Origin of the sequence: Acinetobacter sp. 826659 (assembly GCF_000588515.1) — a bacterium.
GTDB classification, from domain to species: domain Bacteria; phylum Pseudomonadota; class Gammaproteobacteria; order Pseudomonadales; family Moraxellaceae; genus Acinetobacter; species Acinetobacter pittii.
The window spans coordinates 1-57671 of the sequence record NZ_JFYD01000007.1 but is presented as its reverse complement, the minus strand read 5'-3'; the positions used below and the strand labels follow the sequence as shown (position 1 = coordinate 57671).

The 57671-nt window shown below is 37.1% G+C and carries 57 protein-coding genes, 1 tRNA gene, 1 rRNA gene and 4 pseudogenes (1 of these 63 running past the window's edge); 31 read left to right on the top strand and 32 right to left on the bottom strand.

Annotated elements, in window-relative coordinates:
- Both J663_RS14780 and J663_RS14775 read left to right on the top strand, forming a co-directional pair.
- Window positions 1–884, top strand: the final stretch of a protein-coding gene (locus J663_RS14780) for an acyl-CoA dehydrogenase C-terminal domain-containing protein (protein WP_002116088.1). Its footprint begins 898 nt before the window's first position; 884 of the gene's 1782 nt are visible here — the last part of the coding sequence; its start codon lies beyond the left edge, outside the window; it ends in the stop codon at window positions 882–884.
- 119 nt (window positions 885–1003) lie between these two features.
- Window positions 1004–1486 (top strand): phosphate-starvation-inducible protein PsiE, encoded by a 483-nt coding sequence (locus J663_RS14775; RefSeq protein WP_002116490.1) that lies wholly within the window; start codon window positions 1004–1006, stop codon window positions 1484–1486.
- A 38-nt stretch (window positions 1487–1524) separates the two neighbouring features.
- Here J663_RS14775 and J663_RS14770 read toward each other — a convergent pair whose 3' ends face one another.
- Window positions 1525–1908 (bottom strand): RcnB family protein, encoded by a 384-nt coding sequence (locus tag J663_RS14770; protein ID WP_005804715.1) that lies wholly within the window; start codon window positions 1906–1908, stop codon window positions 1525–1527.
- A 165-nt stretch (window positions 1909–2073) separates the two neighbouring features.
- Between J663_RS14770 and J663_RS14765 the strand changes: the two genes are divergently transcribed.
- On the top strand, window positions 2074–2520 hold the full coding sequence (locus J663_RS14765) for a hypothetical protein (protein WP_033850684.1): 447 nt from the start codon (window positions 2074–2076) through the stop codon (window positions 2518–2520).
- Window positions 2521–2798: 278 nt separating this feature from the next.
- Here J663_RS14765 and J663_RS14760 read toward each other — a convergent pair whose 3' ends face one another.
- Window positions 2799–4262, bottom strand: coding sequence for a phospholipase D family protein (locus J663_RS14760; protein WP_033850683.1), 1464 nt, complete (start codon window positions 4260–4262; stop codon window positions 2799–2801).
- Between the two features lie 75 nt (window positions 4263–4337).
- Complete coding sequence (znuD, locus tag J663_RS14755; RefSeq protein ID WP_033850681.1) at window positions 4338–6407, bottom strand: zinc piracy TonB-dependent receptor ZnuD; 2070 nt, start codon at window positions 6405–6407, stop codon at window positions 4338–4340.
- Window positions 6408–6543: 136 nt separating this feature from the next.
- Between znuD and J663_RS14750 the strand changes: the two genes are divergently transcribed.
- The 3 genes from J663_RS14750 (at window position 6544) to J663_RS14740 (ending at window position 9633) form a co-directional block, all read left to right on the top strand.
- A complete protein-coding gene (locus J663_RS14750; protein WP_033850679.1) occupies window positions 6544–7308 on the top strand; it encodes a DUF4184 family protein in 765 nt (254 codons plus the stop codon).
- Between the two features lie 170 nt (window positions 7309–7478).
- Window positions 7479–9263, top strand: coding sequence for an aspartate--tRNA ligase (gene aspS / locus J663_RS14745; protein WP_005064200.1), 1785 nt, complete (start codon window positions 7479–7481; stop codon window positions 9261–9263).
- Between the two features lie 148 nt (window positions 9264–9411).
- Complete coding sequence (locus J663_RS14740; protein ID WP_033850677.1) at window positions 9412–9633, top strand: hypothetical protein; 222 nt, start codon at window positions 9412–9414, stop codon at window positions 9631–9633.
- A gap of 42 nt (window positions 9634–9675) precedes the next feature.
- Here the strand turns inward: J663_RS14740 and J663_RS14735 are convergent, their stop codons facing one another.
- From J663_RS14735 to rfbB, 6 genes are all read right to left on the bottom strand, one after another.
- Window positions 9676–10515, bottom strand: a complete 840-nt coding sequence (locus J663_RS14735; protein WP_033850675.1) for a glycosyltransferase family 2 protein — start codon at window positions 10513–10515, stop codon at window positions 9676–9678.
- Window positions 10515–11642 carry a DegT/DnrJ/EryC1/StrS family aminotransferase gene (locus J663_RS14730; RefSeq protein ID WP_033850673.1) on the bottom strand — a complete coding sequence of 376 codons (1128 nt, stop codon included), beginning with the start codon at window positions 11640–11642 and terminating at the stop codon, window positions 10515–10517. The genes J663_RS14735 and J663_RS14730 overlap by 1 nt, the downstream gene beginning before the upstream one ends.
- A gap of 336 nt (window positions 11643–11978) precedes the next feature.
- The gene (locus tag J663_RS14725; protein WP_033850671.1) at window positions 11979–12518 is read right to left on the bottom strand and encodes a GNAT family N-acetyltransferase; all 540 of its coding nucleotides are present in this window, start codon (window positions 12516–12518) and stop codon (window positions 11979–11981) included.
- On the bottom strand, window positions 12508–12915 hold the full coding sequence (locus tag J663_RS14720) for a sugar 3,4-ketoisomerase (protein WP_033850670.1): 408 nt from the start codon (window positions 12913–12915) through the stop codon (window positions 12508–12510). The genes J663_RS14725 and J663_RS14720 overlap by 11 nt, the downstream gene beginning before the upstream one ends.
- Window positions 12912–13793: a glucose-1-phosphate thymidylyltransferase RfbA gene (gene rfbA / locus J663_RS14715; protein ID WP_033850668.1), complete on the bottom strand. Its 882-nt coding sequence runs from the start codon at window positions 13791–13793 to the stop codon at window positions 12912–12914. Before rfbA ends, J663_RS14720 begins: the two co-directional genes overlap by 4 nt.
- Window positions 13793–14851, bottom strand: a complete 1059-nt coding sequence (rfbB, locus tag J663_RS14710) for a dTDP-glucose 4,6-dehydratase (RefSeq protein ID WP_033850664.1) — start codon at window positions 14849–14851, stop codon at window positions 13793–13795. Before rfbB ends, rfbA begins: the two co-directional genes overlap by 1 nt.
- Window positions 14852–15114: 263 nt before the next feature.
- Here rfbB and J663_RS14705 point away from each other — a divergent pair, with 263 nt between their 5' ends.
- From J663_RS14705 to J663_RS14695, 3 genes are read left to right on the top strand one after another with little or no spacing between them, the layout of a single operon-like run.
- Complete coding sequence (locus J663_RS14705) at window positions 15115–15960, top strand: glycosyltransferase family 25 protein (RefSeq protein WP_033850821.1); 846 nt, start codon at window positions 15115–15117, stop codon at window positions 15958–15960.
- 1 nt (window position 15961) lies between these two features.
- On the top strand, window positions 15962–17068 hold the full coding sequence (locus tag J663_RS14700; RefSeq protein WP_033850663.1) for a glycosyltransferase: 1107 nt from the start codon (window positions 15962–15964) through the stop codon (window positions 17066–17068).
- A 38-nt stretch (window positions 17069–17106) separates the two neighbouring features.
- Entirely contained in the window at window positions 17107–18000 is an 894-nt protein-coding gene (locus tag J663_RS14695) for a hypothetical protein (protein WP_033850661.1), read from the top strand.
- Here the strand turns inward: J663_RS14695 and J663_RS14690 are convergent.
- The 12 genes and pseudogenes from J663_RS14690 to J663_RS19655 form a co-directional block, all read right to left on the bottom strand.
- Window positions 17997–19010, bottom strand: a complete 1014-nt coding sequence (locus J663_RS14690; protein ID WP_033850659.1) for a glycosyltransferase — start codon at window positions 19008–19010, stop codon at window positions 17997–17999. The two genes, J663_RS14695 and J663_RS14690, sit on opposite strands and share 4 nt — an antisense overlap.
- Window positions 19011–19017: 7 nt before the next feature.
- Window positions 19018–19785: a glycosyltransferase family 2 protein gene (locus tag J663_RS14685; protein WP_033850658.1), complete on the bottom strand. Its 768-nt coding sequence runs from the start codon at window positions 19783–19785 to the stop codon at window positions 19018–19020.
- Window positions 19782–20537, bottom strand: coding sequence for a polysaccharide deacetylase family protein (locus J663_RS14680; RefSeq protein ID WP_033850657.1), 756 nt, complete (start codon window positions 20535–20537; stop codon window positions 19782–19784). The genes J663_RS14685 and J663_RS14680 overlap by 4 nt, the downstream gene beginning before the upstream one ends.
- Window positions 20534–21562 (bottom strand): annotated as a pseudogene (locus J663_RS14675) (glycosyltransferase family protein). The gene J663_RS14680 and the pseudogene J663_RS14675 overlap by 4 nt, the downstream one beginning before the upstream one ends.
- A gap of 22 nt (window positions 21563–21584) precedes the next feature.
- A complete protein-coding gene (locus J663_RS14670; RefSeq protein WP_033850654.1) occupies window positions 21585–22475 on the bottom strand; it encodes a mitochondrial fission ELM1 family protein in 891 nt (296 codons plus the stop codon).
- Window positions 22476–22543: 68 nt separating this feature from the next.
- On the bottom strand, window positions 22544–23470 hold the full coding sequence (locus J663_RS14665) for a branched-chain amino acid transaminase (RefSeq protein WP_004705670.1): 927 nt from the start codon (window positions 23468–23470) through the stop codon (window positions 22544–22546).
- Window positions 23471–23494: 24 nt separating this feature from the next.
- Window positions 23495–26245, bottom strand: coding sequence for a bifunctional [glutamate--ammonia ligase]-adenylyl-L-tyrosine phosphorylase/[glutamate--ammonia-ligase] adenylyltransferase (gene glnE / locus J663_RS14660; RefSeq protein ID WP_033850652.1), 2751 nt, complete (start codon window positions 26243–26245; stop codon window positions 23495–23497).
- Window positions 26246–26312: 67 nt separating this feature from the next.
- The gene (locus J663_RS14655) at window positions 26313–27584 is read right to left on the bottom strand and encodes a sensor histidine kinase (protein WP_033850651.1); all 1272 of its coding nucleotides are present in this window, start codon (window positions 27582–27584) and stop codon (window positions 26313–26315) included.
- A 290-nt stretch (window positions 27585–27874) separates the two neighbouring features.
- Window positions 27875–28315, bottom strand: a pseudogene (locus tag J663_RS14650) (SOS response-associated peptidase family protein); the annotation flags it as partial.
- 27 nt (window positions 28316–28342) lie between these two features.
- Complete coding sequence (locus J663_RS14645; protein WP_033850649.1) at window positions 28343–29872, bottom strand: hypothetical protein; 1530 nt, start codon at window positions 29870–29872, stop codon at window positions 28343–28345.
- Between the two features lie 130 nt (window positions 29873–30002).
- Window positions 30003–30272: a hypothetical protein gene (locus J663_RS19660; RefSeq protein ID WP_228132959.1), complete on the bottom strand. Its 270-nt coding sequence runs from the start codon at window positions 30270–30272 to the stop codon at window positions 30003–30005.
- A gap of 96 nt (window positions 30273–30368) precedes the next feature.
- On the bottom strand, window positions 30369–31034 hold the full coding sequence (locus J663_RS19655; protein WP_228132958.1) for a hypothetical protein: 666 nt from the start codon (window positions 31032–31034) through the stop codon (window positions 30369–30371).
- A gap of 313 nt (window positions 31035–31347) precedes the next feature.
- Between J663_RS19655 and J663_RS19135 the strand changes: the two genes are divergently transcribed.
- Both J663_RS19135 and J663_RS19650 read left to right on the top strand, forming a co-directional pair.
- On the top strand, window positions 31348–31539 hold the full coding sequence (locus tag J663_RS19135) for a hypothetical protein (RefSeq protein ID WP_081404770.1): 192 nt from the start codon (window positions 31348–31350) through the stop codon (window positions 31537–31539).
- Between the two features lie 82 nt (window positions 31540–31621).
- Window positions 31622–31857, top strand: a pseudogene (locus J663_RS19650) (hypothetical protein).
- Between the two features lie 12 nt (window positions 31858–31869).
- Here the strand turns inward: J663_RS19650 and J663_RS14630 are convergent.
- The 3 genes and pseudogenes from J663_RS14630 to J663_RS14625 all read right to left on the bottom strand — a co-directional run bounded on the left by J663_RS14630 (window position 31870) and on the right by J663_RS14625 (window position 33128).
- The gene (locus J663_RS14630; RefSeq protein WP_033850647.1) at window positions 31870–32838 is read right to left on the bottom strand and encodes a cell envelope integrity protein TolA; all 969 of its coding nucleotides are present in this window, start codon (window positions 32836–32838) and stop codon (window positions 31870–31872) included.
- Between the two features lie 11 nt (window positions 32839–32849).
- Window positions 32850–32948, bottom strand: a pseudogene (locus tag J663_RS19725) (XRE family transcriptional regulator); the annotation flags it as partial.
- 93 nt (window positions 32949–33041) lie between these two features.
- Window positions 33042–33128 (bottom strand) — tRNA-Leu (locus J663_RS14625).
- A gap of 181 nt (window positions 33129–33309) precedes the next feature.
- Between J663_RS14625 and queA the strand changes: the two genes are divergently transcribed.
- The 8 genes from queA (at window position 33310) to secF (ending at window position 41854) form a co-directional block, all read left to right on the top strand.
- Window positions 33310–34347 carry a tRNA preQ1(34) S-adenosylmethionine ribosyltransferase-isomerase QueA gene (gene queA / locus J663_RS14620; protein WP_033850645.1) on the top strand — a complete coding sequence of 346 codons (1038 nt, stop codon included), beginning with the start codon at window positions 33310–33312 and terminating at the stop codon, window positions 34345–34347.
- An 85-nt stretch (window positions 34348–34432) separates the two neighbouring features.
- A complete protein-coding gene (locus J663_RS14615) occupies window positions 34433–35440 on the top strand; it encodes a hypothetical protein (protein WP_033850643.1) in 1008 nt (335 codons plus the stop codon).
- Between the two features lie 90 nt (window positions 35441–35530).
- Window positions 35531–36559 (top strand): hypothetical protein, encoded by a 1029-nt coding sequence (locus J663_RS14610; RefSeq protein ID WP_033850641.1) that lies wholly within the window; start codon window positions 35531–35533, stop codon window positions 36557–36559.
- 85 nt (window positions 36560–36644) lie between these two features.
- A complete protein-coding gene (locus J663_RS14605; RefSeq protein WP_033850639.1) occupies window positions 36645–37214 on the top strand; it encodes a LemA family protein in 570 nt (189 codons plus the stop codon).
- Between the two features lie 152 nt (window positions 37215–37366).
- A complete protein-coding gene (gene tgt, locus J663_RS14600) occupies window positions 37367–38500 on the top strand; it encodes a tRNA guanosine(34) transglycosylase Tgt (protein WP_002116306.1) in 1134 nt (377 codons plus the stop codon).
- A 97-nt stretch (window positions 38501–38597) separates the two neighbouring features.
- Entirely contained in the window at window positions 38598–38927 is a 330-nt protein-coding gene (gene yajC / locus J663_RS14595; RefSeq protein ID WP_002116168.1) for a preprotein translocase subunit YajC, read from the top strand.
- Between the two features lie 51 nt (window positions 38928–38978).
- Window positions 38979–40880: a protein translocase subunit SecD gene (gene secD, locus J663_RS14590; RefSeq protein ID WP_033850638.1), complete on the top strand. Its 1902-nt coding sequence runs from the start codon at window positions 38979–38981 to the stop codon at window positions 40878–40880.
- A gap of 8 nt (window positions 40881–40888) precedes the next feature.
- Complete coding sequence (secF, locus tag J663_RS14585) at window positions 40889–41854, top strand: protein translocase subunit SecF (protein ID WP_014207646.1); 966 nt, start codon at window positions 40889–40891, stop codon at window positions 41852–41854.
- A 70-nt stretch (window positions 41855–41924) separates the two neighbouring features.
- Here secF and coaBC read toward each other — a convergent pair whose 3' ends face one another.
- Window positions 41925–43178: a bifunctional phosphopantothenoylcysteine decarboxylase/phosphopantothenate--cysteine ligase CoaBC gene (gene coaBC / locus J663_RS14580; protein WP_002116235.1), complete on the bottom strand. Its 1254-nt coding sequence runs from the start codon at window positions 43176–43178 to the stop codon at window positions 41925–41927.
- Window positions 43179–43277: 99 nt separating this feature from the next.
- Here coaBC and radC point away from each other — a divergent pair, with 99 nt between their 5' ends.
- The gene (radC, locus tag J663_RS14575; protein ID WP_079284363.1) at window positions 43278–43997 is read left to right on the top strand and encodes a RadC family protein; all 720 of its coding nucleotides are present in this window, start codon (window positions 43278–43280) and stop codon (window positions 43995–43997) included.
- Between the two features lie 61 nt (window positions 43998–44058).
- On the top strand, window positions 44059–44970 hold the full coding sequence (locus tag J663_RS14570) for a bestrophin family protein (protein ID WP_005064169.1): 912 nt from the start codon (window positions 44059–44061) through the stop codon (window positions 44968–44970).
- Window positions 44971–44976: 6 nt separating this feature from the next.
- Here J663_RS14570 and J663_RS14565 read toward each other — a convergent pair whose 3' ends face one another.
- Window positions 44977–45828 (bottom strand): PHP domain-containing protein, encoded by an 852-nt coding sequence (locus J663_RS14565; RefSeq protein WP_033850635.1) that lies wholly within the window; start codon window positions 45826–45828, stop codon window positions 44977–44979.
- Between the two features lie 44 nt (window positions 45829–45872).
- Here J663_RS14565 and J663_RS14560 point away from each other — a divergent pair, with 44 nt between their 5' ends.
- From J663_RS14560 to mnmC, 4 genes are read left to right on the top strand one after another with little or no spacing between them, the layout of a single operon-like run.
- Complete coding sequence (locus J663_RS14560) at window positions 45873–46487, top strand: septation protein IspZ (RefSeq protein ID WP_033850634.1); 615 nt, start codon at window positions 45873–45875, stop codon at window positions 46485–46487.
- Between the two features lie 34 nt (window positions 46488–46521).
- Entirely contained in the window at window positions 46522–46824 is a 303-nt protein-coding gene (locus J663_RS14555; RefSeq protein WP_002116400.1) for a YciI family protein, read from the top strand.
- 4 nt (window positions 46825–46828) lie between these two features.
- Window positions 46829–47299, top strand: coding sequence for a hypothetical protein (locus J663_RS14550; RefSeq protein WP_033850631.1), 471 nt, complete (start codon window positions 46829–46831; stop codon window positions 47297–47299).
- A 23-nt stretch (window positions 47300–47322) separates the two neighbouring features.
- Window positions 47323–49197, top strand: a complete 1875-nt coding sequence (gene mnmC / locus J663_RS14545) for an FAD-dependent 5-carboxymethylaminomethyl-2-thiouridine(34) oxidoreductase MnmC (protein WP_033850629.1) — start codon at window positions 47323–47325, stop codon at window positions 49195–49197.
- Window positions 49198–49234: 37 nt separating this feature from the next.
- On the opposite strand, the gene J663_RS14540 is transcribed toward mnmC, so the two are convergent.
- A complete protein-coding gene (locus tag J663_RS14540; protein WP_002116171.1) occupies window positions 49235–49549 on the bottom strand; it encodes a rhodanese-like domain-containing protein in 315 nt (104 codons plus the stop codon).
- A 91-nt stretch (window positions 49550–49640) separates the two neighbouring features.
- On the opposite strand from J663_RS14540, the gene J663_RS14535 reads away from it, so the two are divergent.
- The 3 genes from J663_RS14535 to J663_RS14525 all read left to right on the top strand — a co-directional run bounded on the left by J663_RS14535 (window position 49641) and on the right by J663_RS14525 (window position 51241).
- On the top strand, window positions 49641–50129 hold the full coding sequence (locus tag J663_RS14535) for a YajQ family cyclic di-GMP-binding protein (RefSeq protein WP_032055429.1): 489 nt from the start codon (window positions 49641–49643) through the stop codon (window positions 50127–50129).
- A 34-nt stretch (window positions 50130–50163) separates the two neighbouring features.
- Window positions 50164–50658 (top strand): DUF4442 domain-containing protein, encoded by a 495-nt coding sequence (locus J663_RS14530; RefSeq protein ID WP_033850627.1) that lies wholly within the window; start codon window positions 50164–50166, stop codon window positions 50656–50658.
- Window positions 50659–50734: 76 nt separating this feature from the next.
- The gene (locus J663_RS14525) at window positions 50735–51241 is read left to right on the top strand and encodes an ester cyclase (protein WP_033850624.1); all 507 of its coding nucleotides are present in this window, start codon (window positions 50735–50737) and stop codon (window positions 51239–51241) included.
- Window positions 51242–51311: 70 nt separating this feature from the next.
- Here the strand turns inward: J663_RS14525 and J663_RS14520 are convergent, their stop codons facing one another.
- From J663_RS14520 to J663_RS14510, 3 genes are read right to left on the bottom strand one after another with little or no spacing between them, the layout of a single operon-like run.
- Complete coding sequence (locus J663_RS14520; RefSeq protein WP_050598828.1) at window positions 51312–51674, bottom strand: acyl-CoA thioesterase; 363 nt, start codon at window positions 51672–51674, stop codon at window positions 51312–51314.
- A 55-nt stretch (window positions 51675–51729) separates the two neighbouring features.
- Window positions 51730–52167, bottom strand: a complete 438-nt coding sequence (gene trxC / locus J663_RS14515) for a thioredoxin TrxC (protein ID WP_003655112.1) — start codon at window positions 52165–52167, stop codon at window positions 51730–51732.
- The gene (locus J663_RS14510) at window positions 52168–53064 is read right to left on the bottom strand and encodes an alpha/beta hydrolase (RefSeq protein WP_005064153.1); all 897 of its coding nucleotides are present in this window, start codon (window positions 53062–53064) and stop codon (window positions 52168–52170) included. It abuts the gene before it with no gap.
- A gap of 192 nt (window positions 53065–53256) precedes the next feature.
- Between J663_RS14510 and J663_RS14505 the strand changes: the two genes are divergently transcribed.
- From J663_RS14505 to J663_RS14495, 3 genes are all read left to right on the top strand, one after another.
- On the top strand, window positions 53257–53592 hold the full coding sequence (locus tag J663_RS14505) for a TIGR01244 family sulfur transferase (protein ID WP_002116083.1): 336 nt from the start codon (window positions 53257–53259) through the stop codon (window positions 53590–53592).
- A gap of 363 nt (window positions 53593–53955) precedes the next feature.
- Window positions 53956–55152 (top strand): hypothetical protein, encoded by a 1197-nt coding sequence (locus J663_RS14500; RefSeq protein ID WP_033850621.1) that lies wholly within the window; start codon window positions 53956–53958, stop codon window positions 55150–55152.
- 82 nt (window positions 55153–55234) lie between these two features.
- The gene (locus J663_RS14495; protein WP_032005590.1) at window positions 55235–56608 is read left to right on the top strand and encodes a dihydrolipoyl dehydrogenase; all 1374 of its coding nucleotides are present in this window, start codon (window positions 55235–55237) and stop codon (window positions 56606–56608) included.
- 62 nt (window positions 56609–56670) lie between these two features.
- Here J663_RS14495 and J663_RS19765 read toward each other — a convergent pair whose 3' ends face one another.
- The gene (locus J663_RS19765) at window positions 56671–57201 is read right to left on the bottom strand and encodes an NMCC_0638 family (lipo)protein (protein WP_033850616.1); all 531 of its coding nucleotides are present in this window, start codon (window positions 57199–57201) and stop codon (window positions 56671–56673) included.
- Between the two features lie 135 nt (window positions 57202–57336).
- Window positions 57337–57451: ribosomal RNA gene (gene rrf, locus J663_RS14485) — 5S ribosomal RNA — on the bottom strand.
- Window positions 57452–57671 lie beyond the last annotated feature (220 nt).

The window sequence follows — 57671 nt, the reverse complement described above, 5'->3', positions numbered from 1 at the left end:
GTATTCAAGGTTTAGGTGCATCTGAATTTGCTTATCAAAATGCTGCTCAATACGCAACTGACCGTTTACAAGGCCGCAGTGCAGCTGGTGTTCAATCACCAAACAAACCTGCTGACAGCATTTTAGTGCATGGTGATGTACGTCGCATGTTGTTAAATGTACGTGCCAATAATGAAGCTTCTCGTGCATTTGCTGTATATGTAGGTCAACAACTCGATATCACTAAATTCTCAACTGATGCAGCAGCAGTGAAAAAAGCCAATGACCGCGTTGCGCTTTTAACTCCAATTGCAAAAGCTTACCTCACAGATACAGCATTCCAAGCAACTTTAGATGCTCAAATGGTATTTGGTGGTCACGGCTATATCCGTGAATGGGGTATGGAACAATGCATTCGTGACCTTCGTATTGCTCAAATCTACGAAGGAACCAACGGCGTTCAGTCTCAAGATTTAATTGGTCGTAAAACCATTAAATGTGGCGGTGCGTTCATTGCTGAATACATCACTGAAATTCGTGACTTTGCAAATGACCTAGACACTGACTTGAACTTCATTAAAGATGCAACTTTAGATGCTGCAACTGAAATTGAAGCAATCACTCAGTTTATTATTGAGCAAGCTGCTGAAAATGTAGAGTTCCCGAACTCAGCTGCGGTTGATTATTTACATGCGGTTGGTTTACTCAGCTTCTCATATATGTTTGCAAAAATTGCTGCCGCTGCTAAAGATAAGTCTGGTGATTTCTATCAGAACAAACTTGCTTTGGCTCAGTACTTTGTTGAACGTATCTTGCCGGATATTGATGCGCGTATTGCTAAAATCAAAGCTGGTTCTGACTTAATTATGGGCTTTAGTGAAGATTACTTTACTAATCAAGCTTAATTAAGCTCTTCATAAAAACGCCTGAATAATCAGGCGTTTTTTATTTTGTATTTACTATTTCCATTGGGACAAAATTTGTTTAATTTCTAAACATTACGAAGTGAACAAAAGATCTTATTATGCCTGATCCTAAAAAATACGAACGAATACTCGACCGTTTCGGACATTACGCCGTAGAAGCCTTCCATTATTTAGCCTTATTTATTATCGGGTGTATGGTGGCATGGTCGGCAGCCAATACGGTTTTTGAAATTCTGACCGTCAAAAAGTATGCTTCAATTGATGATATTTTATTATTATTTATTTACTTAGAGCTTGGAGCAATGGTTGGAATTTACTTTAAAACCAATCATATGCCTGTGCGTTTTCTTATTTATGTCGCGATTACGGCCTTAACCCGTCTACTCATTTCAGATATTCAACATGATCATAAAGCAGATATTGATCAAGTCATTATTACGGGCTCAATTTTGATTTTAGCCTTATCTATTTTAGTTGTACGATTTGCTTCATGGCACTACCCATCAGTGATGAAAGAGAAACATGCAAAAACTTCTAATAATTTGAAAACACCTCAACCGCAAGATGACGAGTTAGCATAGAAAAAGGCCTCAATATCGAGGCCTTTTTATTTTTACATTTAACGAACTCGGTAAATGTTGTGTCTTGAGTCTACTAATAAGTATTGATTAGGGGTTTTAACCCAGTGGTATCCACGTGGTGGTGCGTATAAACGGTGCGCTCTCCAGTCCGAAACATAATAACGGCTATGGCGATATTGGGTAGGAATACGTTCACCACGTTTAAAAGCAACATAGTTACCATAATGCTTACCACGATCAGCATTTGACCAAACTGGCGCTCGGTGATCATTACGATAATCATGACGGCGGTCATCACGATGCTCATATCGATCATAGTTTTTACCATGGTCATTGTTCCAACGGTGTCCAGAATCGGCCATCGCGGTAGCTGATATACCTAACATTAATGTCGAAAGTACAAGAACGATTGGCTTTTTCATGGCCTATTTCCTTTTAATCTTGATATGAAGCTAGATTAAAAGAGACTCAAGGAGAAACCATGAATAAAACCGCTTTGATTGCTAAACTTTGTAATGACTATAAAGAAAATATGAAGAATCTGTATCTGTGCTACCATTAGCATTTTTCAAACTAGGTCAATTGCTGTGTCTGAAATCAGTTTTGAACGTCTTCATCAATTTTTTTGCAAAGTTCCAACCGTACAAGAAGCCCGTATCATGGCTCATGGAGCAGACGGCGAACATGCTTGGTGGTTTAAGTTCAGTATTGATGTAGAACATCCGCTAGCATGGCAAACAGTTCAAGAATTAGGACATGTTTTAAACTATTTATCGACGAATGAACGTCTACCGACTTTATTCTTCCCTGTTTCTCCACCGCCATACATGAACGGTGAAGCGAAAGACTTTTTATCGTGGATTATTCAGTGTAACCATCCTGAGTTTAACCCAGATGTAGTCTGTGACTGGCTTGAAGCTCGTTTACCAAATCCTGTAGATGATGAGTCGCAGTGGAAAATTAAAACGGATTTGAGTGAAATCGAAAAACTTGATGATAAAGCGTTGGATCAATTGATTCCGCCAGCGCCTTAAATTATTTCAATGATGGGTAGGTTAAGTGATATAGAAATTAATATTTTCCAATATTCGCTTGTGCTAAATGTCATCCACAACCTGCCCGAAATTTATGAATATATTGTTTTTGCAATAAAATCGGTTAGATGAAGATATTGAACAGGTTTTGTGGATGACAAATGCCTTTGGTTACTTTGGGCAAAACCAAAGTAACCAATGAGCTCTAGTTTTAGGGTGAGACTAAGTAAGACTCCGTCGTGAACATATAGCCTCAACGTTTATATAAAAAAATAGAATTAGAAAGTCGATAATCCTGACCATTCCATAAAACGATAAATCCAATACTTCACTTTAGACTCATCTGCATACTTCGCGTAATCCACGCTCATCTGTCTATCTTTTAGGTTTGACCACGAGGTATTGAAGTAATCTTGTGCATCTTTAAAAACTTGATCTTGAACTTTGCCAATGACCAACATATCCGTTTCAAGGTTGTAATTTTTTAAATTACGGGCCGTAAAGTTGGCAGATCCTACAATCAACTCAGCTTGTTGGGCGCTATATTTCAAGATCATTTTGCTATGGTTCTGCTCGCCATGGGTATCACACCAACGGATTGGAATACCGACAGCATGTAACTCTGAAGCCACCTGGCGGTTTGGAATACCATTCTTTTGTCGACCAAATGCATCTTTATTCGGATCTAGTAAAACACGAACAATAACGCCTCGTTCTTGAGCATTTTTTAGTGCTTTAATAATCTTACGTTCAGACAAATAGAACATACTTAAATCAAGATGCTCTTTCGGCTTCGCTGAATTAATCAATTTCAATACAGATTGATAAATTGCGCCTTCAGTTAACACCTGCACTTGAGGCTTGCTAACGTCTTTTTCAAAGTCACCTAAAATGAGCGATGGAGAGCTACTGCCTGACATTTGTGCAACTGCAGCTTCAGTTTGAAGAACATCAGCAGCTGTTGCCCCTGTTACAACCAACGCGACATTAGAGTGTCTAGAACTGCCATCGTGTGGATTTGCTGAGGTTACCAATGATTTCCAACCGGCATCGGTGTCAACAACAACGGTTTTCCGATGATTCGCCTTAAAATTAAATAAGTTTAGATAGCTGCGCAGTGTAATTTTTTCATCACCGAATGGATTTGGTAACCAGCCCTTTTCAGGGTTATTGCCAATATTTTGACAGCAGATGTACCAGAAGCCTGACCAGAATGGGTTAGAAGCTCGTAAAGGGGCTAAATTCGTTTCAATCACATCAACACCTGCCTGACGTAACTGACGGTAGTGTTCAGGGCTGATACCACCGTATACCGAGTTAATCGGGTCGGTAATCATAACGATCTGAATTTGGCGGTTCTGTCTTTTCTTACTTACTAATGCATCGGTTAGCTCTTGCATTAATGGTCTTTGCTTAAGTTTTGAGTCACCCACTTCAGAATTAAACAAGAACATATCGACCACAATCGTGGTTTTTGCCTCATCAATCATTTTCAAGATTTCATCAAAAATATGCTGATCAACCTGCTGTTGCCCTTTTGCATCAAGATAAGTTTTGTCTGCTAAAAATTTAACATCGGCATGTCTAAGCTTGCCACTAAAGTTAATCCCTTGTGGTAATGGTTTTACTGTGTGGTAAATTGCTGATGCAACATATGCAATAGCAACAACGCAAAGTAATACCGCCATATAACGACGCCCTGACCAATTTATTTTTTGATGAATTCGTTGAAAAATACGCATAAAAAAGACCTAACTTGATGGTTTCAAATTAGGTCTTTTGGATTGATTTTTCAAGTTTAGTTTCGTGTTAAAGCCTTAGAAACTAAAATCAACACCTACAGTAAAATTACGTCCAACTTGTGGAATATTTGATAAGAATGAAGCATGTTGATAAACCGTGTCATCTAACAAGTTATTTGCTTTCATATAAACACGGTAATCAGTTTTTGCACCATATTGTCCAGAGTATGCTACGCCAAGATTAAGCATGTTGTAGCCTTCAGTTTCGGTCTCGTAAGCTGCAATCTTATCTTGGTTAAAGACATGGTAGTACTCGGCAGAACCACTAAAACCATCACCAAAATCTGCATCGACTTTAGTACCTAAACGTCCTGCTGGAATACGTGGAGCATTACCTTCTGCATCAATTTTACCGCGCACATAATCACCAAAAGCACTGATCTTGTACATTGGGGTAATTTGATAACCAATTTCACCCTCTGCGCCATAGAAGCGTGCTTTATCTTGAGTGTATTGAACTAAACGGAAGTCTTTATCACGGTCAAGGGTTTGCGCATAGATGTAGTCATCAAACCAGTTATGGTACACATGAAGATGATAATCAAGTTTGTCATTATCAAAATGCAAACCTAACTCAACATTATTCGATTTTTCCTTACTGAGTTGATCATTTCCTAACTCATAAGTATTTGTCGCAAAGTGCCCACCATTTGCATATAACTCTTGAGCTAAAGGCAAACGCTCTTGATGTGAAGCGACAAAAGACAGTTTATAGTTCGGTGCAAACTCCCAATTCGCAGCACCTGCGTAAGAAAATGCAGAACCATCAAAATCTTGTTTAGAGTTATCGTCTACATCAATTTCTTGCTGATCTGCACGGGCAGAAAGCTCAAAATGTACGTCTTTCCATTGTTTATGTTCTAAAGCAAATACGCTCCACTTTTTAGTAGTGGTCGGAGCCATAAATGCTTCTTCGCCAGTTAAATCTAACTTCTGTTGACCTAACTGTGCACCAATTACCCCTTCCCAACTTGCAATCGGGTTATGTACTAACTCAATACGTCCATCATAACCTTTGTTTTGGAATCGGGTCGCAATTGTTCCCTCTTCAATTTCATCATGCTGATAGTCAGTATAGCTTGCTTGCGCACGCAACTTTTGGAAGCCTGCAAATGGATCATTTAACTCGGTTTTAAAATCGTAACGCTCAGATTTTAAATCAATCCATGGGCCACCATGTTCATGTTCTTCATGTCCATGATCGTGAGCTTCTTCACCCTCTTCATGTTCATGGTCTCCACAATCTAAATGCGGTCTTCCACCTAGATGAGCGCTACAACTTTCGTATTCATGGCTATGCCCCGGTAAGCCATATTGATCCCGACGGTTACTATAAGAAATACCCGTATAACCACGGTCATAAATCCAAGACAGACCAACATTAACCGAGTCACCCTGAGCAAAAGTATTGTCTACACGGCGCTCTTTTTCACCTTCATGAATATAATTGGGAGCAATATAATTATTCGCATCACGAGTTAACCCCTCAACACGTAAAGCAACTTGGCTGCCCAAGCCAACAGTTACGCCAGCGCTCGCCACTTTTTCATCACTTCCAGTGTTGTAACGTAAGCCAATTTGTCCTTCATAACCATTTTCAGGCATTTGCGTAGGGATCTTGTTATCAATGACGTTGACTAAACCACCGACAGTCCCCGCACCAAACAGTAAAGTTGAAGGGCCGCGAATTACTTCGACTTGTTTCGCAAGCACAGGATCTACAGTGACAGCGTGGTCAGGAGACAACGTCGAGACATCAATATTTTCTGATGAATTTTGAAGTACTTTAACGCGTGGGCCATCTTGTCCACGGATGACTGGGCGACTCGAACCAGCTCCAAACTGATTCGCGTAAATTCCTACTTCACTAGTGAGAGCATCCCCAATGGTAGCAGCGCCTTGCGACAAATGCTTTTGATTAACAACAGTATCTGCCACAGCAAAATCTTGTGAAGTTTGCTCAAGTGGATGAGCCTTAATTCGAATAGTTTCTAGCTTTTCAACATTTTCACTTTCTGCTGCAAACGAAGGTACGGATATGACAGCTAAAATGGATAAGGTCAAAATATTTTTATAGAACAACATGAGGTGATTCTCTGATCGCTACGCCTTTTGTTTTGTTATATTATAACATTTCAGTCTTTTTGCAATAAAAAACATTTCCAATCGGCTGATTCGTTAGACTGGGCAATTAAATGATGTGAGTAATCTCTGTTTTATAATGCCTTTTACAATCTCTCATGCCGTTATAGCGCCTCCTCTTTCAAAGCTTAGCCGAAACACTTTACCAGTTGCAGCTCTAGCAATTGGAAGTATGACACCCGATCTTTACCGCTTATTTACAATGCAATCAGGTATGTTGACACATCAATGGAAAGGCCTGATTTATCCCAACCTTGCCTTAGGCCTCATTTTTTGTGCTATTTGGTACTTTCTATATCGACCTGTAATTTACCGTTTTTTCGGTATTCAGCATGATCTTGGCCTCAACTCTTTAAAACGTATTTTTTTATTTTTGGTTGGAACATTACTCGCACTTACTTTAGGAATTGCAACACACTTAATCTGGGATGGTCTAACACACTCAGACTTTCGGACTTTTGTATTTAAAGATGTATTAGCAACAAATATTCATCTTTTAGGGCACCCTTATCCATTACATCGTCTTTTGCAGCTAGGCTCCTCTGCTCTTGCGCTACCTTTTATTGTTTGGATGTGTGTTCACTATTATCAGTGCTATAAACAACACTGGAAAGTAAGTAAAAAAATTAAAATTTTTGCATGGTGTCTGTTGATTTTATCTACATGGTTAGGCCTATTTTCTTTTTGGGATTATGCCCGCTACATTCCTCATGAAGTTTGGCATGCCGATACCTATTATTTCACTGGTCGTTCTATTAATGAATTTATGCAAGGTTGGTTAAGTACTTTTAGCTTAGGATGCTTACTATTCTTGATTTTAGATCGCCAACAAAGAATGGGATGAATAACTAAGATTGCTGCCAAATTGCTCATTTTCAGGTTAATTTCTGCGGTTTTTTGATCTAGTTCTTGTGACAAACCATCCAACAAGGCATAATCGAAAACTTACTTTTTTGACGGTGCGCGGTTTACGCATCCGTCCTTTCAGCCAATATAGTTTGGATAATCTTCATCATGATGCGAACTCATTACTGTGGCTCTTTAACTGAAGCCCAAATCGACCAGACCGTTACTCTATGCGGTTGGGTACATCGTCGCCGTGACCATGGCGGTGTTATTTTCCTTGATATGCGTGACCGTGATGGTCTCGTTCAAGTGGTTATTGACCCAGATACTCCAGAAGCATTTGCAACAGCAGATAAAGCACGTTCTGAATATGTATTAAAAATTACAGGTCGTGTTCGTCGCCGTTATGAAGGTACTGAAAACCAAAATATGGTGAGTGGTCAAATCGAAGTTTTAGGCAAAGAAATCGAAGTTCTTGCTGCTTCTGAAACTCCGCCATTCCCGTTAAATGATGACACGATTAACGTGTCAGAAGAACACCGTTTAAAATATCGTTTCTTGGACATCCGTCGTCCAGAAATGTTAGATCGCTTACGTTTCCGTTCTAAAGTAACTAACTTGATCCGTAATTATTTAGACGATCACGGTTTCTTAGACGTTGAAACTCCGATTTTAACTCGTGCAACTCCTGAAGGTGCACGTGACTATTTAGTACCAAGTCGTGTACAAAATGGTAGCTTCTACGCACTTCCACAATCACCGCAATTGTTTAAACAATTATTGATGGTGGGTGGTATTGATCGTTACTACCAAATCGCGAAATGTTTCCGTGATGAAGACTTACGTGCTGACCGTCAGCCAGAATTCACTCAAATCGACATTGAAACATCGTTCTTAAACGACGATGAAATCATGGATTTGATGGAAGGCATGACTGTTAAATTATTTAACGACTTGCTTGGCGTAAAATTTGAAAAATTCCGCCGTATGCCATATAGCGAAGCAATGCGTGACTATGCATCTGACAAACCAGATTTGCGTATTCCATTGAAACTCGTTGACGTTGCAGACTTAATGCAAGAAGTAGAGTTCAAAGTATTTGCTGGTCCTGCAAAAGATCCTAAAGGCCGTATTGTTGCTTTACGTGTTCCTGGTGCAGCTTCATTGCCACGTAGTGCAATCGATGAATACACCAAATTCGTTGGCATCTATGGTGCTAAAGGTTTAGCGTACATTAAAGTTAATGAACTCGCTAAAGGAATTGAAGGTCTTCAATCTCCAATCGTGAAATTCATTGAACCGATTGTACTTGAGCTGTTGGAACGTGTTGGCGCACAAGATGGCGATATCGTATTCTTCGGTGCTGATAAAGCTAAAGTTGTAAATGATGCAATGGGTGCGCTTCGTGTCAAGATTGGTCACGACTTGAACCTTTCAACTTGTGAGTGGGCTCCACTTTGGGTTGTTGACTTCCCAATGTTTGAAGAAACTGACGATGGTAAATGGACTTCTGTTCACCATCCATTCACGCTACCTAAATCTAGCGTAGAAGACGTGAAGAGCAATCCAGGTGAAGCACTTTCAGTTGCTTACGACATGGTATTGAACGGTACTGAAGTTGGTGGTGGTTCACTTCGTATTTACACATTAGAAATGCAAAAAGCGATTTTTGAAGCGCTTGGTATTTCTGATGAAGAAGCAGAAGAGAAATTCAGCTTCTTACTTAACGCGCTTCGTTATGGTGCTCCTCCTCACGGTGGTTTGGCATTTGGTCTTGACCGTTTAGTTATGCTTATGACTGGCGCGACTTCAATTCGTGACGTTATTGCGTTCCCGAAAACTAAGACTGCTGAATGTCCACTTACTCAAGCACCTGCTCCTGTTGAAGCAAACCAGCTTCGTGACTTGGGTATCCGCTTACGTGAAAAGCCAAAAGCTGAAGAATCTAAATAATTTTTTAGATCTTCAAATTAAAAAACCCTGCTTATGCAGGGTTTTTTATTAAACAATATCAAACAAACATTCAGTTTTCATAAGCTATGCTTTGCGAAAAAGCACGTTAGTGGCATAATAGGCTGCTTTCAATTAAAAGGTCAGCTATATGGCTATGCGCCCTGATGTACGTCGACATGCTTTAGTCGTGATTGTATTCTCCCTCGCACAATGGTTTTTCATGCGCTATATTCTTGCAAATGAATTATTTAACATGACTACAAATCAACGTATTTTATTTTTCTGTGTAAGTAGCTTGGTTGGTGCATTGCTCATTTTTGTTGCATTGATTTATATGGTTTTAAAAGGAAATGCGGATAAACAGGGATAAATATTCCTGTTTATCTGTAAGCCAAGAGTTATCTCATTTCTTTTAAATCAAAAATTTTTTCAGCCAATATTTTATATAGGTTATATACTTCACCGGGTAATAAATAAATATTCCTTTAGGTTTATAATTATATTTCAAAATTAAGCGATTAATTTTAAACTCAATATCTAGAAAACGCTTTTCCTTGCGGTATGGTTGAATAACTTTCATCATTTCAACAGCCATTTGCAAACCATTTTGAGAAAAACTCTCATCATGAATACGATACCGACAAACTACTTGAGGAATATATTTTAAAACTTTACCTTGTTTAGTCAGTTTTAATAACATATACCAATCTTCAATTTTCATGTTTTCATCATAACCGCCAACTTCAATAAGGTCATTTAAATGAAACATCTGAGTTAGAGTTGGTAAGTCATGAAGATTTAATAAAATTTCATCAAAACTATATTCAGAATGAGTCGAAATTCTTTGTTCTAAAACTTTACTTTGGGAATCTATTAACTCTATAGCGGCAAATACACCATTAACCTCTTTATGAGCCTCTAAATATTCTACTTGTAATTGAGTTTTAGTGGGCAACATCATATCATCAGAGGCAATCATACTTACATATTTGCCCTGACATAAAGAGAGAGCTTCATTTAAAGTTCTACAAAGGCCTTTATTTGATCTAGTATTAAAATATACTCGGGTAAATCGTCTGTCACATTCTGGTAAAATATCTTTAATTTTATCCACTGATCCATCTTTTGAGCCATCATCAATTATAATCAACTCAATATTCAAATATGTTTGATCTATGATGCTTCTAATACTCTCTTGAATATAAACTTCATGATTATAACAAGGAATTACAATAGAAACTAAAGGCTGCATTAATTAGACCCTCGTGGCGAGAATATATTACACAATTCAATAATATATTTGGTTTCTTCAATAGATTGCGTAGGCCCCATTGGTAAACTTAATACTTCGTCATGAATACGCTCAGTTAAAGGAAAACTTAGCTCATTCCATTCTTTGTAGGCTTCTTGCTTATGAGGTGGAACTGGGTAATGAATGAGAGTTTGTACTCCATTACTCTTAAGAAAGTCATGCAGTTCATCTCTATATTTAGATTGAATAACAAATAAATGCCATACATGCTGAGAATAATTTCTAGCATCAATATTAAATAATGGCAGCTGAATAAAAGGATTATCTATCCCTTCTAAATAGAGTTTAGCTAATTCACGTCGATTTTTAATTTCATTATCTAAATATTTTAATTTTATATCTAACATCGCAGCTTGGATTTCATCAAGACGGCTATTGATGCCTACAAACAAATTTTTATATTTTTCATGCGAACCATAATTACGTAATGCTCTCAAAGTTTGAGCAAGTTCATAGTCATTAGTAGTAACAGCTCCGCCATCCCCTAAAGCGCCTAAGTTTTTACCTGGATAGAAACTAAAACCTGAAGCATCTCCCCAATTTCCTGCTTTTATACCATCAATTTGCGCACCATGTTCCTGTGCTGAGTCTTCTAGCACTAATAGTCCATGTTCCTGAGCAATTTCAATAATTCTTGGCATATCTGCTAACTGCCCATACAAATGAACTGGTAAAATTACTTTCGTTTTTTCTGTAAGCGCAGATTGAATAGACTCTATAGAAATATTTAAAGTTTGTGGATCTGGTTCAACAAGCACTGGCTTGAGATTATTTGTGGTAATTGCCAAAATACTTGCTATATATGTATTTGCAGGAACGATTACTTCATCACCATCTTTTAATTTACCCAGCTCTTTCCATGCACGAAGTACCAAAATTAAAGCATCTAAACCATTAGCGACCCCAACTGTAAATTGAGTTCCACAATAGTTTGCAAAGTTCTGCTCGAATGTTTCTAACTCTTTACCGCATATGTACCAACCGGAATCAATAACGCGATTACATGCAGCCTTTAATTCTTCTTGATATTGCTTATTAATTTGCTTTAAATCTAAAAAATTAATCATACAGATCTCTTTATTAAGGTGAAATGCCCCTTATACCAACTATGCATATCTTCTTCATAAGTTAAATGAGTCGTTGGAAATTGTTCTACTATTCCAACGAATAATAAGACCTTTTAAATAAGAAAAAAGGTCTTATTTTTTAAATTAGAATAGAGAAAATATTTATTTAATTAGCCATTTTTGCAATCTCTTCTACTATAAAATTTTCCAAGAATACCTTTCAACTCAGTAATAAAATCGATAATGCTAAATAATCACTACTATTTTTAGCAGAAAAATTTCATTTTAAGGGATAAGCATTTTGTTATTTAAAAAAGCAATATATGCTTATGAAATTTAGGACAAAAACTTCCCATATTCTTTTAAAATTTCAAAATATGTAGAAGCTCGATAAATATAAAAGTTTTCTAACTCATTTTCTGAGATACGCTGTGCTCCTAATCTCATATGAAAATTATGCACACCTAAATTTGCTTTTCTTACCTCAAAATGAGATTGTTCAAATCCAAGTTCTTCAAAAGCAATTTTGTAAATTAATAAAGCACTTTCAATGGCTGCATAACGTGTTTTGCTGGAATTCAAAATCCAGCTTCCCCAACAGAATGATTTAGGACTATTTCTAAAATCATATAGGCGAATAGTACCAATTTTCTCATTATTGTCATTTCTTTCAATAATGAAGTAAAACTCTTCTAAATTAAGCTCTCTTTCTTTGTATTTTTTTATCCAATTAACTTGTTCATCAATAAGAGCAGTAGATTGTGAGATATATTTGTTTAAATTTGGGTTATTACGTAAATTACAAATAAATTCAGCGTCATACTCATCAACTAATCTTAAATGTACTGTTTTAGCACTCAAGTTTTTAAATTTCATTATGAACAACCCTTAAATAATCTTTATAATCACGTATATAATCAGATTCATCATAATGATCACTTGCCAAAACCAGAAGGATACAATCTTCTGAGAAATCATGCATTTCATGCCATACAAGTGGTGGTATTTTCAAACCTCGGTTTGCATGCTCCAACAAAATTTCTTGTTTTTCCTTCCCATTATCCATCACCATTTTACATGTGCCTTTTATACAAAAAGCAATTTGATGAAGCTGCTTATGAGCATGGAAACCACGTGGAATATCAGATTTAGTATCAAAAATATAGTAAAGTCGTTTAACTTCAAAGGGGATATTTTGATTTGATTCAATAACCACTAATCCTCCTCTATAGTCTCCTAAATTTGGTAAATTAACCCATTCAATTAAATTCATTCGTCATTAGCCCCAACCAAAGAGATTAAATATTGACCGTAATCATTTTTAATCATACTATTGCCAATTTTTAAAATTTGTTCTTTATTTAACCAACCTTGGTTAAAAGCAATTTCTTCTAAGCAAGCAACTTTGTAACCTTGACGTTTTTCTAAGGTTTCAACAAATTGTGCTGCCTCTAATAAACTACTATGAGTGCCTGTATCTAGCCATGCAAAACCACGCCCGAGCAACTCAACATTTAAATTACCCTGCTCTAGATACATTTGATTTACTGTAGTAATTTCTAACTCACCACGATCAGAAGGTTTTACTTTTTTTGCAATTTGAATAACATCATTATCATAAAAATATAGCCCCGTTACTGCAAAATTAGATTTAGGATGCTTGGGTTTTTCCTCCAAAGATACTGCTCGGTGTTGTTCATCAAACTCCACTACACCAAATCTCTCAGGGTCTTTTACTTGATAACCAAAAACTGTTGCCCCCTGCTCGCGTGTAACCGCTTGACGTAACATCGGAGTAAAGCCTTGTCCATAAAAAATATTATCACCTAGTACTAAACAAACATTACTATTTCCAATAAACTCTTCACCAATAATAAAAGCTTGTGCTAATCCATCTGGGCTTGGCTGTATTGCATATTGCAAATGAATTCCAAATTGAGATCCATTACCCAAAAGACGCTCAAAACTATCTTTATCTTCTGGTGTAGTAATGATAAGAATATCTTTAATTCCAGCTAACATCAGTACTGAAAGTGGATAATAAATCATTGGTTTATCATAAATGGGGAGCAGTTGTTTCGATACTCCTTTCGTAATTGGATATAATCGGGTCCCAGAACCACCCGCTAAAACAATACCTTTTGTATTCATTATACACTTACACCTAATCTTTCACGTTGGTAGCTACCATCTTGCACCCGGCGACACCACTCTAAATTATTTAGATACCATTCAACTGTTTTTCGAATCCCACTTTCAAATGTTTCTTTAGGTTTCCAATTCAGCTCTTTTTCAATTTTTGATGCATCAATGGCATAACGTAAATCATGTCCAGGCCGATCCTTAACAAAAGTAATGAGTGATTCATATTTCAATCCTTCTGAAAGGGGCTTTAACTCATCCAATATTTTACAAATAGATTTTACAACTTCGATGTTCTGCTTCTCATTATGACCACCGATATTATAGGTTTCTCCTACAGTTCCCTTAGTGGCCACTTGATATAGCGCTCGGGCATGATCTTCTACATATAACCAATCCCGAATTTGATTCCCTTCACCATAGATAGGTAAAGGTTTTCCATCCAAAGCATTTAAAATAACTAAAGGGATAAGCTTTTCTGGGAAATGATAAGGGCCATAATTATTTGAACAATTTGTTACTATCGTTGGTAGACCATAAGTTCGATTCCAAGCTCTTACTAAGTGATCGGAACTTGCTTTGCTTGCCGAATAGGGAGAACTTGGTGAATATGATGTTTTTTCAGTAAATAAATCAGTTGTTTCTTCTAAATCCCCATAAACTTCATCAGTTGAAATATGGTGAAATCGAAAATTTGCTTTTTTCTCCGTATTTAAAGTCATCCAATATTTACGCACAACTTCTAACAAAGTATAAGTACCAACAATATTAGTCTGAATAAAAGCAGCAGGCCCATCAATTGAACGATCAACATGAGATTCAGCAGCTAAATGCATAACAACATCGGGCCGAAAAGCTTCTATCACTTTAGTTAGAGATTTTTCATCACAAATATCAATTTTTCTGAACGAATAACGTGAATTCTCTTCTATCTCAAATAAAGATTCCAAATTACCAGCATAAGTTAATTTATCAATATTTAAGACTTCATCTTGTGTAAAATTAATAATATGGCGAATAACAGCAGAACCTATAAATCCTGCTCCGCCCGTAATTAAATATTTCATTTTCTGCTTATCCTGATGCTTTATTAAAAGCATCATGAGTTATGATATACAATTCGGTATTTTATTACTTTTTATAGTAGCTTTGTATAAACAAAATGGTATTTTCTTTTGAAATATGGATAAAATTCAAGCTACTGTTAACTTTAGTTCTATTAATTTATTTTATTATTTGGTCAATATTTTCAATAAAATTATACAGGTTTAATTTCAATTACAAAAAATATAGAATAGTACGAATGCAATTCACCCCCTCTAAACTCCACATGGCCAAAATCTTAATCTTATGCGTATCTTTAAAAGATAGCAAAACAAGACAAGACAACATATCTCATCAAATACAAATCCTCAAACAAGCTGTTTCCGATATTCAAATTGATTTTCATTTTTTTGAAGCAGTGTATGGAAAAAAACTTCCACCTGAATACCTTTCATTTATTGATCTGCGTCGTCAATTTTCAGGCTTGTGTGAGCATGCGTTAGGTCCAAGTGAAATCGGTTGTTTCTTGAGTCATATGATTCTATGGCAACGTCATGCACAAGGGGAGTATGCGCAATATGATCGCATCATTATTATTGAAGATGATGTTATTTTTAATTTTAATCAAATTCATGAAAAACTGATTTCACTCATTGAAACCAACCCCTCTTTTGCATTTTTAGGTGGTCATTCCCAACCCTCTAGACGCCGCATTCGAGGTTATACTAGTCAAGATCAATTATATTTTAATACAAGTGGTCCTAAAGACCTATATACCGCTACTTTTGCGTACTCACTCACCAGAGAACAAGCTCGTATATTTATTGAGAAACAAATCAAGCGTTTAACCTATATCGATGACTGGAAATATTTATTACAAAAACACTATACTGTGCCATTTTATTTCTGTTTTGAGCATGATGATGAAATTCCTAGTTCAATTGCATCCGATCGCCAGAATTTTATGAAAAAACCAAATCGGTTTAAGAAAAATTATCGAAAGATTCGTAATGACCTAGTCTCTCGTATTATTTCTTTATTTTTATTTAAAAAAATTATTCGCCTGTCTACTTTTATCGCAGCAAATAATAATCGCTTAAATATATCAGTCGATAATAAGAGCAAAGATTAAGATGAAAAAATACCTTTTTATTCAAGATCATTTATATGGTGGCGGTGCAGAGCAAATATGTATTGATACTGCTGTTGCGCTTAAAGAAAAAGGTCATGATGTGGCAGTCCTGTTATTAGATTCAAACAATATTCGTACAACCTACCCTCAAGACTTGAACCTAATCAAATTCGATATAACGCCAGCTTTCATGCAAGGTAGTATCAAAAAAAATAAGTTAAAAAGTGTTCCTTTAGAGCAACAAGCTGAACTAATACAAATCATTAATGACTTAGCACCAGATACTATTATTGCTGGTCATTCACATGCTTTTTGGTTATCACCGATTCTGACAGGGAATGTTTGGTTTTGGGTACATGGTGATATATTAGGTTTAGTACGAAAACAAAATTTAGGCTTCTTTAAGTATTTAGAAGCACTGAAGAAGTTTACGCAATGTAAAAAATCCTGTAATTACTTGTTTAAAGGGAAACAACTTATTGTTGTTAATCAAGATATTAAAAATCTTATTCAACAGCATATTCAAGAGACTACGGTAAAAGTCATTCATAATGGTATTAATGTCAAACGACTCAAGAGTAACTTACCAGATGATAAAAATAGCATTAAAAAAAAATGGAATACAATTTTTGTCGGACGTTTATCTGAAGAAAAACAACCTGATGTCGCAATAAAAGCTTTTGCTGAAAGTGGTCTAACTGGACGTATGGCAATAGTCGGTGATGGACCTTTATTAGATGAATTAATTCTCCTTACTGAAACTTTAGGACTGACTAAACGTATTGATTTTTTAGGTTGGCAAACTCAGCCTAATCAGTTTATTCAGCAAAGTAATAGTCTAATTTTGACTTCACGCTCAGAAGGTTTCGGACTCACGATTGCTGAAGCATTAATTTTAAATATACCTGTTGTTGCTTACAATTGTAGTGAAGGGGTAGAGTACCAACTCTCCTCTGGAGAACTTACTCAAGGTCTAGTGGCTTTAAATGATATACAAGCTTTGTCTCAACGACTTTATCAAGTAGTCACCCATCCCTATGTGATTCGAGCACAAGACATACAACGCTTAAATATCTCAGAAATGGTGAAAGCCTTTGAAGAACTGTAAGCACCAAAAATTTAACTTTCTATTTTCAGTAACTTATAATGCATATCTCTCGTATAATTCTCAAAAAATGGTATAAACACCAACAAGCAAAAAAAGCGAAAACTTTTGACTCCCATTGGTATATGCGTTTTGGCTGGTTAGAACAACCATTTACTACACTTGAACAATTAGATTCACTCTTTGAGATCCATTCCCCTAAAAATTTTACATTTGCAGATAGCTTTTATGCTTATGAAAATGGCCGTCATTTCATTTTTTTTGAAGAAGTCGATGACCAACATCCGGTAGGTTTCCTTTCTGTTTTAGAAGTCTTTAAAGATGGAACTTACACACCCCCCGAGACAATCTTAAAGCTCGACTACCACCTTTCTTATCCTTGTATATTGAAAATAAAAGATACTTGGTACATGATCCCAGAGACTTCGGCCAACAAAACTATTGAGCTCTGGCAATGTACTGAGTTTCCGCTGAAATGGGAAAAGCATTCTAATCTTATTGAAAATATTGAAGCAGTCGATAGCACCCCTTTTTACCATGAAGGTTTATGGTATCTTTTTACCTCAACGCGTCGTGATTGTAAGAAATTTGGTGATCGCTTAGACCTATTCTTTACCGAAGATATTTTAAATCCTAATTGGCAAGAACACCCATTGAACCCAGTGTGTAAAGGAAAAATTCAATATAGGATGGCTGGAAAACCTTTTTTCTATCGGAATAAACTGGTTCGCCCAAGTCAAGACTCCCTAAAGCGTTATGGCGGACATATTGAGCTTAAGGAAATCATAAAATTAAGTCCGAAGGAATATGAGGAAAGACTGTACGAAACAATCTATCCTGAATGGAGCAAAGAGGATGATGGATGTCACACTATTGATGTACATTCAAACTTCGTTGTTGTGGATGCGATCCGTTTGACAAAAAAAAATAATTAGCGTTGTTGTCTCAACGCTAATTTATAAATATCTAATGTTTTATTAACCATTGCATTTAAAGATAATTCAGCTTCAGCTTTATCAAATGCAGGCTTAAACTCATACTGAATATACTCAAAATTTTCACTAGCAACTTTAATTAATTTTTTAATTTCCAATACAGTATTATCTTTTGCAATATATTTTTCTGGAATAAATTCTCTTACCATACCCACATCAGTGGCAATTACAGGTTTATGTACTAATAATGCTTCTGCAACAATTAATGGGCCTCCTTCTCTCAAGGAAGATACCACCACCAAATCACTTGCTGCTAAGTATGGATAAATGTCTTGCTGATAACCCACTAATTTAATTTTATCCTGTAAATGCAGATCTTTAATTAACTGACTTAAATTTTCATGCTCTGGTCCCTCACCTAATATTTCTAGCTGAGCCTCCAAACCTTGCCATGCTTCTATGAGTCGATCAAAGCCTTTTACTGGATCTAATCGGCCAATTGCGATGGCTTTTTTTAGATTTGTTCTAGGTATATCGTCAGTTAAGCTTTTTTCCTGAGCAACCCCATTATAAATAACATGAACTGGTCGATATTCTCTAGCTTTATCTCCAACCGCCTGACTTACAGTAATTACCTCATTAAAATGACGATAACTACGCATGTTATTTTTCATACCATGAATGGTTGCCACACTTGGTACTTTTAAAAATGGTATAAGAAAGCTCAAAATTTTTGAAGCTTTTCCACCTTGAGAATGAACAATATCAGGACCAATTTTTCCAATTTCTTTAAAGAGAGAATAGAGAAGACCGATATTCATTCTTCCTTTAGAAAAATCAAAATAATGACAATGAAGATGCTCTAATTTAGGTATTTCATTTCGATAGTTTAAGTCTAAAAACAAATGAACTTCTTGCTTTTCTGATAATTCTGCACAAAGCTGGAAAGTATGTTTTTCTAAACCACCAATCTTTCCACCATCCGTTGCCATAATCTGAACAATTTTCATAGCTTGCCTACTTATTTTTATCTTTATTCATGGTCTGTTCAAACAGTTTGGCTTCTTTTAGAAATGCATAAAATGCGTTAATCATACTATTTACGAAACCACGCCAACCATTTAAGAAACTACGGCGAATAAAATAAGACTTCATAAAAGTCACAGGCATCACCAAAACCAATTTAGCAACGCTTGGAGACTTTCCTTTTTGGTATTTCTCTAACGCTTTTAAGTTGGAATATTGGTTATTTTTTTCGACCTTAACGAAAATACTCGACTCACCATAATGATAAATATCATGTTGAGCACGCTGAGATTCACCGTCTACAATCACATTTTCATGAACTTTATTAGCAAGGTCATAATGCCCTTTAGACTTGCGGAAAAAACGTACCTTTGCATGTTTTTTAGTATGTTTACTGTTTGGAACACCTAAGAACACATCATTAATTGGTGTGATTAATGCATCAAGCTTGTTCTGTTGAATAGTCTCAACAATCTCTTGTTTTAACTCGTTAGATAAGACTTCATCACCATCTAGATTGAGTACCCAATCATTTCGGCATTTTTCTAAAGCTAAACTTTTTTGCCCAGCGTAACCTTGCCAGTCTTGGTGAGAGATTTGCGTATTTTCAAAGCGCTGAGCAATTTCATAAGTATTATCAGCACTGCCAGAGTCTAAAATAATGACTTCATCAAACTCACTGACACTTTGCAAAGTCCGCTCTAACCAAGCGCCACAGTTTAAAGTAACAATATAGACACTACATGGAATTTTATTCATAACTTATAACGTCCTTTAGCAAGGGCGATACGCATCTGTAAAGCATTCATGGCACCATGCGTGCTGACACGTGGAATATTAAATTGATTACCTGCTTCATACGCTTCGATTTTTTTACGAGTCGATACTGCGTTTTTAAAGCCAATCTCTTGAGCCATTTTCTGGTGCTTTTCATTAAATCGACCAAATGGATAAGCAAAACTCGGGCACTTTCCAACTAATGCTTCAACATCACGCTTAGACTGAAGCATCTCATCATAAGCAGTTTGATCATCAAGCTTAAGTAAGTTCACATGATGTTGGGTATGCGCACCAAATTCAATCAAACCAGAATTCGCCATTTCATGAATTTGTTCATGAGTGAGCTTTTCGATGCCTTCAATTCGTGTCGCCAAATAAATGGTTGCCTTTGCATTATATTTTTTTAGTAATGGATAGGCATAAAGATAATTATCCATAAAACCGTCATCAAAACTTAAAGCAACCACATTCTTTTGATTACGATATTGCTCAAGCTCGGAAACAAAACAAAAAGTAGCTCCTTTGCGCGTCAACAACTGTAAGAGTTGTTCAAACTTTTCAGGTGGCATATTCATGCCAGAGGCCGCATCTTTAGGGGTAACCTGATGCAACATCACAATGCGTGGTAATTTGTTCGAACGGAACGGAAGCCAGAATGTATAATTACCCAGCACATATAACAGTGCAGCAAGTACTAATAGGCCTACCGCAACGTACAAAAACCACATCATGCATAAACCTCATGTGACCATTCATAATCTTCTGAAAGGGGCTGCTTAAATGTCACCTCAACCATAAATTGGGTGATGCGCTTAGCATTGAAAGATTTACGTGTTTTCTCCCAGCCCTCTTTCGCTATTTTTTCAGCCTGCTCTGGATTTTGATCAAAGAATTGGATCTTCTTGGCCAAATCAAACTGATCATCAAAGTAAACAACTTCTTGCTCAGTGTAGAGTTTCTCAAAACCCGGAATTCTTGGGCTAAAGGTGAGTAAACCATTACCAGTCAGCTGTACAATACGGTCAGAACTATACAAGGTTACATCATTACGACGTGAGTAATTAAGTCCCATTTTTGTTTCAGACAGAACTTTATAATACGCTTTACCATAAACACCAGGTTGTTCAAAACAACCATAATATTGATAGTTCACATGGCCTTGTTGTAAAGCATCTGCCAAGTCCTTTAAGAACTTCTCACGCTCAGGTTCTTTATAAACCACACCACAAAAAATAAAGGTCTTATCCGTATTAGCATTTGAAAATTGCTGTAGTGTTTCTACATTACGATGCCCCACATTTGGCAAGTAGGCCACACTTAAATGAGGCTGTTTTAACTTTTGTAGATATTCACCACCTGTTGTACAGAAAATAGCATCTAAATACGGAGAGAATGCTTTAACAAAGTCGAGTTTGTTTTCAAGATAAAGCGGATCAACATACCAAAATGCAATTTTAGTATTTGGATAAGATTCTTTAATTTGTCTTAGAACATCTGGACTCATTAAGTCACTATGTCCAATCAGTACCAAGTCAGGTTCAATATTATTGACGACCTTTAGTACTTCTTTATTAGCCCAATGGGCACCCATTTTTTTTTTTTAAAAAATGGTCCCCATGGGAGCCATATCGCGAAAACTAAAATCATAAACGAAATGGCCATTTTCAATTAATCCGGCAGAAATTTTACGGTCTGTGCAGTAAAAATGGGCGCCTTGTTTATTAAAGCCAAAATTTGCAATATGCAATATTTTCATTTATTTACTCAAAATAAAAAATTTAATTTTTTGCTAAAAGATATGTTGCCACACGGTCCGCTTCTTTAAAAGCATAAGGTTGTGGTAACTGTACAACACAAGTCTGCTGTGAAATTAATTTTGATTCTAACATTTGATCAACTGAGTACGTAATCCGGTCGTCTTTCAAACGATCCATTGCCATCACCCCGACTCGACAACCCGCAGTAAGTGCCTCAAAAATCATAGAGACGCTGTCTTCTGTTACCCAGACAGCTTCTGCTTTTTGCATTTCTTCGAAAATCCAGCCTTGAGGTGTTTGATCAACTGGAAATATGTTTAAATGCTGGACAAAACTTTGTTGTCTTAAAATATCGACAAACTCTGCTGGGGTTCGACGAGAAGTGGTCAGAATAATTTCAGCGTCTGGATTATTCTCAACAATTTTTTGAACACTGATTAATACTTTATTTTGGTTCCATTGATGTCGTTTAGATGAACCACCTAAAGCGATTAAAACTCTCGCGGTTTGATGACGATTTTGATTACGGATAGGATTTAATGCACCACGCGTGACAATCACATGGTTATCGGCGTGAATACCGTCATGCTCCGGAATAACAGCATAATCAAAGCAACCAATAGGTAAACTCGGCTTCATTAAAATAATGGTTTTAGCCTTTTTAAAAATTCTACCGAGCAACCAAACACGAAAATGTGTGTGGCTTCCCACCCCAAATATAAAATCAGGCGCTTGTTTAAATAAGGAATTTTTCGAAGAGAAGAGTGCCTGAATTAAGGAAATAATAGGTAAATCAGAAATTAGGACCTCTTCAAAAGTTGTTTCTGGCTGTTGTCTTTGCATTGCCTGAAACAAGCCTAATGCTTGTGAGCGGTGCCCTGCCTTACCATCAGACACATAGACAATATGCATAGAAGCTCCCTAAGCCAAAAAATAAAAAGGCGAAACTTATGTTCGCCTTTTTATGTTAACGGATTAACTTATTTTACGTAAGTTAACCAGTGTTCATATTTCGGATTTCTACCTTGAACCGCATCAAAGTAAGTTTTTTGGATTTCAGTGGTAATTGGGCCACGAGTACCCGAACCGATTGGACGGTCATCATATTCACGAATTGGTGTTACTTCAGCAGCAGTACCTGTGAAGAATGCTTCGTCTGCAATATAGAATTCGTCACGTGTAATACGACGCTCAACAACTTGGTAACCAAGATCTCTTGCGATTGTCATCACAGTTTGACGTGTAATACCATCAAGCGCACCACCAGCAATATCTGGAGTGTGTAAAACGCCATCTTTAATCAAGAATACGTTTTCACCTGAACCTTGGCATACATAACCTTGTGGGTCCATTAACATTGCTTCATCGTAACCTGAGTGTGCAACTTCTTGATGAGCAAGAATTGACAACGTGTAGTTACCAGATGCTTTTGCTTTACACATGGTCACGTTTGGATGATGGTGAGTAAATGATGAAGTTTTAACGCGAATACCTTTCGCCATCGCTTCATCACCAAGATATGCACCCCACGCCCACGCAGCAACAGCGGCATGAATCGTGTTATTTGTTGCTGCAATACCTAGTTTCTCTGAACCGATCCAGATTAATGGACGTAAATAGCAAGAAGCTAATTTATTTTCACGAACAACATCGATTTGTGCTTGTTCAAGCGTTGCTTGATCATAAGGCACTTTCATTTGATAAATTTTTGCTGAATTTAACAAACGTTTTGTGTGGTCTTGAAGACGGAAAATCGCTGTACCTTTAGGAGTTTCATAAGCACGAACACCCTCAAATACACCCATACTGTAGTGTAAAGTATGGGTTAAAACGTGAATCTTTGCATCACGCCAATCAATTAATTTTCCATCTTGCCAAATAAAACCATCACGATCAGCCAAATTCATGGAACACTCCAAATTGTTATAAAATCATTCACTATCCAACTCAACCGAGGCGGTTGGGTCTATTAATCTTTGCCATAAATTGCAAACGACCGCACGGGTACTACGCCAGTCCGCTGCGCTGACTTGCATGGATTGATTTGCAAGGGCTAAACGGTGGCTTTCGGCACGTTCACTAAGATAGGCTCGAATTAATGCTGTGGCATCTTCACTGGATAAGCAGTCTGCTTTAGCAGCATCTTCTAATATTCTTACATTATCAGAATAATGGGCGAGATCGGGTTTCGTCCCGCTCCATGCAAGTACAGCATACTGTGCCATAAATTCGATATCGACGATACCACCTGCATCCTGTTTTAAATGAAAAATACCATGTTTTTTTTGTTCAGAAGACGAACCTAGGTGGTCTTTCATTTTCTGACGCATTTTCAACACTTCCTCACGAACATAAGCCTCATCTCTAGATTGAGTCAATATCTCGCGTCGAAATATTTCAAATTTCTGGCAAAGCACCTCATCACCTGCAATAGAGCGGGCACGTACTAATGCCTGATGTTCCCAAAGCCATGCACTTTTCAACTGATAGTGTTCATAGGCTTTTAGACCTGTTACCAATAAACCTGCTTCACCTGAAGGTCTTAAGCGTGTATCAATTTCATAGACACGGCCATCTAGCGTTTGCGTAGTCATCAAAGACATAAACTTTTGAGCGACACGCATAGCAAACTCAAAGCCACTAATTGACTTGGTTCCATCCGTATCGGATTGTTCATCTAAATAATGAATAAAGACAAGATCTAAGTCAGAACCATAACCCAGCTCAATACCACCCACTTTGCCATAACCAATGACAGCAAAAGCTTTATAGTCGAGTGAGCAGCGTTTCCCATCAACATCACATGGGTAACCATGACGCTTCGCCACAGTTTGATAAGCTAAATGCAGGGTTGCATTGACACTCACTTCAGCAATATCTGTTAATGCATCGGAAACCTTCATGAGAGGGCTTTCAGCTAAGACATCACTTGCAGCAACAGTGAGTACATTACTCTTTTTAAACAAGCGAAGTGCTCGCATTTGGTCTTCGACCTGATCAATTTCAATGCGAAGCAATTGCTGACGTAATGAGTCTTCTAAGTCCTTACGCTTTGGCAACTCGAAATCCATCGATAAGAACTCATCCAGCAGTACTGGATATTGCGTTAACTCTTCACAAATCCACGGGCTCACCGTCGCCATTTTCACTAAGCGTTGCAATGCTCCCTTACTTTCAATCAGCATCACTAAATACACGGTTCGACGCATGACTGATTCAATCAGCGGCATTAAACGCAATAATGCAGTTTGTGGTTGTTCAGACTGTAAGATCGCTTCGATTAAATGAGGCCAAAACGTTTTTAAACGCTGCACAGCATTTGAAGGAAGTTTTTTAAGTGCGTGGCCATGCCAAAACTCATGAATTAGATTTTTCGCATTGTCATCTAACACCTCATCTAACTGCTGCTCTAACTGCCCAAAATTTTCAGTTGCGGCATTAGAGCTGGTATCTTCAATCAGTTGCTTAAATTGAACTTTTACCTTTTGACGTTTTTCATTAAGAACATCAAGAAACTCATTCCAGCTAGCGAAATCTAAGGTATCAATAATGCGTTGTCTTAAGTCCAATTCTTCTGGTAATAATTGGGTTTGCTGATCGTTGAGCGCTTGAATTGCATGTTCAACACGGCGTAAAAATAGGTAAGCATCTTCAAGTTCTAATACAGCTTGTTTTTCTAATAAGCCAGCTTCCCCAATGTGCTCAAGACTCACTAAACATTGACGGTCTTGTAACTCACGTTTAGACCCGCCATAAATAAGCTGAAAGACCTGAACAATAAACTCAATTTCACGAATACCACCCGCTCCGAGTTTAATATCATCCTCAATATGACGACGTAAGACTTCGCGCTCAATCATCGCTTTCATATCACGCATGGCAGCAAAAGCGGTGTAATCGACATAACGGCGGAACACAAAAGGACGTGTCATTTCTAACAAATCCTGCCCTTCTTTACCTCCAGTCACTACACGCGCTTTAATCCACGCATAACGTTCCCACTCACGGCCATGTTGACTTAAATATTTTTCTAAAGCGGCATGACTAATCGCTAGTGCCGAACCGTCTCCCCAAGGACGTAAACGCATGTCTACTCGAAACACAAAACCATCGGCAGTAATGTGTTCAAGCAAATAAATGAGTTTTTGTCCCCACAAAATACAGAACTGCTGTACATCAATACATTTACGACCGTTGGTTTCACCTTGCTCATCAAAGGCAAAAATTAAGTCGATATCACTCGACAAGTTAAGCTCTTGAGCACCAAGCTTACCCATGGCAACAACAATCAAATCTTGCACTTTGCCAGAGTAACTCACAGGTTCACCGTGCTTCGCCACAAGTGCGACACGCGCAAAATCTTTTGCAGCACAAATACTGGCATCGGCAAAATCAGAAAGTTCACGAGTGAGTGTGACAACATCCGTCAGTTGGTTGGCATCCTGCCAAATCCAGCGGAACATTAAACGGCTACGTAAAATGCGCATTCCGCGCATCCAAGACGTTTCATCACCAATCCCATCTAGCGTGGTCTGTACAAATTGGTAAATCTGTTCGGTCGAGAGCGGTGCAGTAAATTGATCTATTTGATAATCTTGTTCTAAAACAGCTTGATGCAAACCTAAAACTTGTTCTGCGTACTGACTGGCACGCAATGTTTTTTGTAACTGCTCCGCATTCATATAAAAAGCTCTTTTCCTCGTACTCTGTTTTTAGTTATAGCAGTTCGAGTAGTGTTAGGAAAAGGGATTAGACTAATTTTGCTTCTGATGAAGAATGATGTTCGGTATGCACCTCATGACTTTCTTGAGCTGAAGGTAATAGAACCTTAAATGTCGTTCCTACCCCTTCTTTAGAATCAACAGTAATTTGCCCCTGATTAATCTCGACAAAACGCTTACAAAGACTCAAACCTAAACCAGCACCTTTTTCCCCTGCAGTGCCTTTAAAGCTTGCAGTAATACGTGGATGGAATAAATTTGCCATTTGTTGCTCGGTCATGCCCAGACCTGTGTCTCGAACAGTAATTTCTATATTTGCATCTGCTTGTTGAGCTTCAATAAAGACTTTGCCTGATCCATCAACGTCGGTAAATTTCAGAGCATTTGACACCAAGTTTTGAATTACAGAAGTCATCATATTGATATCGGCGTAGATGTTTAAATCATCTGGAACACCATTAACCAGTTCAATATTTTTCTTTAAAGCTAATGTGTGCAGTACATCGCAAACGATATTGCTGACTTGTCTAAGCTTAAAGTTAATCGGGTGATAGACAAAACGCCCTCCCTCAGCCATCGCCCATGTCAGCAAACTTTCAAGCAAGTTATAGGTCGATTGTGAGGTGTCATATAAATAATCTGCAATATTTTGAATACTAGATTCATCTAAAGTTTCACGCTCTTTAGCGAGTACCTCAGAAAATCCGAGCAATCCATGAAAAGGCGCACGTAAGTCATGCGAAATAATCGAGAAAAATTTTGTTTTACTCGAATTAAGTGCCACTTGTTGCTCGTATAATTCATTTAACTCTTCGTAGTTAAACTTCAACTCGACTTGTTGCATAAAACTAGAACAATAATCGAGCAATAATTGAATATCATCATCTTCAAACGTTGACGCATCATCATCGAAAAAGACAGCAAACCCCATTGAGGTTTTATCAGGGTGTAAAAGATGCACAGCCAATGCCCTGCTGCACTCAATATTTAATTCTTTTAAATAGTTGATTAAATTTTGATATGAAGGATGTAAGTGATTAATCACCTGTTGTTTGGCGAAGCACTGTTTTAAATGCTTTGATGGCTTAAACGAAATGGCTGTCATGCCCTCAGGGCAACGATGCCAAAAGTAAGGTTCCTGATTAAAAGTCAATAAGGCTTTTTTACAATTCAAAAGACGAAGACTAAACCGGAAAAATTGCTCGATGTAGTTCTGCTCGGCATTTAATCCAAGCAACAGGGATATCCTACAAGCACTTAACTGCTCAACCTGATTTAGTTCTAAACGTTGGAATGTCATTGCCCGCCTCACAGATTATGTCGTTTTTGGTCGGAACCGCTCTCAAGAAATGTACTTATAATCATTATGATCTACTACAAACTTTAACACAGTACATTAAAAGAGCAACGTTCTTTTCAAAATAGAAATGTGAAGTTTCAATTAAAGGTTTTCAGATACATAAAGTGGGTATGCTTGAGGAAAATACAACAAATGTTTGAAGGTAAAGAGTTGTAAGATGTTAGAAATGCGAGTTCAGAATACTCGTAAAAGATGGTCAAAAAATATTATTTGTATTCGTATGACGGCTTAGGGTGTGATTCGGCTTTAATGAAGTTCATTTTTTGAATTTGAATCAATACATTTTCATAAAGTGTAGCGACGGTAAATGGCATTCCATCTTTACGATAGATCCTGTACCAATGTACTTTGCCATCGATGTATTTAGGTTCGTAAATGGTGTCGACAGGTATTAACGCAAATTGGCTATTCTTCCATGCATGACGAAAGCTTGGTTTTTCATGAACGGTTTCTGTTCTGGCACTATAAGTTTTGCGGCAAATCTTTAAGTCTTTGGCCCAAGTTGGCACTAAGCCACATTTAACTTGTCGCCACTCTACATTGCCATCATTTGAAAATAAGAGTGGGCAATCTGCACCAGAGTAAATGTCATTGCTATATTCGAAAGTGGGTTCAAACAAATCTAAGAGGTGAACACGGTCTTTTGAAATGGGTTCATAGTTCGCACACATAGCTCACCTCTTTATTAGATTTATAATTTATTGTGATTCATCTTCTGATTTCTTTTTGTTCTTTTCTGTACTTGATTCACTATCTGAATTTTTAGTTTCTTTATCACTTCCTAATTTACTTCCGATAGTACTGCCAGCTTGCTCAATTGCTTTTATAGCAATATTTGAAATATTTGTTGGAAGATCTTTTACTGTGTCTTTAGAACCTTCAACAATACCAGCGTCTTTACCAAAGTAGTCAGGTATCAAGCTAAGATGAACATCATTACGTACCGATTTATCAAGACTCCCAATAAATGGACTTAATGTATTAAGTTTTAAGTACATATTTTCACTTTGACGCCAGTGATTATAGGCGCGAATAGCAATCCTACTTGCATAGATAACAGCTAAAAATAAAAGTAATGAAAAGCTCAATCTAAAAATAAGATAGTTAAAAGCATATTTTTGAGTTGCTTCACGTTTTATTGTTAAGTCTTTCATACATTCTTCGTATGACTTTACTTTTTCTTTTGATGAATCCTTTTCTTTTGAATTATCTAAATTGTCGCAAGACTTTGTACTTACATATTGATCGTAATAGCTGTCTACTCCTATATAAGCACTTACTACTGAAGCAATAATAATAACTGCACTAATAAAAGTGACAAAGAAGTAGGAACTTTTTTCAAAATTTGACTTTTTATGGTAGTGAGCAGACATTTCAGCAACTGCTTTATTTGTCATTTTATCTTGATAAAGTTTTACATCACCAAGAAGAGATTCAAGCTCAGTCTTATTGTTTGATAGCTTAGATTTTAAATCTACAACTTGAGGTACTAAATCGTTCTGATATTGTTTTTTTATTTCATCAAGAGAGTTTTGATAGTTAATTAAAGCATCATTAGCACGCTCTTCAAATAATCTTCTTTGTTCATCAAAGTTTTCATCTCTACTTAACTTATAATCCTCAATAAATATTTTAAAATCCTTAATAATATTGGCAACACGATCTTCTAAAATAATAATTTTATTATTTAAAAAATTAGAGGACAAAATATCTTTATCATTCTCTATCATAGGCTGAATTGATGAATCTATATCCTTACTCTTAGTAACCGAGTAGTTAATAACCCATGTATATGGTTCTGAATTTACAACTCTTAATAAAGGATTATCATTAATTGAAGAATCATTTTTTTGGAATACTAAAGAAAAAATCCAATCTTTTATTTTATTTAAGAAACTATTTATCATTACAAAAAATTTTTTTATAATGACAGTCCTATCTATATCAGCATGAGAAAATTCACTTACATTATCTTGCAATTCCTTATAAAATTCTTCTATAAAATTATTTACATTTTTATAATTGTTTGAGTCAGCAACCAAAAGATCTTCAAGATCAAAAATAATATCTTTAAGATATTTTGAATATGTATCCAGATCAATACTATAGTATTTAACCAAATTGGAAACATATGAAGAATTCTTAAAGTTAATAATATATATATTTAATAAGTTTGCAATATTATTAAAATATTTCAGATTATGTTTTTCTTGTTCAGTAAATAACATTTTTAATCCCCAACTCACGGAATTCTGACAAAATAACCTTCTGGAAGCTCTACCAGTGGCTCAGCAATACGAACTAAAAACTCAACGTAACAACGTTCCTAACTTTTCATAATTTTCCCCATTTTAGAAATTATTTACCTTCAGTATCTGATTTACTTACACCTGGATTTTTTAAATCATTAACTACCTTAAAAAAATCAGTATTTGCCTTAATATTCTCATGCATTAAATTTTCACCACCTGTATAACTTTCATGATGAATGCCATTACCAAAATATTTATAGGCAAGATCAAAACGAATTTTCTCTTTCAGTTCAGGAGACATGCCCGACATATAACGAGGTAATGCATCAAGCTCTTTCGATGTCCGATATGCTTCATCAGCTAAACGACGGTTCATAAAAGATCGTTTTAAAAGAAAAGCGGCAAGAGTTGTAGAAAGGATAAGGATAGAAACCTTTTGAATATAAAATGTTGGAGTTTGATTTCCATAAAATTATTCAGCCATTTTAAATTTTAAAAATTTAGTATTAATATCAATAAACCAACCAGAAAAATATAAAAATATGAAAAATAGAGTTATATAAAATGCAGCTTCATAAATACGTGCAATTTTTTTGAATTTATCAGAATCATTTTTAAATATATTATAAACATCAATATTTTTAAGATCATCTAGTGAAGTCTCAATATTTGAAACTTTTTCATTTAACTTAGAACTATTTTTATTAAATTTTACAATTGCATTTTCAATATCACTTCTAAATTTAATACTATGTAAAACACCAAAAATATTATTTAAAAAAGATTCAATTGTATTAAAAACTGGACTATTATAAGATTCAGTAATTATATACTTACCTTGAACATCTTTTTCTTTTAATAAAAAATCAACATTATCCTCAAGAATTTGAATATTATGTTCAACAATACCTAAATCCTCATTAAATGGACTCCTTAAAAAAACTTCTTCATCTAAATCTTTAAAATTAGAAACAACATCACTATACAACTTATCTATTCGAATAAAAAAGTTATAGATATCATTATTATCTAATCTAGACATATTTTTTAAACAGTCATTAAGTTTAGCTTTTTGCTGATCTAATTTTTCTATTAATTTTAATATTTCAACTCCTATTAACATTCTTTCATTTGCCACAACCCACCCCAAAAATTATTATAAAGTCTTGACGCGTAATAGTATCTAAGCTACTGTAAAAACGCTAGATAGACATAAGTCTTTTTAGTCAGGCGTGAGAACCTGAAAAACGAACTAAGACGCACAAAAGTCCGTCTACGGGCTATTTTTTTGCGTAAAATTCAGCTTTGCTGTTCATGGCAGGCTGGATAGGGCAGCCTTTTGGCTGGCCGCTTCTTAGTTCGCGGTATTCTCACCCCTGTTCAGTCTGTCACCATTATCGTGAGAAGTAATGGTGTCAGGTTAAAACTTAACTTGAACTAAGGACAAGCAAATGAAAACATTCGCTTTAAAGAACTCCCCTACTCAAAATTCCGTTCAGGAACATACTCCAGTCCACGATTTAGACTCATACTTAAAGCAAAAGCGTCGTCAGCAAAAATTAAAGCTCCTCAAGCGCGCCTTTGAAGGTGGCGTCTTCTCAATCATAGTTGTCTTAACATTTTCCATAATATCAGGCAGATAAGCGACATAGCGTGTCGCCACCACCTATATTTTCAAAGCAGATTTTAAGAAAATACACCTATGATCAATAGACAGGGGAAGAAATGCACTCAACACTAGACATTAATAAACAAAAGAAAATGGCGGCTGAAAAAATACTAGAAGAGATTAAATATCCACTTGAGAACCTTCAAAACTTACTTTTTGCTTTTCAAAAATGAAAGTCGATGATGGTTTAAAAGAACAAGAATTTAGCGCCATCATCAACACACAACATCATCAAGTAGTCAACATTAAATGCGCGGTTCATGCTAAAGGAATTAAAAGAAGCCCTGATTAGGCCGGGTTTTGGTTATTTAGAAAATCTATCCCAATTTCTTAAAATATCTGGGTGACTAAAACAGGACTTCTCAAAAAAAGTAACAATAAATGGCATCATATAATCATTGTAAAACTGATTAAATATTCCAGTATTTTTTACCAATTCATGCCAATCTAGTAAATTTGTAGCTGCCCACAGTAAAGTTAACTGTTCATGTTTTGACATTGAATTTGAAGTCGCTTTTCTAAAAAAAGCTTTTTCTTTTTCAGTAATTTCAGCATCATTAATTAAATCATAAATACTTTGATATATAAGAAAATAGCTATTAAGTTCTTCCAATCCTTTATCATTACCCGCAATGTCGATTAAAGTTTGATTATATAAATTACCAATTTGTGCTCTTGTTAGTCTTAGTTCAAATATTTGTTTTTCCGCGTAAAAAGTAAGTCCGATTTCTTTAAATATTTCCTCAGCATGCCAAATACGTCCTTTAACAAATAATTGAATCGTATTGTATTTAGCAAGCTTGTAATTCATCAATGAATTATATGTATTAAGAAAATTCGAATACATTGTTTCCTTAAGTTGTGCTTCATGAGTTGATTTGGCTAGATCTAATTGTTGAGTCGTTGATTCTCTAGCCTGTTGAAGCTGTTCTTTTGTAGCTTCTTTTGCCTGTTCAAGCTGATTTTTTGCTGCCTTTCCTGCTTGCCTAAGCTGTTCCGCCATCGCCTCTCTTGCATATATATTAGCTTGTCTCTGCAAATAGGCTGTATAAATAACAATTATTAACGTGAGAGATGTTAAAAGCGCAGTTAATGCTCCAAAAATGTCACCTATTGGACCTAATGAAGTAAATGCCTCTGGAGTAAAAGGAGGTTTAACTAATAGTTTAAACACCCATTCTTTAAAAACTAGAGGAAACGTTATCCATAAAATTAAAATAAATAGGATTCCTAAACCCCATAAAAGTCTTTTTTGAAAATCAGTTAAGTTCATATTCGATGATTTTATTTAAATTGATTTGCATAAGTCTCAGCTATAGAGACTAACTTTGAACGCGTTTCTTCGCGTGTTTGACGGTACAACTGAGTCAGTTTTATTTCATCATATATTATCAAAATTCCATAAAAACTTTCTACAACAAAAAACCCCTAAGCCGTTAGCTTAGGGGTTTTCGTAGAATCTTACGATTCTGAATATGGTCCCGAGGGTCGGACTCGAACCGACACGTCATCTCTGACAGCGGATTTTGAGTCCGCCGCGTCTACCAATTTCACCACCTCGGGAGAGGAAGTATGTTTGTGTTGCGTATATTAGCGCGTTTGTAAAACTTGTCAAACCCTAAGTGAATATTATCGTTCACTTTTAGATCATTTAAACATTTTTCATGATTTAGGTCAGAAGCACAGCCATAAAAAAGCGAAAAAGTTTATACTAGGCCCAATTTTTGTGGTGTTTTTCCTAAATATGCAACTGTCTGACTTTTCCTTTGAATTACCTGATGAACTCATTGCCCGTTACCCTCTCGAATCACGTAGTGCTTCGCGGTTGTTGCACTTAGATTCAAAGGGTCAATATCACGATCACATGTTCACAGACATTATCGATCTGTTCGAAGAAGGTGATTTGTTGGTGCTTAATGACACCAAGGTTATGAAAGCTCGACTAAAAGGAAAACGCTCTACAGGCGGTGCAATTGAGATTTTGGTTGAGCGCATGCTGAACCACACCACAGCGTATTGTCATATCAAATCTAGCAACTCACCTAAAGCAGGTGCCGAGCTTTTTGTTGGTGCAGATAATATTCCTGTGATTGTACGTGGCCGTCACGAAAACTTATTTGTGGTTGAGTTTTCACAGCACATCTTGCCTGTACTTGAGCAATATGGTCAGTTACCTATTCCGCCTTACTTTAATCGTGAAGCAGAAGAAATTGACACTGAACGCTATCAAACTGTTTTCCATAATCCTGAAAAAATTGCCAGTGTGGCCGCACCTACTGCGAGCTTGCACTTTGACGAAGAGTTACTAGCAAAGTTAGAGCAAAAAAATGTTCAAAAATCTTTTGTGACTTTACACGTCGGTGCTGGCACATTTATGCCTGTTCGTACTGATGACATTACCAATCATGTCATGCATAGTGAATGGTGTGATGTTCCTCAAGAAACTATTGATCTAATTTTGGCGACTAAAGCACGTGGTAATAAAGTGATTGCCATTGGTACAACCGCGACACGTGCTTTAGAAAGTGCAGCTCAAGCTCATGGCGGTAAAATTGCAGCTTGGACTGGCGACACACAAATCTTTATCTATCCGGGTTATGAGTTCTGTATCGTAGATCGTTTAATTACTAACTTCCATTTACCTGAGTCTACCCTGCTCATGCTCGTTTCAGCATTGTCGAATCGAGACAATATTTTGACTGCTTATGAACATGCAGTTAAAGACCGCTATCGCTTCTTTAGTTATGGCGATGCAATGCTGATTGATAAATTAGAAGTTTAAAAATTAAAGCTGGGTTAAATTTTATAAGCCGATTTAAAGTTTAACCCAGCTGACCCACCTACAATTTCGACTAATAATAAAATTTATGAAACTGCTTTTCCAAAAAATTCAAAGTGCTTTTGACAATCAAAATACACATAACAAAATTACTTTAAGAAATATTGAGGCATTAAGAAATTTACTTAATCAGCAATTACCACCTGATATTCTTGTTTATTCATTAAAAAATTGGACAGGCACCCAACAACTTGATATTCGAAATTATATTTTTTGGAATGCTACAATTTTCGCCTTAATTTGTATGACATTAGGCTTTTTAATCTCGATTTACTTCTTCCCTTTTGCCATTCTTGCGATCTTTTATGGTTTTTATCATAGGGCATCGACGGCCGAACTGATTTGCCTACTTCAAGATATCCAAATTTATTATTATGCACATAAATATAATTTCAGATTTGCAACTGAAGATAACCTACCTAAAGAAGGAACATCCGCTTCAGACTTTCCTTTGTTTAAGTTAGGCAATCAAGAAAATTCAGTTTTAACTGCAATACACGGCAAGTGGCAAGTAAGAGAAACAATTCATCCATATAAAATCTTTAGATACCATTATATCAATCGAGAGATGGCCTATAATTCAAAAGGTAAATGGGAACTAAAAGATGTTAGCTATAATTTATACGGCGTCATTTTAGAGAATTTTCCAGTTCGCGGAGTCAGTATTTCAAGTAAACAGAAAAAGGCTTGTCGCTTAGGAGTAGCTTGGGAATCAAGTGATATCCGTTTTAATCAAAAATACCAACAAAGCGGAATGAATGAGTTGGATTTAGTAAAATTTCTAAGCCCAGACCGTTTGTTATTATTAGAAAAAATGTTGGAAGATTTTCCAGGGGATTTTTATGTACACCCTGAAACATCTGCATTATGTTGGCTCTGTAATGTAAACCTTTTACGGCAACAAAGCTTATATGGCGCTAGTGTACGCGAGCTTGCTGAATGCCTTGAAACACTTTCAATGCCAGAGTTTGAGCAATTTGCAAATAAATTGCAGCATTTCATTAATGAAACTCAAATGCCAAAACCACAAAAGTAATTATTTATTTAGAACTTATGTCTATTTATCTCATTCAATTTAAAAGATAATCTAAAAATAGTACTTTATGATAATGACCTCATTACTTCCATGCCAATTGATACCGTACAAGAAGCTCTGCATATAAGACGTAAGAAAAATACACAGGTTTTTCGCAATATTGCGCGACTTTGGGATGCTGGACAAAAGTCACAAACAGATCAAGAACTCTTAAATGCGTTACATCCATGGCGTGAAGATTCTAACCTTCGTTTTGTTAATGTATTGCCGTATTTGTTAGGTATTTGCAGTATTACGACTTTATTCTTTGGATACTTTTTTCATCCTCATATTCAATATATTTTGAGCCTCTTATGGGCATTTTTAACTGGTTTTCTGGCCTATTTGCTCTATGAACCGCAAAAACCTCTAAGCGAAGTCATTCACTATTTAGAAGAACGTATCACCACTTTACGTTATGGATTACGGTTTCAACAGTTACCGGCCTATCTTCCTATTCAATCTCAACCAATTTTAGTCTTAAGCAAATTAAAACAACACTTCCCACTGTTTAATCGGGGTAATGAATCTAATGAAATTACTCAGTTTGCTTCGACTACGTGGGATGATGGAATTACGGAACATCAAGTTCTGCTGTTCAAATATCACTATGTAAATAATTTACCCATTCTTCAAAATCAGGATAGTGATAAAAAAATAGTTAAAGAGATCCATAGAGATCTATGGGGCGCTTTTATATTTCAAATGCCTGCATTGGGTATTGCTGTAAGTAGCCAACGTTCTCGCTTTTTTGCACCTTACTTAACTGAATGGCAAAGCACTGACATTCAGATAAACCAAAAGCTCAATATTTTTGGTACTGCCCAACACCAATTAGCTAAAGAAGTTAGCCCAAGCATAACTTTAAAACTTCATGATTTTTTTCAACACTTTAAAGGTGATTTAATTTATCATCATGAAGAGCAAATTTTGTGTTATCTCGGTGAACAAGATCTTTTTCAGACCACCAGCAAGCAAAGTGAAATTCATAATGTTTCAACATTACGTGGACACTTGCGTACCATGAATATGCCGAAATATGAAAAATTTCAGCAATTAATGCTTAATTTAATTAAATAAATCTCTCGTAGCGCTGAACTGGCAACTTATCAAAAAATAAGAAGTTAAAAGGCTCAATGAGGGAATAAAAATAAGAGGAGTGAAAATGACAGGTTTATTTATTTTCTTGGGGATTTTCGTCGTACTGATTGTCTGGGGCGTTCACATCCGTAACACCATCGTACGTTACTTTAATGCGACTAAAAGAGCTTGGGCTGAAGTTGCCAATTTCGAGCGTCAAAAAGTAAAGACCTTGGAATCTCTCGAATCAACACTCAATCAATATACTCAATTTGAAAAATCGACATTAGAAAAGGTTACTCAATTACGTCAACAAATTCTTAATTTAAATGTGAATAACACTGATATTTCTCAGCTACAACAGATCGAGAAAATGAGCCAAGAGCTTATTCGAAGCTTAAACGTTGTTGTTGAAAATTATCCAGAGCTTAAAGCTGATTTGCTCTATAGCAAAATGATGGATGATATTCAGGAACAAAATGAAAATGTTGGTGCAGCAATTAGCATTTTTAACCGTAATGTCGAGCTGTTCAACAACCAGATTGAAGTATTCCCTAACAATCTCATTAACACTTTAACTTTATCCAAGAAAGCGATTCGCCCTTTTAGAGATAATCTCGTGAATGAGAATTTTGACTATAAACCTAATTTTTAATAGGAAGAAAATAGTCTCTAAACTATCGGAAATTTATCTATTTTATAACCAGCTACATTTAGTAGTAGAACTACGTCGCAGAATCAAGGAAAATAGCCCTCTTTTTAGCAGCGAACTGTTTCTTCGCCTCTGCTCGTGTTCAGGATTTTTAGATGAAGTTTGAAAAATTAGGTCAGTCGGGGCGCGCCCGTCGTGGTCGTTTAACTTTAGAACATGGTGTTGTTGAAACACCTGTTTTTATGCCAGTGGGGACTTACGGCACAGTCAAAGGCATGTTACCTCGTGACATCGAAGACATTCAGGCACAAATTATTTTAGGAAATACGTTCCATTTATATTTGCGTCCGGGTCTTGAAGTGATTAAAGAACACGGTGGTTTGCATGACTTTATTAAATGGAATAAGCCAATTTTGACTGACTCTGGCGGTTTCCAGGTTTTTAGTCTTGGCGCAATGCGCAAAATCAAAGAGGAAGGTGTTACTTTCCGCTCACCGATTGATGGTTCAAAAGTATTTTTATCACCTGAAATTTCTATGGAAATTCAGCAGGTCTTGAACTCTGACATCGTTATGATTTTTGATGAGTGTACGCCTTACCCCGCAACACATGAAGAAGCTCAAAAATCATTGCAGCTTTCTTTACGCTGGGCAAAACGTTGTAAAACCCATCATCATGATGAGCTCAAAAATCACAATGCGTTATTTGGCATTATTCAAGGTGGCATGTATGAAGACTTACGCGATGAGTCTTTAAATGGTCTTTTAGAAATCGGCTTTGACGGTTATGCAATTGGCGGTTTATCTGTAGGTGAACCTAAAGAAGAGATGATCAAAGTTTTAGATTATCTACCGAATAAAATGCCGCATGACAAACCGCGTTATTTGATGGGCGTTGGTAAACCAGAAGATATCGTTGAAGCGGTGCGCCGCGGTGTCGATATGTTTGACTGTGTAATGCCGACTCGTAATGCGCGAAACGGTCATTATTTTGTCACTGATGGTCTGGTACGTATTCGTAATAGTAAATATCGCCATGACCAGAGCCCGCTCGATCCACATTGCGATTGCTACACTTGTAAGAACTTCACCCGTGCTTATCTATTCCACCTTGAAAAATGTGGAGAAATGTTAGCGTCTATGCTCGGTACTATTCATAACTTACGTTATTACCAACGTTTAACTGAAGGTATGCGTGATGCATTAGACAATGGCACATTTGATGAATTTGTTCAGGACTTTTATGCCCGTCGTGGTTTAGAAGTTCCACCATGTCCGGTTGATGAATAAGTCAGATTTGCGCTCAACCTCAAGACAAGGTAAATTGCAAAACGAATTAGGATTATGTCAGTTATCTGACTCAAATTTTTAACTTTAGGAAATCAAAATGAGCTTTTTAATTTCTGCTGCTCATGCAGCACCGGCAGCTGGCCCAACTAATGGTATTTTGCCAAACATCTTGATGATTGTCGTATTCGTTGCAATCTTTTATTTCTTAATTTGGCGCCCTCAAGCAAAACGTGCTAAAGAACACCGTTCTTTAATCGAGAGCTTAGGTGTTGGTAGTGAAGTTGTTTTTGCTGGCGGTTTAATGGGCAAAGTAACCAAAATTGAAGGTGACTATGCAGTTGTTGAACTTAGCCGTGGTGTAGAAGTAAAAATTCAGCGTGCCAGCGTAATTTCAGTATTACCTGAAGGCACTCTAAATAACCTTTAATCATAAAACAGTCGTGCTTTAGCACGGCTTTTTCATTTAAGAAGAAAGCGAATGCGTTACCCTGCATGGAAATATTTACTGATTCTGGTTGTTCTGGTAATCAGTACATTATACGCACTGCCTAGTCTATATCCGGATGAGCCCGCTGTTCAAATTTCCGGTGCCAAAGCTGGTACCCAAATTGATCAAAGTGTGGTGAAAAAAGCAGAGCAAATTTTAAAAACAGCAAATATTGCGAGCCATGACAATACTTTTACAAATAATGCTGCCCTATTGCGTGTCAGTTCATCTGAAGCGCAGTTAAAGGCAAAAGAAGTATTACGTCGTGACTTAGGTGATGAATATGTTGTCGCCCTAAACCTTGCACCAACCACACCGGAATGGCTGCAAAAGATTGGGGCAAAACCAATGAAACTTGGTTTGGACTTACGTGGTGGTGTCCACTTCTTGCTTGAAGTAGATATGGACAAAGCCGTTGCCCAACGTATGGAAACCTCTGCCACCGATTTGCGTCGTCAGTTCCGTGAAAACAAGATCAAATTTAACAGTCTTGCATTAACAAATAATGTGATCACTGTTCAATTTGCTGACAATGCTGACCGTGATGCAGCAATGGATTTTTTACGTCGTAATGGGAATGAATATACCCAACAGGCATTAGCAAGCTCTACAGGTTCTACTTTAAAGCTTACTTATACCGATGTACGTCGCCAAGAAATTCAGTCATATGCGGTAAATCAGAACTTAACAACATTACGTAATCGTATTAACGAACTTGGTGTTGCAGAAGCATTGGTACAAAGTCAGGGTAGCAACCGTATTGTTGTTGAATTACCGGGTGTACAAGATACAGCTGAAGCTAAACGTGTTTTAGGGCGTACTGCGAACCTCGAATTCCGTTTAGTTTCTGACTTAAATGATCAATATATCGATCCATATACGGGTAAATATAATGGTCAACCTTTACCTCCGGGTACAGAAGTATTTGCTTATGAGTCTTTAGATAGCGGCCGTCAACTCTTGTTGCAACGTAACCGAATCTTGACTGGTGAGCGTGTTCAAAATGCAAGCTCTGGCTTTAGTCAGGACTCTGGCGGTGCCGAAGTAAATATCACGCTCGACAGCGCTGGCGGTAAGCTAATGTCCGATGCAACCCGTAATGCAGTTGGTAAACGCATGGCGGTATTGTTCATTGAGAACAAGCAAAAAATTAACTATGTCACAGATCCAAAAACTGGTGCACAAACAGAAGTTCGTACGCCATACACTGAGTCTGTAGTCATTAACGCTGCAACAGTTCAAGCTGTTTTAGGTTCGACTTTCCGTATTACCGGTTTAAGTTCTCCTCAAGAAGCATCTGAACTTGCATTAATGCTTCGTGCTGGTGCTTTGGCTGCGCCAATGTACTTTGTTGAAGAGCGTGTAGTAGGTCCAAGCCTTGGTCAAGAAAACATTGATAAAGGTGTATTGTCTACTCAAATCGGCTTCTTGCTCGTTGCAATCTGGATGGTGGTCTTCTTCCGTCTATTCGGTTTAATCGCGAACTTTGCTCTTGTGTTTAACTTGGCAATGATTTTAACCGTAATGTCATGGATTGGAGCTTCTCTCACCTTACCGGGTATTGCCGGTATCGTTATTACCATTGGTATGGCGGTCGATGCCAACGTATTGATATGTGAGCGTATCCGAGAAGAAATGCTCTGGGGGGCCTCACCTAAACAGGCCATTGTGGCCGGTTATGATCGAGCCTATAACACCATTTTTGACTCGAATTTAACCACGTTCCTTGTTGCATTCATTTTGTTTGCAATTGGTACAGGCCCAATCAAAGGTTTCGCCGTGACATTAATGATCGGTATTATTTGTTCGATGTTTACTGCAATTACAGTAACTCGTGCAATCGTACAAATCATTTATGGCAAACGTCGTAATTTGAAAAAGTTGAGCATTTAAGGAGATCGATGATGACTAAAGTGACTCAACAAGATTCAAAACAATATGGTCGTCCGGATGATGCAAAAATCATCCCATTTATGAAGATTGCTAAACCTGCAGCAATCTTCTCGATCCTTATTACTTTGGCGAGTATTTTCTTTATTGCGACTAAAGGTCTTAACCTCGGTTTGGACTTTACCGGTGGTGTTTCAGCTGAGCTTAACTATGCTCAACCAGCCAATCAATCTGAAGTTATTCAGGCACTCGATAAAGCTGGTTTTAAAGATGCTGTAGTACAAACTTTAGGTAGTAATAAAGACTTACTTGTGCGCATGCCAGTACAAGAAGTTAAGGTTGAAGACCTTAATAATGCGATTACTAAAGCAGTGCAGTTGCCAAATAATGCTGCCGAAGTTCATAAAGTGGACTCTGTTGGTGGTCAAGTTGGTAACGAACTCTATGTTCGTTCTGCTGGTGCAGTTGCACTTGCACTTATCTTAATGTTGATCTACGTAACCATCCGCTTTGAGTTTAAACTCGCGATGGGTGCGGTAATGTCTTTATTCCACGACATCATCATTATTATTGGTGCTTTTGCATTATTCCAATGGCCATTTGACCTTACAGTGTTAGCTGCGGTACTTGCTGTTATTGGTTTCTCGCTTAACGATAACATTGTAGTGTCAGACCGTATCCGTGAAAATTTCCGTAAAATTCGCGGTGCGACTCCTCGTGAAATCGTTGATATTGCGTTAACTGAGACTTTACGTCGTACTATTCATACATCAATGACGTTATTGCTGGTTGTTCTAGCGATGATGTTCTTAGGTGGTGATGGCTTACACTGGTTCTCTGTGGCAATGTTTGTTGGTGTATTTGTTGGTACTTATTCTTCGATTTATATCGGTACTGCATTTGCATTATGGCGTGGTCTTAACCGCCAAGACTTCATCGTTCAGGTTAAACCTGAATTTGAGGATGAAATTCCTTAAGCTGTCTAAATTAAGACAAATAAAAAAACCGCGATTCATTCGCGGTTTTTTTATTTGATTCAAAAATTATTTATTTACGGCGCAGGGCATCCGAAATTGCTTCAACCAATTGTTGAGAAATTTCTTGCTTAGATGCTTTCTCTAACTCACGCTTTTTCATGTGATAGCTTTCAGCAAAGAAAACTGTCATCGCATTCTCATCAGAAGCAAACCCAATATCAGCACGTGATACATCGTTGCAGGCAATCATGTCTAGTTTTTTTGCAACAAGTTTTCCTGCCGCATATTCTTCAACATTTTGTGTTTCGGCAGCAAAGCCCACCATAAATGGACGTTTTTCCTGACCTGCGATTGTCGCCACGATATCTGGATTTTTGACAAGGGAAACATTCAACTCATCCCCTGCTTTCTTAATTTTATGCTCAGCAACTTCTGCTACGCGATAGTCTGCGACTGCCGCAGTCGCAATAAAAATATCGCAGCCTGTTTCTAGTGAACTCATACTGACGTCAAGCATTTGTCGTGCTGAGGCAACATTTACACGTTGAACACCATTTGGCGTATCTAAACTTACAGGTCCAGCAATCAGAGTCACTTGCGCGCCAGCAGCATAACAAGCAGCAGCTAAAGCGAAGCCCATTTTTCCAGTACTATGGTTTGAGATATAACGGACAGGGTCAATCGCTTCACGTGTTGGTCCAGCAGTAATAACCACTCGTTTACCTGCCAACAGTCCAAATTTCTCAGCGATAGCACGTTGAGCTTGATGGAAATAGCCAGCGACTTGGCGAGCAATTTCTTCTGGCTCAGGCATACGTCCTAAGCCGACATCACCACAAGCCTGCTCACCCGCATCCGGCATGATCACATGTACGCCATCTTCGACTAAGGTTTGCAAATTACGTTGTGTAGCTTTAGCAGCCCACATTTGCTGGTTCATCGCCGGAGCTACCCAGACAGGAGATTTTGTTGCCAAAAAAACTGTACTGAGTAAATCATCTGCCAAACCATTCGCAAATTTAGCCAATGTGTCACAGCTTGCTGGTGCGACTAGTAATAAATCAGCCCAACGTGCTAATTCAATATGTCCCATACCCGCTTCAGCCGCAGGGTCTAGAAGTTCAGTATGAACAGGATTACCAGAAAGAGCCTGAAAAGTTAATGGTGTAATAAATGCCTGAGCACCATGTGTCATCACTACTCGCACGTCAAAGCCATAATCTTTGAGGCGGCGGACTAAGATGGCACTTTTATAGGCAGCAATTCCGCCAGTAACAGCTAAAACAATGTTTTTATGAGGAATAACGCTTAGATCAAAGCTCACGAACAGGATACCTTTCTGTTGCAGTGGCGCTCACAATAGCATTAAATACGCGCAGACCCAAGATTGATTGGGCAAACAAAATAAAATTTTAAGCGAATAATGCTGGGGAATATGAATACTTCTATTAAAAATTGGCCTGAACAAGAACGGCCAAGAGAACGGTTATTACAACAAGGTCCACAAAGTTTATCAGATGCTGAGCTACTCGCGATTTTTCTTCGCTCAGGTTCACGGCAATATTCAGCAGTCGAGTTATCTCGTTTACTCATTCAGCACTTCGGTAATCTTAATGCCGTGTTTGATGCCTCATTTAGTGAGTTAACTCAATTTAATGGCATTGGGGCAACGAAATATTCACAATTACTGGCAGTAAAAGAACTTGGACGGCGTTATCTCGATCATCATTTCCAGACAAATAATCTCAGCCTTCATTCATCAGATTTAGTTTTGGATTATCTGCGCTATGAATTAAAAGGCGAAAAACAAGAGGTCTTTGCGGTTTTGTGTCTAGATCCTGAATTAAGAAAGCTTCATTTTAAAAAGCTATTCTTTGGTTCAGTTCAGCATTGCGCAGTTTCGGTCAATCAAACCCTACGCTACGCCTTACAGCAACATGCTTGTCAGCTCGTTATTGCACATAATCATCCCTTTGGTTCAGCGCAGCCGTCTTCCGAAGATATTGCCTTAACTCAGCAACTTGAACAGGCTTGTCAGCTTGTCGAAATTCGTCTGCTTGACCATTTTATTATCTCACCAGAAGGGAGCTTTTCCTTTGCTGAACAACAACTGCTCAACCCAGCAACAATATCAGTTCAATGATATTGACAAAGTACTACTAAGCCTAGAAGATCAAAACAAAAATAGCGACGTTTAAAATAAAATGATTGTTCGGGAACAGCCTAGTATTTTCAAAGTTTTATTCTCTTGGCGAGGCACAATTTTACCCAAAATTTTGCCATCCCTAGGCGTTGTGATGCTGATCTCGGCAATCATTGGTGGAGTCGAATACATCAATCTTTATCGCTTTCCAGAGATTCCTTTGGTTGGCTTCACGCTCATTGGTGTCGTACTTTCTATTTTTTTAGGATTTAAAAATACTGCGTGTTATGACCGTTGGTGGGAAGCTCGAAAATTATGGGGCGTTCTCATTGCAACTTCGCGCCATTTTGACCGTGACTGCCGTATTTTAACTCAAGCTCGCCGTGAGCGCGTTATTCAACATGTGATTGTTTTTGCTAATGTATTGCGTGACCGTTTACGTCGTCAGACGGCGAACCCAACTGAGTTAATACAAACCAGTGGTATGAGTCAGCAAGCACTCACTCAACTCTACCAACAAAATAATGCTCCTCAGTACACGCTCAGTCTCATTCACTGGGAATTGTTGCAGGCACTTAAAGAAGGTGAAATTTCTGACATCATTTATGCACAAATGAATAAGAATGTTGCCGACTTAAGCGTCGTACAAACTGGCTGTGACCGAATTGCCAATACACCTATTCCATTTGCTTATTCAGTTTTACTTAACCGCACAGTCTATTTTTTCTGTTTTATGTTGCCGTTTAGTCTGGGTTCATTGCTTGGATTAGCAACACCTTTACTCGTCGGAATTTTGGCATACACATTTTTGGGTCTGGATGCTCTAAGCTCTGAAATTGAAGAGCCTTTTGGTACCCAAAGTAATGATTTACCGCTAGATGCAATGGTACGTAGTATCGAGATTGAGTTATTAGGGACTCTAGGTAAACCAACACCTCCTCCAATTCAAGCTCAAGATAACAACTTACTCTGAGCTCGATTAAAGAAAACGTTCCCAAATCCCATGCTGCTTATCAGTGGGTTTAGGCGTATTTCCTAGTTTAATCCATGGCATATTTTCACCATGAAAATCACTGCCAATTGAAACTGCCAACTGATATTGTTCAATCATTCGATCAATCATCTGGCGAGTAGATAGAGGTTCCATTGGTGGAGGTAACTCAATTGCGTCTCCACCTGAAGTCGCGAATAATTCAATTAAATAACGAACATTAGTTGCAGATAAATCATAACGGGTCGGGTGTGCTAATACTGCGAAGCCTTTACTTTGATGAATCACATCAATGGTTTCTTTTAAGCTTAGTCCTTCAAACTTTACAAAAGCACGTTTTCCTTCTTTTAAGAAACGATCAAATGCTTGTTGAGGACGAGTCACGACATTTTTCTCGACCAATGTTTTAGCAATGTGAGTTCTTGTTACCCTATCCGGCTGATTTTCTACTTTGGCAAGAACATCATCATAAATCTGAAAGCCAATACATTTTTCTAATAGCTCACAAATCACTTTAGCTCTTTGCGCCCTAATTCTTTTTTGTTGTTCTAATGCTTCTAAAATTGGTGCTTCATCTTGCATATTTAAAGCAACAATATGTACACCATAACTCTTTTTAGTGGTTGGGCGCGACCACTGACTAGAAATCTCTGTACCAGAAATAATATTTAAATCATAGCCTTGTGCAGCAATTTTTGCACGCTGCAACCCATCCATTGTATCGTGGTCAGTCAAAGCCAACGTATGCAAGTTCACATCAATAGCAGCTTGCACCAGTAATTCCGGAGACAAAGTTCCATCAGAAATATTGCTATGTGTATGTAAATCTATGCCTTGCATCTTTTATACTATGCCATTCGCCAAACCTGATCAGATACTCTAACATGAAAGCACTTCTGGACTTTGTTCCATTAATTATTTTCTTCTATTTATATAAAACAGTTGATCCAACTGACACCCAGCATCCTTTACTGAAACTGATCGGGTCTGCTGGTGGTGCCGATAATAATAATATTCTTGTAGCGACGACTGGCTTAATTATTTCAATGCTTGTGGTATATGGTGCCCTATTCGTTTTCCAAAAATTCCGTCTTGATAAACAACAGTGGTTTGTATTGTTTATGACTGTCATTTTTGGTGGCATCACCCTCATGTTAAGTGACGATTTCTATATTCGTCTTAAAGCTGCGATTTTAAATTTAGTTTTCGCAGGCGCATTCTTGATTTCGCCTTGGTTTGGTAAAGATCGTAAACCACTCATTCAACGCTTATTTGACCCGATTTTAGATTTGAGTGAAAAAGGTTGGAAAAATCTCAATTTCGCTTGGGCAGCGATGTTTGTCGTGATGTCTTGTCTACATGTTTTCTTCGCATTTTTATTTCACGGTGGAAAATATTGGGGCGAATTTACTGCATTTGGTGACATGATCGTGATGTTTTCATTTATCATTATTCAGTTCATTATTTTACGTAAACATTTTAAGTCACCAGACGCTTAAAATGCTTCCTGATTAATTATAGAGATACGATTACATGCCTTTTTTTGTTCTAAGCTGTACCGATAACGAAGGAACTTTAGAAAAACGCTTGGCAGTACGCCCTCAGCATATCGAACGCTTACAAAAACTCGATGATGAAGGCCGCCTTGTTACAGCGGGTGCTATGCCAAAAGATCCTAATGATCCGCAAGCAGGCTTCTATGGTAGCACCATGATTGTTGAATTCGACAGTCGCGAAGCATTAGATGAATGGTTAAAAGAAGAGCCATTTCTTAAGGAAGGCATTTATGCTCACGTTGATGTAAAACCGTTTAATAAAGCATTTCCAAAAGGGTAATCGCATGCAGCTTGCAATCAAAAGCTTTCTTGGCTTGTGTTTGATATGTTCAACTGCTGGAGCAGTTGAACCTGCTGCGACACCAGCAATTCCTTCTCCAAGTGCGCCTTCAACTCAAGCCGCTAAACCAGCTCCAACATCGGCAACTGGAGTCAAAACAGCACCAACTGCAGCACAACCACTTACAGCAGAACAGCTCGCAAAGAATAAGCAACAGCAAGACGCAAAAATCAAAGCCTTAGTTCAAGATCAAGCATCTCGCTTAAAACAGCTAGAACATGCCAACCTTGAAGCATTGGCTCAGAACCAAGAGTTACAGTTAAAAAATGATAATCTCTCTGTTCAGGTTCAAGTCTTACAAAGTGAACGAAGTGCACAAATGTTTTTATATGGCGCTGTTACCTTAGCAGGTGGCGTATTACTAGGTTTCTTTATTGCTAGTTATATTCATACAAAACGTCGACGCCAGTGGTAATACCAAGCGATCTATTAAACTCAATGAACGTATCAAACCGTATCCAAACAGCAGAGCTGGACTGGGAATTCGTCGATGGTATCGAGATTCCCATTTCTAAACAATTTGGTGATGTCTACTTCTCTAAAGATAATGGCCTACTTGAAACACGACATGTTTTTCTAAATGGTAATGACTTATCAGAACGATTAGCCAATTTAAAAGATTTTGAATATTTCAGTGTAGGAGAAACCGGTTTTGGTACGGGTTTAAATATTCTTGCACTCTGGCAACTTTGGCAGGAAGTCCGTCCTAATAATCAAAGCCATTTACATGCAATTAGCGTGGAAAAATTTCCATTAAGTAAAGCTGATCTTATTCGCGCTTTAAATGTCTGGGATGAACTTAAACCGCTTGCAGAGCAGCTAATTGAACAATATCCCCTGCCTATTGCCGGATGTCATCGTTTAACTTTCCCTAAAGAACGTTTTAGCATCGATCTCTGGCTTGGAGATGCGCAAGAAATTTTTCCAAGCATGGTTAAAACTAAAGCTGTAAATGCCTGGTTTTTAGATGGCTTTGCACCGTCTTGTAACCCAGACATGTGGGAACAAAATGTTTTAAACAATATTGTCCGTCTTTCAGGTTATGGCACTACATTTGCCTCTTTTAGTGTTGCTGGCATTTTAAAACGTGGACTAAAAACACATGGTATCGATATTTCTCGTCCACGTGGTTTTGGCCATAAACGAGAAATGCTCAAAGCAGTCTGGAAGCTGCCTGAATCTGATCAGGGTTCCACAGAATTAGGACAAACTCACGCATTGGCTACAGAGCAACAGCATATTGCGATTATAGGGGCTGGTGTAGCAGGTTTAAGCACGGCGTGTGCATTTGCAGCACGTGGACACCAAGTGACCTTATACGAGCAAACCAATCCGTTATCAGGCGCGTCTGGAAACCCTTTGGCATTACTTAATCCGAAACTATGCCCAATTGAACAAAGTCATGAACATCTCATGACCTTAAGTTGGCAACATGCTTTAAATTTTTATAAAAATTTTAATGCATTCCGCCCACTTCAAATCCAGCAAATTGCATTAAAAAATGCAGATGAACTTCTTGATTTGGTAAATCAGTATCCAGCTCAAGTTGTTACCAACTCAGCGAACTCACTTGAAACTGATTATTCAAACATATTACTAACTGAGGCTGGCTCTGTCTCACCACATCAATTACGTGATGAAATTTTGCAGCATCCATGTATCAATCTCAAAATTGCTCATGTCACAGCACTTATTTCTTCTGAAAATAAAGTTCAATTGCAAACCAATAATGAAATTATTGCAGAAGCAGACCATGTTGTTGTGTGCTGCGCTCGAGAAAGTGCTGCTTTATTTGACAGCTATCCACAGTTAAAACCAATACGTGGACAAGTCAGCTGGGTTGATAATACATTTGCTCCTCTACCTTTAAATGAAGCGTATAGCTATGGCGGCTATTGCATGCAACTTGATGCTTCACAAATGATTTTAGGTGCGTCTTTCTACCCAAATCGTGAAGATCAAGATGTACTGCCCGAAGACCATGTGCATAACTTTGAATTAATCCACAGTGTATTCCCTGAATATGCTGAAAAGTTACCATTACCTTCGACATGGCAAGGCCGTGCATCTATACGGGCTCAAAGCTTGGATTATTTTCCTCTGGTTGGAAAAATGCAGGACAATAGCCGAATTGCTACTTTTGCTGGGCTTGGCTCTAAAGGCTTCTTATTTGCACCCCTGTGCAGTGAAATCTTAGTTGCTCAAATATTAGGAGAAGCTTGCCCGGTACCGGACCGCCTATTACAAAAATTGAATCCTCAACGGTTTCAAAAGAAAGTGAAACCTAAAAAGCCTTATTTTAAACCGCAATAATTCACTTCAATAAAAAAGCACCCGAAGGTGCTTTTTTTTATGCGCCCTGCTCTAGAGGCAAGCCGGCATCACGAGCTGCACGTGTCCCGCCCATCAGCACGACATATTCACGCGAGGCATCCAATCCTTCTAGTTTCTCAGCTGCACGAGGAGCTTTGCTACCACCACCACATAAAATATAAATCGGCTGACCCGCAGAGACCTGGTTCAAAATATCAGCATTCAAATCATTAATTGGGCGATTCACCGCACCTTTAACATGCCCTTCTGCATAAGCATTAGTATCACGGACATCCCAGATAACAGCATTTTCTGGGAACTCAAATGTTGTAATTTCTTGTTTACGGATCATTGTGCACTCCTTTGATGTAAACAACACTTGGCAAATGAAGAAAACCCTCTTAGCATCTCAAATATTCTTTCCCTTTGTAAAGGTCTAAACTATGCCTTCTTTCGATATTGTCTCTGAATTAGAGTTATTTGAAGTTAATCATGCTGTACAAAACACACAAAAAGAGATTGCCACACGCTTTGACTTTCGTGGTCACGATGTTTCTATCGAATTAAATGAAAAAAATAAAGAAATCAAAATCAGTACCGAAAGTGATTTCCAGTGTGAACAAGTTTATAACATGTTAGAAAATCATTTTTATAAACGTAAAATTGATGTTCAAGCACTTGATCCACAAAAAGCCTCTGCTTCAGGCAAAAATTTTGTACAAGTCATTAAACTTAAAGACGGTCTTGACTCTGATACTGCAAAAAAAATTAATAAAGCCATTAAAGAAAGTGGCGTTAAAGTGCAATCTTCTATTCAAGGCGACAAAATTCGTGTGACTGATAAAAAGCGTGACACCTTACAACAAGTCATGACTTTTTTACGTGAACAACAATTCGGTGTGCCATTACAGTTTAATAACTTTAAAGATTAATATCTTGTCGGCCATTTAAAGCTAAGGTAATCCCATGTCTCAATCCAACCGTCTATCAAAACTGGTAAAAGCAACTTCAAAATTCCCTAAAGGCATTCGGAGCACGCTTTGGAGCAAGGCGTTTGGTCGTATCGTGCCAATGGTGGGTACAGCAAATATCCGCTATCTAGAAGTAGACTCAAACCACGTTACTGTCCGTTTAGATAACCAAAAAAATATGCAGAATCATATTAAAGGCGTCCACGCTGCGGCTATGGCTCTTTTAGCAGAAACTGCAACAGGTTTTCTAACCGGTTTACATATTCCCGATAATCGAATTTTATTAATCAAATCATTACATGTAGATTATTTAAAAGTGGTTGAAGGCGGTTTGACTGCTACAGCAACATTGTCTGCTGAACAACAAAAGTTTATTGCAGATAATGAGAAAGGTGAACTTGTGATTCCTGTTACTGTGATTGATGATACAGGCAATGAACCAATTCAATGCCAAATGCTCTGGGCATGGTTACCTAAACGTAAGAAATAGTAACTAATCTAAAGTATTTTTAGACGGTTATTTACCTCAAGATATAAAACTAATATTTTGTATCTTGAGGTTAAAAATGAAAAAAATATTAATTCTTTCCTCTTTATTTACCAGTTTAATATTTACAACTATAAGTTCTCACGCGACTGAACCCAGCATTAAAACCAGTAAAGTAACTTCGGCTAAATCAGAAGCTATTGATAAAGTAAGTGCTCAAAACAAAAGAATAGTGACCGACTTTTATGAAGGTGTCTTTTTAAAACATAAAGTCAAAGAATATGCAGATCGCTATATTGGTCAACAATACATTCAGCACAATCCTAATGTGCCAGATGGTAAAGCACCTTTCGTTAATTTCTTTACTGAAAAATTCCAAAAGAATCCTCAAGCTAAAAATGAGATTAAACGTGCGATTGCTGAAGGTAATCTTGTCGTTTTACATGTTCATTCCACTGAAAACGCAAAAGATCGAGGAAGAGCGATTGTTGATATATTCCGTGTTGAAAATGGAAAAATCGTAGAGCATTGGGATGTGATACAAAATATTCCTGAGCAAAGCAAAAATACAAATACGATGTTTTAATTTCTAAAAACTAGTTTTTCTTTTGAATAAAAATTAAAGCCTGAATACTAATATTCAGGCTTTCTGATTCTTATTGAGTTTCCAAAAACTTTTGTTTCGCTTCTTCAGGTATTTGACGCTTATTACCTTTTACATCTACTGCTACAAAGGTAAAGACTCCTTCAGTAATGCGTATTGGTTCACGAGAGTCATCATGACTATCCCAAACTTCAATTTGCATCTGAATAGAAGTATTTCCAACTTTTAAGATCTTGGTATAGCAGCTAATGACAAAGCCAACTTTTACCGGAACCAAAAAGGTCATTTGATTAATAGAAATCGTAGCACAGCGACCACGACTGAAACGTTCTGCGTGAATTGCTCCAGCCAAGTCCATTTGTGACACAATCCATCCACCAAATACATCACCACTCCAGTTTGTATCTGCTGGCATGGCAATCGTTTGTAAGGATAAAATTCCTTCTGGTTTGGTATAAGCTTCTGACCCCTTAGCTCCCGAAATTCGTTTGAAGTTGTTGATCGAGCCACTGTTGCAATTCAGGCGCACGTAATGCACCGCTAATACGCGCGACCTCTGTCGTTTTATTCATTAAGACAAGTGTCGGAATACTTCTCACATGAAAAGCTTGGCTCAAGCGAGGAGATTCTTCGGTATCAATCTTGGCAAAGATAACGCCTGGATTCTGTTTTGCGACCTGCGCAAAATGTGGAGCCATCATTTTACAAGGTCCACACCATTCTGCCCATAAGTCTATAAGAATAGGTAGATCACTATTCGTGATGTAGTTACTAAAATTTTGCTCATTTAGCTCAATAGGTGCAAGCGGTAGTAATGGCTGATGACATTGCCCACAGCTTGGTTGCTCTGGAAGTTTTTCTTCCGGAACTCGGTTTTTAGCACCACACGATGCACATACAATAATCATTTACATCACTCCTATATGCTGATGTAAAAATTCTAATTGGGTTGTCACTGCTTTTTCAAACCATGAACCGTGATAGATATCAAAATGTTTCATATCCCATTCATGATAACTCACAAAAGGCGCAATATTTGTCGCAGCTTCACGGCTTGACTCAATAGGAATAAGTGAATCTTTTTGAGCAGCAATAAATAAAACAGGAATATTAATCTGGCGCACAACTTGGATTGGACGGTAGCGCATCAGATTAAAAAAGACACGAGCAGGAACTTCCCCACTCCAATAATAATCAGGATTTACAATCGATAAATAGCCATAATAACTATCAGCCGTAGGCATAAAGCATAGGTTATGTTGATCAACAACAGGTAACCTCTTTGGGTTAAGCCCCATCTTTGATCCCATATAATCCTGACTCGATAGCTTTAATGCTTGGGGATAGCGCTGCAAAGGATAGAGCTTGGCAGTTTCAGCACCATCTACATAGGGAATTTGTACTAAAACTGCTTGAATATTCTTTAACTCAGAAGCTAGGCTTAGCGCATATCCCCCACTTAAAGAAGTTCCCCAAAGCACAATCCTTCGGTTATCTACGAGTTTACAAGTCGAAGCATACTGAATCACTGTCTTCCAATCTTCTAATTGTGAATTGATGGAGACCATTTCTCTAGGCTTGCCAGTACTGCCACCCCAATATCTGTAATCGAATAAAATAACAGCGTAACCTGCTTGAGCAAATCGCTGGGCATACTGAATAAGTTTAAATTGACGCAATCCGGCAAAACCATGCGCCATGATAATTACCGCAGATTTATTATTTGTTTTTGGAATATAAAAGTCAGCTGCGATCATTTCCTGATCACATGGAACATATAAAGGCTCAACCGTATAAGCGTGCATATGTGCTCCGTGGCATTATGGTCGAAGTAATGAATTTACAAAAAACATCCTGATCGCCTTTTAAAAATCTAGAGCTGTTCTATGACATAAGTTTTATCTATGTAGGAACAACGTTTTAGTGTCTTGTATCTCAGGTTAAGCTTAATGCTATGATACAGCATAAGAGGTTTTGTTAAATTTTGGAGTGACGAAATGTCAGATAATGTTGGTTTCGCAGGTCAAATTGGTCCAGAACACGTTGGCCAAGTTGTAGAAAAAGGATTTAAATCTATTATTAATAACCGACCAGATATGGAAGGCGGCCCAGAACAACCTACAAGCGCTCAGATTGAAGAAGCAGCACGTCAAGTAGGCTTAGACTATGTTTATCAACCTGTTGTAGCTGGACAAATTACTGAACTAGATGTACGTACTTTTGCTAATCATTATAATGAATTGCCAAAACCTGTGCTGATGTTCTGCCGCACAGGAAACCGTTCAAACAACCTATATCAATTAGCAAAACAAATGGATTTATTAGACGATTAAGTTTAAGAAATTAATTCTCTTTAAAACCCTATTTTCTTTTTTAAAGTAGGGTTTTGATAAATTATTTTGCATATCTCTGCACGAACTCAACAGAACTAAAAATAATATTAATTTAGAGTATTTATATCTTTTGATTCATTTATTAATTTTCTATGAATAAATTTATTTTCGTTCTTTTAAGCTGTTTAATCGTTAGCGCATGCTCCTCAATGCAAGTAAAACCTACTGTCGGGGTAACGATGGGTACACGCATTTAATCAGTTACCCTGCCTATAAATATCATGAGCAACCTCATGAAATATATGTTATTTTATAAACCTAAAAAATTATTTTAAATAACTTATCATTTTAATGGGGATAATCATGAAACTTACTCAAGGAGTATGTGGAGTTACTTTGGCTGCTTTTTTGACAGCTTGTGGTGGGGGTGGCAATGATGGCTACTATAATCAAAATTCAAATTCTGGTTCTACAACAACACCAACCACTCCATCACCAGATCAGGAGTTAGCGACCTCAGTTTTAAATAATGTAAAACAAGAAGGTAAATATCTATTTGGTGCTTATGCTCTTAACGACGAAAAGTTATCAAAAGGTTATATTGATCATGCACTAGATACCTTCGCTCAAGGACCACTTAAGTTAACCTTAGACATTCGAAAAGTAGATCTTACTAAGTACTCCGACCACTATCGAGATAAATGTTTTATCAAGAGTACTACAGACTACCGCGCCTGCTATGTATTTAAAGGGGAAGAAATAAAAACTTTACTCACTGGATATAATGATTGGGATTTTGATATTACAGCAGACGACTTGAAGAACATTAAACTGGCAAACGACAATATATCTCCGAACTTACAGGACTATCAATCAAATACCAGAATTTATATTTTTGAAAATGAAAATAATGATAAAAACTTTCAAGATGTAACTATTACAGGTGCGTTTGCTTATCCTTTCCAACAGTCATGGGGACTTGAACAAACCAAGCAAAAAAGATTCGTATTAATTAATGCTGCCACAAGTGATTATAAAATTACGACAACCGCTCTAGTTCAAGATCCAGAGACTGGCCAACCAACTGAAAAAGAAGTAACCACGGGTGCAATGAGTGTCTATAAAGATAATACATCAATTGATGGTGATCTCTATATAGTTCAAGGTGGTTCTGGTTTCAACGTACTCATTAATGACAATCCTAATGTCCCTTTTGCAGAGCCAATTTCATTTGTTGTGAACTCAACTCCTGGTAATACGAACAATGCGACGTATAAAGTAATGGCTAATAATCACCAAATATTGAGCCTACCAAGTATTACTAGCCTTGAAGGAAGCCGAGTTGAAAATGAATCACCAACAACGAATGCACAGAAATTTAATGGTAGTATTTATTTAGAAGGACAAAATATTTTTACTTTCAAACAAAGCTTGAATGGAACTACATTAGACTTTAAGCATGTTATTAATGGGATAAGCATTGAAGGTCAATCTATTAATCAAAATGGGACTGTTTCAACAACCCTAAAAACACCTTTTATGCAAAATTTTACATTTTAAAGCTAAATAATTAGGACAGAACCCTCTGTTTAAGAGGGTTTTTCTATATATTCTAAATATCTATTAAAATAGCTTAATGACAATGTTCGATATTATTATCATTGGCGCAGGTACTGCTGGTATTAGCGCATACAAAGAAGCCGTTAAACATACCAACAATATTTTAATTATAAATGATGGACCATGGGATACCACTTGTGCCCGTGTAGGCTGTATGCCAAGTAAAGTTCTCATCTCTACAGCAAACCGTATGTTTGACATTCAAAATGCTCAAGAGGTTGCTTTAGACGTATCTGCAAATATTAATACTGATCAAGTGATGCAGCATGTACAAACTTTACGTAACAGATTTACACAAGCAACTTTAAAAGATGTAGATCAATGGCCGACTGAGCATAAAATTTCTGGCAAAGCATATTTTATTGATGCACAAACTGTAGAAGTTAACGGAAAACGGTATAAATCAAAAAGTTTTATTCTGGCTGTTGGTTCAACTCCTAATTATGATCAAATTTGGAAGCAAGAATTAGGAAACCGGCTTATAACAACAGACCAAATATTTGAGTTAAAAACACTTCCTAAATCTATTGCTGTAATTGGTAGTGGTGTGATCGCTCTTGAGATCGCACAAGCTATGCATCGTCTAGGTGTAGAAACAACAATCTTCGCTCGCAGTAAACGAATTGGAATCCTAACTAGTTCTAGACTTCAACAGCTTGCTCAAAAAGAGCTAGGAAAAGAATTAACAATTCTATTCGAGACTTTACCGAGTGAAGTTAAATGCAGTCAGGAAAACGCTGTATTAACTTACCAATTTGATGAAACAGAGAAAACTCTCGAAGTTGAATATGTTTTAGCTGCAACCGGCCGTACAAGTTTAATTGATACTTTAAAACTAGAAAATATTGATAATTCATTCAAAGATATTAAGTTATTACCTGTAAATGCTAAAACTAAGCAGCTAGATACATATCCAATTTTTGTTGTCGGTGACGCTTACACCTCAACACCACTACAACATGAAGCAGCTCATGAAGGTAAAAAAGTTGTTTATAACTGCTTAAATTATCCGCAGGTAAACTCAGTTAAGACACTTACTCCATTAGGAATTGTCTTTAGTCATCCTGAAATGGCGATCGTAGGTCAAAGTTATAAGCAATTAAAAGATGAAGGTATAGATTTTATTACAGGCGAAGCCTCTTATGAACGACAAGGAAGAGCTATAGTTCTTGGAAAAAATAAAGGTGCAATTGAAGTTTATATAGAACGAAAAAGCCAAAAGCTTCTAGGTGCTGAGCTATTTACAGAAGCAACTGAACATATGGCCCATTTATTAAGCTGGATAATCGGTGAAGAATTAACGCTAAATGATATTCTAGAGAAACCCTTTTATCATCCGACTTTAGAAGAAGGTCTTCGCACTGCTCTAAAGCATGCGCGTAGACAACTGAAATAATCGATTTTAGAAGAGCTCTTTATTAATAAAAATTGGCTCTTCTCTACTTCACATTGCTTTAATTAATTCATTTGATGGGAAATAACCGCAACTAATGAAGCATTCTTTTCAGATGAACTAGTATATATCCATGTTTCTAAAGCCTTCCCATTTTTAGAAATAATATAATTTGTTGTGGTCAAATTCTTATCTTTATATACTTCTTTTTTATAAGTTAGGCCCGTAGATTGTGGAGGTAGCCAGCTTTCTAAATTCTTCTGAATTTCAGTTGAATTTCCTTTATTTATAAATAATGAACATACGCCATTATCGAGTTGAGTAATAACAAATTTTCCTTCAGAGGAACTTATCATCCATGCATGACCATTATAATCTTTTAAAAAATGTGCAGCATATTCATTAGGCATTTGGATAAATCCCATATTTTTTGCTTGTTTATTTATTAATTCAGGATTTCCTCTAGAACTTACACAAATATTTAAAAAGGCTTTTGTACTATACAAACTTTTCACAGTTTCATTAGCATATATACAACTACAACTCAGTGTTGTAGCCAATATAAAGGAAAATATTTTAAATTCTGAAAATTTCATTATTAATACTCTTGTTATCATTTTAAATAATGTGATTTATATCATAATTCATTCTAAAGTTAGTTGGGGATTTAGATTTTTTTATCGTAATAAAAAACACCCCCATTCATTAGAACGGGGGTGTTTAGAATAATGAGCTGGCGATGACTTACTCTCACATGGGTAACCCCACACTACCATCAGCGCTAAGAGGTTTCACTTCTGAGTTCGGGAAGGGATCAGGTGGTTCACTCTTGCTATGGTCGCCAGCACAACTGTTTATGGATACTTGCTTCGTTTTATTCACTGTGTGATACGTTGCGTTTTCCAAATCTTTACAGATGGGCTGATTGGTCTGATTTTCGTTGTTCATTTTAGCTAAGTGTTTAACTAAATCAAGTTGCTTTGCATATTTATGAATTGATTGATGCTTCATATACAACTGCTTGGGTGTTGTATAGTCAAGCCTCACGAGCAATTAGTATTGGTCA

Bases quoted from the DNA above. Each gene is read 5' to 3' on its own strand.
- J663_RS19660 (WP_228132959.1), bottom strand. From the start codon at position 30,272: ATGAACCGTCGTTTAGCTGATGAAGCATATCGGACATCGAAAGAGCTT.
- J663_RS19135 (WP_081404770.1), top strand. From the start codon at position 31,348: ATGAAAACATTCGCTTTAAAGAACTCCCCTACTCAAAATTCCGTTCAG.
- radC (WP_079284363.1), top strand. From the start codon at position 43,278: ATGCTGGGGAATATGAATACTTCTATTAAAAATTGGCCTGAACAAGAA.
- secF (WP_014207646.1), top strand. From the start codon at position 40,889: ATGATGACTAAAGTGACTCAACAAGATTCAAAACAATATGGTCGTCCG.
- yajC (WP_002116168.1), top strand. From the start codon at position 38,598: ATGAGCTTTTTAATTTCTGCTGCTCATGCAGCACCGGCAGCTGGCCCA.
- J663_RS14605 (WP_033850639.1), top strand. From the start codon at position 36,645: ATGACAGGTTTATTTATTTTCTTGGGGATTTTCGTCGTACTGATTGTC.
- mnmC (WP_033850629.1), top strand. From the start codon at position 47,323: ATGAACGTATCAAACCGTATCCAAACAGCAGAGCTGGACTGGGAATTC.
- J663_RS14525 (WP_033850624.1), top strand. From the start codon at position 50,735: ATGAAAAAAATATTAATTCTTTCCTCTTTATTTACCAGTTTAATATTT.
- J663_RS14540 (WP_002116171.1), bottom strand. From the start codon at position 49,549: ATGATCCGTAAACAAGAAATTACAACATTTGAGTTCCCAGAAAATGCT.
- J663_RS14720 (WP_033850670.1), bottom strand. From the start codon at position 12,915: ATGAATTTAATTGAATGGGTTAATTTACCAAATTTAGGAGACTATAGA.
- J663_RS14735 (WP_033850675.1), bottom strand. From the start codon at position 10,515: ATGCAGCCTTTAGTTTCTATTGTAATTCCTTGTTATAATCATGAAGTT.
- J663_RS14705 (WP_033850821.1), top strand. From the start codon at position 15,115: ATGGCCAAAATCTTAATCTTATGCGTATCTTTAAAAGATAGCAAAACA.
- J663_RS14760 (WP_033850683.1), bottom strand. From the start codon at position 4,262: ATGCGTATTTTTCAACGAATTCATCAAAAAATAAATTGGTCAGGGCGT.
- J663_RS14700 (WP_033850663.1), top strand. From the start codon at position 15,962: ATGAAAAAATACCTTTTTATTCAAGATCATTTATATGGTGGCGGTGCA.
- J663_RS14750 (WP_033850679.1), top strand. From the start codon at position 6,544: ATGCCTTTTACAATCTCTCATGCCGTTATAGCGCCTCCTCTTTCAAAG.
- J663_RS14685 (WP_033850658.1), bottom strand. From the start codon at position 19,785: ATGAATAAAATTCCATGTAGTGTCTATATTGTTACTTTAAACTGTGGC.
- trxC (WP_003655112.1), bottom strand. From the start codon at position 52,167: ATGATTATTGTATGTGCATCGTGTGGTGCTAAAAACCGAGTTCCGGAA.
- aspS (WP_005064200.1), top strand. From the start codon at position 7,479: ATGATGCGAACTCATTACTGTGGCTCTTTAACTGAAGCCCAAATCGAC.
- J663_RS14520 (WP_050598828.1), bottom strand. From the start codon at position 51,674: ATGCCAGCAGATACAAACTGGAGTGGTGATGTATTTGGTGGATGGATT.
- J663_RS14555 (WP_002116400.1), top strand. From the start codon at position 46,522: ATGCCTTTTTTTGTTCTAAGCTGTACCGATAACGAAGGAACTTTAGAA.
- J663_RS14615 (WP_033850643.1), top strand. From the start codon at position 34,433: ATGAAACTGCTTTTCCAAAAAATTCAAAGTGCTTTTGACAATCAAAAT.
- J663_RS19765 (WP_033850616.1), bottom strand. From the start codon at position 57,201: ATGAAATTTTCAGAATTTAAAATATTTTCCTTTATATTGGCTACAACA.
- rfbB (WP_033850664.1), bottom strand. From the start codon at position 14,851: ATGAAATATTTAATTACGGGCGGAGCAGGATTTATAGGTTCTGCTGTT.
- J663_RS14560 (WP_033850634.1), top strand. From the start codon at position 45,873: ATGAAAGCACTTCTGGACTTTGTTCCATTAATTATTTTCTTCTATTTA.
- J663_RS14530 (WP_033850627.1), top strand. From the start codon at position 50,164: ATGTCTCAATCCAACCGTCTATCAAAACTGGTAAAAGCAACTTCAAAA.
- J663_RS14770 (WP_005804715.1), bottom strand. From the start codon at position 1,908: ATGAAAAAGCCAATCGTTCTTGTACTTTCGACATTAATGTTAGGTATA.
- J663_RS14775 (WP_002116490.1), top strand. From the start codon at position 1,004: ATGCCTGATCCTAAAAAATACGAACGAATACTCGACCGTTTCGGACAT.
- queA (WP_033850645.1), top strand. From the start codon at position 33,310: ATGCAACTGTCTGACTTTTCCTTTGAATTACCTGATGAACTCATTGCC.
- J663_RS14550 (WP_033850631.1), top strand. From the start codon at position 46,829: ATGCAGCTTGCAATCAAAAGCTTTCTTGGCTTGTGTTTGATATGTTCA.
- J663_RS14510 (WP_005064153.1), bottom strand. From the start codon at position 53,064: ATGCACGCTTATACGGTTGAGCCTTTATATGTTCCATGTGATCAGGAA.
- J663_RS14495 (WP_032005590.1), top strand. From the start codon at position 55,235: ATGTTCGATATTATTATCATTGGCGCAGGTACTGCTGGTATTAGCGCA.
- J663_RS14740 (WP_033850677.1), top strand. From the start codon at position 9,412: ATGGCTATGCGCCCTGATGTACGTCGACATGCTTTAGTCGTGATTGTA.
- J663_RS14505 (WP_002116083.1), top strand. From the start codon at position 53,257: ATGTCAGATAATGTTGGTTTCGCAGGTCAAATTGGTCCAGAACACGTT.
- J663_RS14730 (WP_033850673.1), bottom strand. From the start codon at position 11,642: ATGATTAATTTTTTAGATTTAAAGCAAATTAATAAGCAATATCAAGAA.
- J663_RS14655 (WP_033850651.1), bottom strand. From the start codon at position 27,584: ATGACATTCCAACGTTTAGAACTAAATCAGGTTGAGCAGTTAAGTGCT.
- J663_RS14565 (WP_033850635.1), bottom strand. From the start codon at position 45,828: ATGCAAGGCATAGATTTACATACACATAGCAATATTTCTGATGGAACT.
- J663_RS14725 (WP_033850671.1), bottom strand. From the start codon at position 12,518: ATGAAATTTAAAAACTTGAGTGCTAAAACAGTACATTTAAGATTAGTT.
- J663_RS14690 (WP_033850659.1), bottom strand. From the start codon at position 19,010: ATGAAAATTGTTCAGATTATGGCAACGGATGGTGGAAAGATTGGTGGT.
- glnE (WP_033850652.1), bottom strand. From the start codon at position 26,245: ATGAATGCGGAGCAGTTACAAAAAACATTGCGTGCCAGTCAGTACGCA.
- tgt (WP_002116306.1), top strand. From the start codon at position 37,367: ATGAAGTTTGAAAAATTAGGTCAGTCGGGGCGCGCCCGTCGTGGTCGT.
- J663_RS14535 (WP_032055429.1), top strand. From the start codon at position 49,641: ATGCCTTCTTTCGATATTGTCTCTGAATTAGAGTTATTTGAAGTTAAT.
- J663_RS14670 (WP_033850654.1), bottom strand. From the start codon at position 22,475: ATGCATATTGTCTATGTGTCTGATGGTAAGGCAGGGCACCGCTCACAA.
- znuD (WP_033850681.1), bottom strand. From the start codon at position 6,407: ATGTTGTTCTATAAAAATATTTTGACCTTATCCATTTTAGCTGTCATA.
- J663_RS14630 (WP_033850647.1), bottom strand. From the start codon at position 32,838: ATGAACTTAACTGATTTTCAAAAAAGACTTTTATGGGGTTTAGGAATC.
- J663_RS14665 (WP_004705670.1), bottom strand. From the start codon at position 23,470: ATGAATTTGGCTGATCGTGATGGTTTTATTTGGCAAGATGGAAAATTA.
- J663_RS14680 (WP_033850657.1), bottom strand. From the start codon at position 20,537: ATGATGTGGTTTTTGTACGTTGCGGTAGGCCTATTAGTACTTGCTGCA.
- rfbA (WP_033850668.1), bottom strand. From the start codon at position 13,793: ATGAATACAAAAGGTATTGTTTTAGCGGGTGGTTCTGGGACCCGATTA.
- J663_RS14695 (WP_033850661.1), top strand. From the start codon at position 17,107: ATGCATATCTCTCGTATAATTCTCAAAAAATGGTATAAACACCAACAA.
- J663_RS14645 (WP_033850649.1), bottom strand. From the start codon at position 29,872: ATGTTATTTACTGAACAAGAAAAACATAATCTGAAATATTTTAATAAT.
- J663_RS14500 (WP_033850621.1), top strand. From the start codon at position 53,956: ATGAAACTTACTCAAGGAGTATGTGGAGTTACTTTGGCTGCTTTTTTG.
- J663_RS14610 (WP_033850641.1), top strand. From the start codon at position 35,531: ATGCCAATTGATACCGTACAAGAAGCTCTGCATATAAGACGTAAGAAA.
- secD (WP_033850638.1), top strand. From the start codon at position 38,979: ATGCGTTACCCTGCATGGAAATATTTACTGATTCTGGTTGTTCTGGTA.
- J663_RS14570 (WP_005064169.1), top strand. From the start codon at position 44,059: ATGATTGTTCGGGAACAGCCTAGTATTTTCAAAGTTTTATTCTCTTGG.